At 67.8% G+C, this 55837-nt stretch carries 57 protein-coding genes (1 of these 57 only partly in view); 40 read left to right on the top strand and 17 right to left on the bottom strand.

What is annotated here, in order from left to right:
• The 3 genes from EJL01_RS09180 to EJL01_RS09190 all read left to right on the top strand — a co-directional run.
• A protein-coding gene (locus EJL01_RS09180; RefSeq protein ID WP_241209156.1) for a CinA family protein crosses the window boundary here: on the top strand, window positions 1–343 show its 3' portion. It extends 413 nt beyond the left edge of the window; only the last 343 of its 756 coding nucleotides appear in the window; the start codon falls outside the window, past its left edge; it ends in the stop codon at window positions 341–343.
• A gap of 113 nt (window positions 344–456) precedes the next feature.
• Window positions 457–807, top strand: coding sequence for a helix-turn-helix domain-containing protein (locus tag EJL01_RS09185; RefSeq protein ID WP_125107227.1), 351 nt, complete (start codon window positions 457–459; stop codon window positions 805–807).
• A gap of 93 nt (window positions 808–900) precedes the next feature.
• Window positions 901–1125 carry a DUF3046 domain-containing protein gene (locus EJL01_RS09190; protein ID WP_164509769.1) on the top strand — a complete coding sequence of 75 codons (225 nt, stop codon included), beginning with the start codon at window positions 901–903 and terminating at the stop codon, window positions 1123–1125.
• Here EJL01_RS09190 and EJL01_RS09195 read toward each other — a convergent pair.
• Complete coding sequence (locus EJL01_RS09195; RefSeq protein WP_241209157.1) at window positions 1122–1916, bottom strand: YwaF family protein; 795 nt, start codon at window positions 1914–1916, stop codon at window positions 1122–1124. The two genes, EJL01_RS09190 and EJL01_RS09195, sit on opposite strands and share 4 nt — an antisense overlap.
• Window positions 1917–2239: 323 nt before the next feature.
• Here EJL01_RS09195 and recA point away from each other — a divergent pair, with 323 nt between their 5' ends.
• Together recA and EJL01_RS09205 are read left to right on the top strand one after the other, a co-directional pair.
• The gene (gene recA / locus EJL01_RS09200; RefSeq protein WP_125107228.1) at window positions 2240–3307 is read left to right on the top strand and encodes a recombinase RecA; all 1068 of its coding nucleotides are present in this window, start codon (window positions 2240–2242) and stop codon (window positions 3305–3307) included.
• Window positions 3308–3416: 109 nt separating this feature from the next.
• Window positions 3417–4415 (top strand): RecX family transcriptional regulator, encoded by a 999-nt coding sequence (locus EJL01_RS09205; RefSeq protein ID WP_125107229.1) that lies wholly within the window; start codon window positions 3417–3419, stop codon window positions 4413–4415.
• On the opposite strand, the gene EJL01_RS09210 is transcribed toward EJL01_RS09205, so the two are convergent.
• From EJL01_RS09210 to EJL01_RS09245, 9 genes are all read right to left on the bottom strand, one after another.
• Complete coding sequence (locus EJL01_RS09210) at window positions 4403–6109, bottom strand: ABC-F family ATP-binding cassette domain-containing protein (RefSeq protein WP_164509770.1); 1707 nt, start codon at window positions 6107–6109, stop codon at window positions 4403–4405. The two genes, EJL01_RS09205 and EJL01_RS09210, sit on opposite strands and share 13 nt — an antisense overlap.
• Window positions 6110–6459: 350 nt before the next feature.
• Window positions 6460–8265 carry an oleate hydratase gene (locus tag EJL01_RS09215; RefSeq protein ID WP_125107470.1) on the bottom strand — a complete coding sequence of 602 codons (1806 nt, stop codon included), beginning with the start codon at window positions 8263–8265 and terminating at the stop codon, window positions 6460–6462.
• Window positions 8266–8379: 114 nt separating this feature from the next.
• Window positions 8380–8769 carry a hypothetical protein gene (locus EJL01_RS09220; RefSeq protein ID WP_206427700.1) on the bottom strand — a complete coding sequence of 130 codons (390 nt, stop codon included), beginning with the start codon at window positions 8767–8769 and terminating at the stop codon, window positions 8380–8382.
• Between the two features lie 400 nt (window positions 8770–9169).
• The gene (locus EJL01_RS13005; RefSeq protein ID WP_164509771.1) at window positions 9170–9322 is read right to left on the bottom strand and encodes a hypothetical protein; all 153 of its coding nucleotides are present in this window, start codon (window positions 9320–9322) and stop codon (window positions 9170–9172) included.
• Window positions 9323–9474: 152 nt separating this feature from the next.
• On the bottom strand, window positions 9475–10617 hold the full coding sequence (locus tag EJL01_RS09225; RefSeq protein WP_125107231.1) for a tyramine oxidase subunit B: 1143 nt from the start codon (window positions 10615–10617) through the stop codon (window positions 9475–9477).
• Window positions 10618–10657: 40 nt separating this feature from the next.
• A complete protein-coding gene (locus EJL01_RS09230) occupies window positions 10658–10999 on the bottom strand; it encodes a P-II family nitrogen regulator (protein WP_125107232.1) in 342 nt (113 codons plus the stop codon).
• 39 nt (window positions 11000–11038) lie between these two features.
• Window positions 11039–12319, bottom strand: a complete 1281-nt coding sequence (locus EJL01_RS09235) for an ammonium transporter (protein ID WP_125107233.1) — start codon at window positions 12317–12319, stop codon at window positions 11039–11041.
• Between the two features lie 201 nt (window positions 12320–12520).
• A complete protein-coding gene (locus tag EJL01_RS09240) occupies window positions 12521–13735 on the bottom strand; it encodes an allantoate amidohydrolase (RefSeq protein WP_125107234.1) in 1215 nt (404 codons plus the stop codon).
• On the bottom strand, window positions 13732–14907 hold the full coding sequence (locus EJL01_RS09245) for an FAD-dependent oxidoreductase (protein ID WP_125107235.1): 1176 nt from the start codon (window positions 14905–14907) through the stop codon (window positions 13732–13734). The genes EJL01_RS09240 and EJL01_RS09245 overlap by 4 nt, the downstream gene beginning before the upstream one ends.
• A gap of 141 nt (window positions 14908–15048) precedes the next feature.
• Here EJL01_RS09245 and EJL01_RS09250 point away from each other — a divergent pair, with 141 nt between their 5' ends.
• Entirely contained in the window at window positions 15049–15933 is an 885-nt protein-coding gene (locus EJL01_RS09250; protein WP_125107236.1) for a LysR family transcriptional regulator, read from the top strand.
• On the opposite strand, the gene EJL01_RS13430 is transcribed toward EJL01_RS09250, so the two are convergent.
• Window positions 15930–16799 (bottom strand): NUDIX domain-containing protein, encoded by an 870-nt coding sequence (locus EJL01_RS13430; RefSeq protein WP_206427701.1) that lies wholly within the window; start codon window positions 16797–16799, stop codon window positions 15930–15932. The two genes, EJL01_RS09250 and EJL01_RS13430, sit on opposite strands and share 4 nt — an antisense overlap.
• An 85-nt stretch (window positions 16800–16884) precedes the next feature.
• On the opposite strand from EJL01_RS13430, the gene EJL01_RS09260 reads away from it, so the two are divergent.
• The 9 genes from EJL01_RS09260 (at window position 16885) to EJL01_RS13435 (ending at window position 24601) form a co-directional block, all read left to right on the top strand.
• Window positions 16885–17271, top strand: a complete 387-nt coding sequence (locus tag EJL01_RS09260) for a VOC family protein (protein ID WP_125107237.1) — start codon at window positions 16885–16887, stop codon at window positions 17269–17271.
• 53 nt (window positions 17272–17324) lie between these two features.
• Window positions 17325–18875 (top strand): tRNA (N6-isopentenyl adenosine(37)-C2)-methylthiotransferase MiaB, encoded by a 1551-nt coding sequence (gene miaB / locus EJL01_RS09265; protein ID WP_125107238.1) that lies wholly within the window; start codon window positions 17325–17327, stop codon window positions 18873–18875.
• Entirely contained in the window at window positions 18866–19795 is a 930-nt protein-coding gene (miaA, locus tag EJL01_RS09270) for a tRNA (adenosine(37)-N6)-dimethylallyltransferase MiaA (RefSeq protein WP_125107239.1), read from the top strand. The genes miaB and miaA overlap by 10 nt, the downstream gene beginning before the upstream one ends.
• 89 nt (window positions 19796–19884) lie before the next feature.
• Entirely contained in the window at window positions 19885–20784 is a 900-nt protein-coding gene (dapF, locus tag EJL01_RS09275; protein ID WP_125107240.1) for a diaminopimelate epimerase, read from the top strand.
• Window positions 20785–20884: 100 nt separating this feature from the next.
• On the top strand, window positions 20885–22051 hold the full coding sequence (locus EJL01_RS09280) for a bifunctional metallophosphatase/5'-nucleotidase (RefSeq protein ID WP_125107241.1): 1167 nt from the start codon (window positions 20885–20887) through the stop codon (window positions 22049–22051).
• A 6-nt stretch (window positions 22052–22057) separates the two neighbouring features.
• On the top strand, window positions 22058–23047 hold the full coding sequence (locus EJL01_RS09285; protein WP_125107242.1) for a 5'-nucleotidase C-terminal domain-containing protein: 990 nt from the start codon (window positions 22058–22060) through the stop codon (window positions 23045–23047).
• A 173-nt stretch (window positions 23048–23220) separates the two neighbouring features.
• The gene (locus tag EJL01_RS09290; protein ID WP_125107243.1) at window positions 23221–23586 is read left to right on the top strand and encodes an ArsR/SmtB family transcription factor; all 366 of its coding nucleotides are present in this window, start codon (window positions 23221–23223) and stop codon (window positions 23584–23586) included.
• Window positions 23587–23621: 35 nt separating this feature from the next.
• Window positions 23622–24416 (top strand): SRPBCC family protein, encoded by a 795-nt coding sequence (locus EJL01_RS09295; protein WP_348982891.1) that lies wholly within the window; start codon window positions 23622–23624, stop codon window positions 24414–24416.
• Window positions 24317–24601, top strand: a complete 285-nt coding sequence (locus EJL01_RS13435; protein WP_328743675.1) for an SRPBCC domain-containing protein — start codon at window positions 24317–24319, stop codon at window positions 24599–24601. The genes EJL01_RS09295 and EJL01_RS13435 overlap by 100 nt, the downstream gene beginning before the upstream one ends.
• Here the strand turns inward: EJL01_RS13435 and EJL01_RS09300 are convergent.
• Window positions 24598–25206, bottom strand: coding sequence for a class I SAM-dependent methyltransferase (locus EJL01_RS09300; protein ID WP_125107244.1), 609 nt, complete (start codon window positions 25204–25206; stop codon window positions 24598–24600). The genes EJL01_RS13435 and EJL01_RS09300 overlap by 4 nt on opposite strands.
• A 37-nt stretch (window positions 25207–25243) precedes the next feature.
• Here EJL01_RS09300 and hflX point away from each other — a divergent pair, with 37 nt between their 5' ends.
• On the top strand, window positions 25244–26911 hold the full coding sequence (gene hflX / locus EJL01_RS09305) for a GTPase HflX (protein WP_125107245.1): 1668 nt from the start codon (window positions 25244–25246) through the stop codon (window positions 26909–26911).
• Between the two features lie 6 nt (window positions 26912–26917).
• Here hflX and lexA read toward each other — a convergent pair whose 3' ends face one another.
• Window positions 26918–27556, bottom strand: a complete 639-nt coding sequence (gene lexA, locus EJL01_RS09310; protein ID WP_125107246.1) for a transcriptional repressor LexA — start codon at window positions 27554–27556, stop codon at window positions 26918–26920.
• A 221-nt stretch (window positions 27557–27777) separates the two neighbouring features.
• Between lexA and EJL01_RS09315 the strand changes: the two genes are divergently transcribed.
• The 4 genes from EJL01_RS09315 (at window position 27778) to EJL01_RS09330 (ending at window position 30728) form a co-directional block, all read left to right on the top strand.
• Window positions 27778–28122, top strand: a complete 345-nt coding sequence (locus EJL01_RS09315) for a LysM peptidoglycan-binding domain-containing protein (RefSeq protein WP_125107247.1) — start codon at window positions 27778–27780, stop codon at window positions 28120–28122.
• Between the two features lie 139 nt (window positions 28123–28261).
• Window positions 28262–29383 carry a histidinol-phosphate transaminase gene (locus EJL01_RS09320; RefSeq protein WP_125107248.1) on the top strand — a complete coding sequence of 374 codons (1122 nt, stop codon included), beginning with the start codon at window positions 28262–28264 and terminating at the stop codon, window positions 29381–29383.
• Window positions 29380–29985 carry an imidazoleglycerol-phosphate dehydratase HisB gene (hisB, locus tag EJL01_RS09325; RefSeq protein ID WP_125107249.1) on the top strand — a complete coding sequence of 202 codons (606 nt, stop codon included), beginning with the start codon at window positions 29380–29382 and terminating at the stop codon, window positions 29983–29985. The genes EJL01_RS09320 and hisB overlap by 4 nt, the downstream gene beginning before the upstream one ends.
• Window positions 29982–30728, top strand: coding sequence for an imidazole glycerol phosphate synthase subunit HisH (locus tag EJL01_RS09330; RefSeq protein WP_125107250.1), 747 nt, complete (start codon window positions 29982–29984; stop codon window positions 30726–30728). The genes hisB and EJL01_RS09330 overlap by 4 nt, the downstream gene beginning before the upstream one ends.
• Before the next feature lie 13 nt (window positions 30729–30741).
• Here the strand turns inward: EJL01_RS09330 and EJL01_RS09335 are convergent, their stop codons facing one another.
• A complete protein-coding gene (locus tag EJL01_RS09335; RefSeq protein WP_125107251.1) occupies window positions 30742–31341 on the bottom strand; it encodes a hypothetical protein in 600 nt (199 codons plus the stop codon).
• 103 nt (window positions 31342–31444) lie between these two features.
• Here EJL01_RS09335 and priA point away from each other — a divergent pair, with 103 nt between their 5' ends.
• The 3 genes from priA to EJL01_RS09350 all read left to right on the top strand — a co-directional run bounded on the left by priA (window position 31445) and on the right by EJL01_RS09350 (window position 35565).
• On the top strand, window positions 31445–32194 hold the full coding sequence (gene priA / locus EJL01_RS09340) for a bifunctional 1-(5-phosphoribosyl)-5-((5-phosphoribosylamino)methylideneamino)imidazole-4-carboxamide isomerase/phosphoribosylanthranilate isomerase PriA (protein WP_125107252.1): 750 nt from the start codon (window positions 31445–31447) through the stop codon (window positions 32192–32194).
• Between the two features lie 14 nt (window positions 32195–32208).
• Entirely contained in the window at window positions 32209–33075 is an 867-nt protein-coding gene (locus EJL01_RS09345; RefSeq protein ID WP_125107253.1) for an SseB family protein, read from the top strand.
• Window positions 33076–33141: 66 nt separating this feature from the next.
• On the top strand, window positions 33142–35565 hold the full coding sequence (locus EJL01_RS09350) for an HAD-IC family P-type ATPase (protein ID WP_241209158.1): 2424 nt from the start codon (window positions 33142–33144) through the stop codon (window positions 35563–35565).
• A gap of 71 nt (window positions 35566–35636) precedes the next feature.
• On the opposite strand, the gene EJL01_RS09355 is transcribed toward EJL01_RS09350, so the two are convergent.
• The gene (locus EJL01_RS09355) at window positions 35637–36038 is read right to left on the bottom strand and encodes a DUF1844 domain-containing protein (RefSeq protein ID WP_125107254.1); all 402 of its coding nucleotides are present in this window, start codon (window positions 36036–36038) and stop codon (window positions 35637–35639) included.
• A 244-nt stretch (window positions 36039–36282) separates the two neighbouring features.
• On the opposite strand from EJL01_RS09355, the gene infC reads away from it, so the two are divergent.
• The 10 genes from infC to pheT all read left to right on the top strand — a co-directional run bounded on the left by infC (window position 36283) and on the right by pheT (window position 45667).
• Window positions 36283–36948, top strand: coding sequence for a translation initiation factor IF-3 (infC, locus tag EJL01_RS09360; RefSeq protein WP_125107255.1), 666 nt, complete (start codon window positions 36283–36285; stop codon window positions 36946–36948).
• A complete protein-coding gene (rpmI, locus tag EJL01_RS09365; protein WP_125107256.1) occupies window positions 36948–37142 on the top strand; it encodes a 50S ribosomal protein L35 in 195 nt (64 codons plus the stop codon). Before infC ends, rpmI begins: the two co-directional genes overlap by 1 nt.
• A 36-nt stretch (window positions 37143–37178) precedes the next feature.
• Window positions 37179–37565, top strand: coding sequence for a 50S ribosomal protein L20 (gene rplT / locus EJL01_RS09370; protein ID WP_125107257.1), 387 nt, complete (start codon window positions 37179–37181; stop codon window positions 37563–37565).
• 82 nt (window positions 37566–37647) lie between these two features.
• Window positions 37648–38445, top strand: coding sequence for a TrmH family RNA methyltransferase (locus EJL01_RS09375; protein ID WP_125107258.1), 798 nt, complete (start codon window positions 37648–37650; stop codon window positions 38443–38445).
• A gap of 107 nt (window positions 38446–38552) precedes the next feature.
• Entirely contained in the window at window positions 38553–39323 is a 771-nt protein-coding gene (locus EJL01_RS09380; RefSeq protein ID WP_125107259.1) for an amino acid ABC transporter ATP-binding protein, read from the top strand.
• Window positions 39324–39429: 106 nt separating this feature from the next.
• Window positions 39430–40299, top strand: a complete 870-nt coding sequence (locus EJL01_RS09385) for a glutamate ABC transporter substrate-binding protein (protein ID WP_241209159.1) — start codon at window positions 39430–39432, stop codon at window positions 40297–40299.
• Between the two features lie 107 nt (window positions 40300–40406).
• Complete coding sequence (locus EJL01_RS09390) at window positions 40407–41054, top strand: amino acid ABC transporter permease (RefSeq protein ID WP_125107260.1); 648 nt, start codon at window positions 40407–40409, stop codon at window positions 41052–41054.
• The gene (locus EJL01_RS09395) at window positions 41051–42034 is read left to right on the top strand and encodes an amino acid ABC transporter permease (RefSeq protein WP_125107261.1); all 984 of its coding nucleotides are present in this window, start codon (window positions 41051–41053) and stop codon (window positions 42032–42034) included. The genes EJL01_RS09390 and EJL01_RS09395 overlap by 4 nt, the downstream gene beginning before the upstream one ends.
• A gap of 25 nt (window positions 42035–42059) precedes the next feature.
• The gene (gene pheS, locus EJL01_RS09400) at window positions 42060–43100 is read left to right on the top strand and encodes a phenylalanine--tRNA ligase subunit alpha (protein WP_125107262.1); all 1041 of its coding nucleotides are present in this window, start codon (window positions 42060–42062) and stop codon (window positions 43098–43100) included.
• Between the two features lie 2 nt (window positions 43101–43102).
• Window positions 43103–45667 (top strand): phenylalanine--tRNA ligase subunit beta, encoded by a 2565-nt coding sequence (gene pheT, locus EJL01_RS09405; protein ID WP_125107263.1) that lies wholly within the window; start codon window positions 43103–43105, stop codon window positions 45665–45667.
• Between the two features lie 185 nt (window positions 45668–45852).
• Here pheT and sufU read toward each other — a convergent pair whose 3' ends face one another.
• Both sufU and EJL01_RS09415 read right to left on the bottom strand, forming a co-directional pair.
• Window positions 45853–46302, bottom strand: a complete 450-nt coding sequence (gene sufU, locus EJL01_RS09410; protein WP_125107264.1) for a Fe-S cluster assembly sulfur transfer protein SufU — start codon at window positions 46300–46302, stop codon at window positions 45853–45855.
• Entirely contained in the window at window positions 46299–47585 is a 1287-nt protein-coding gene (locus EJL01_RS09415; RefSeq protein WP_125107265.1) for a SufS family cysteine desulfurase, read from the bottom strand. The genes sufU and EJL01_RS09415 overlap by 4 nt, the downstream gene beginning before the upstream one ends.
• Before the next feature lie 40 nt (window positions 47586–47625).
• Here EJL01_RS09415 and argC point away from each other — a divergent pair, with 40 nt between their 5' ends.
• The 7 genes from argC to tyrS all read left to right on the top strand — a co-directional run bounded on the left by argC (window position 47626) and on the right by tyrS (window position 55757).
• A complete protein-coding gene (gene argC, locus EJL01_RS09420; RefSeq protein ID WP_125107266.1) occupies window positions 47626–48675 on the top strand; it encodes an N-acetyl-gamma-glutamyl-phosphate reductase in 1050 nt (349 codons plus the stop codon).
• Complete coding sequence (gene argJ, locus EJL01_RS09425) at window positions 48672–49835, top strand: bifunctional glutamate N-acetyltransferase/amino-acid acetyltransferase ArgJ (protein WP_125107267.1); 1164 nt, start codon at window positions 48672–48674, stop codon at window positions 49833–49835. Before argC ends, argJ begins: the two co-directional genes overlap by 4 nt.
• 13 nt (window positions 49836–49848) lie before the next feature.
• Window positions 49849–50745: an acetylglutamate kinase gene (gene argB, locus EJL01_RS09430; protein WP_125107268.1), complete on the top strand. Its 897-nt coding sequence runs from the start codon at window positions 49849–49851 to the stop codon at window positions 50743–50745.
• 39 nt (window positions 50746–50784) lie between these two features.
• The gene (gene argF, locus EJL01_RS09435) at window positions 50785–51726 is read left to right on the top strand and encodes an ornithine carbamoyltransferase (protein ID WP_125107269.1); all 942 of its coding nucleotides are present in this window, start codon (window positions 50785–50787) and stop codon (window positions 51724–51726) included.
• Between the two features lie 57 nt (window positions 51727–51783).
• Complete coding sequence (locus EJL01_RS09440; protein WP_125107270.1) at window positions 51784–52983, top strand: argininosuccinate synthase; 1200 nt, start codon at window positions 51784–51786, stop codon at window positions 52981–52983.
• Between the two features lie 3 nt (window positions 52984–52986).
• On the top strand, window positions 52987–54393 hold the full coding sequence (gene argH / locus EJL01_RS09445; protein WP_125107271.1) for an argininosuccinate lyase: 1407 nt from the start codon (window positions 52987–52989) through the stop codon (window positions 54391–54393).
• A gap of 62 nt (window positions 54394–54455) precedes the next feature.
• On the top strand, window positions 54456–55757 hold the full coding sequence (tyrS, locus tag EJL01_RS09450; RefSeq protein WP_241209160.1) for a tyrosine--tRNA ligase: 1302 nt from the start codon (window positions 54456–54458) through the stop codon (window positions 55755–55757).
• Window positions 55758–55837 lie beyond the last annotated feature (80 nt).

Below are 55837 nucleotides of genomic sequence, written 5' to 3' on the forward strand. Positions count from 1 at the left end.
CGAACGCTCGCTGCTCGCGGCGGCCGGCGCCGTGCATCCCGAGGTCGCGCAGCAGATGGCCGCGGGCGTGCGCAAGCAGTTCTCGTTCAAGGGCGAGAAGCCGGTCGACATTGGTATTTCGACGACCGGCGTCGCCGGCCCCGAGCCCGCCGACGGCCAGCAGCCAGGCACGGTGTTCGTCGGCATCGACTCGATCTTCGGCGACCGCGTCGTGCAGCTCGACTTCAGCAACCTCGTGCGCGACGACGACCCGGTCGGCTCGCGCCACCGCATCCGCATCGCCACGGTCGAGGCCGCGATCTTCAATCTGCTCGAACACCTGGCCGAAGCGCCGCGACGCTGAAAATTTTCCGAGCGAGCTGACGTGATCGGGAATGCGCACGATCAGTTCACGGTTGTACACTTCATGGTTCGCGATCCATGCGAGCCAACGAACTTGAGGAAGGGAGGTTCCGTATGGTGCTAGTTCGACACGAAATGGGCGAGGTGCTGCGGGACGTCCGTCTACGCCGCGGCGACACGCTCCGACAGGTGGCAGGCCGTGCATCGGTGGCGCTCGGATATCTCTCCGAGATTGAGCGTGGGCAGAAAGAGGCCTCGAGCGAGATTCTCGCTTCGGTCGCTGAAGCTCTCGACACGCCGCTGTCGACGATCTACCACGAGGTTGGCAACCGCCTTGCGAAGAGCGAAACGCTCATCGCGCGCGAACGCCAACTGGCGCAGGTGCAGCAGGTTATTCCCGACACCGTTCCGGACAACCTGCTCAACGGGCCCGCTCGTCACGAGCAGGCAGTCTCGACGCACTAACCCGAACCAGCACTCGGCCCCGAACAGCTGCGCTGCTCGGGGCCGAGCCGGTTTTCCATGGTGGTGCGGCATCGGGTCGTTAGGCTGGTGGGTATGCGATTGAGCGAGTTTCAGCGAGCGGTCCGCGACGAGTTCGGCGAGGCCTACGGGGCGTCCGTCGTGCGCGACGTCGTGCTCGGCCCGCTCGGCGACCGCACCGCGAAGCAGGCGCTCGACGAGGGGGAGGACGCCCGCGACGTCTGGCTCGCGCTCTGCGACGCGATGGATGTGCCGCGCAACCGCTGGTACGGCGTCGGCCTGTTGCCGCCCTCGAACTAGGCCGTCACTGCCGGCTGCGGGCTGAGCTCGGCGCGGACTGGGACGCGACGGCGACGCACGAAGCCCGGCTTGTCGGCGGGCCCGGTGGCGGCAATCGCGCGCCGCGTCGTCCACGGCCAGGTCATGAGTGACCAGACGATCGCGACGAGCAGCAGCTCCCAGAGCACGTAGCTCGGCCACGGCCCGAGCGCGTCGAGCAGCGAGATGCCGCGCGGCGGGTGCGAGAGGTAGCCATAGTTTGCACCCGTGATCGCGTTGACGATCATGGCGATCGCCCCCCAGGCGCAGGTGATGAGGTAGGCGAGCACGAAGCCCTTCCAAGTGGGCTGGTAGCCCGCGCCCCAGATGAGCACGAACGGCACGAGGAACACGGCGACGTGGAGCACCCAGTAGAGGGTGAACTCGAGGGTCGGGTTGACGAAGTAGTTGAGGTCAGGCGTGAGCACCGACATGAGGTTCAGCGTCAGGCCCCAGAAGTACGAGACGAGCACGGCCCACGGCGTGCGGGTGATGAGCGCGATCGCGGCGAAGATGCGCAGCCCGTCCGAGAAGTGGAAGGGGAGCGACTCGTTGAGGTTCCAGTTCACGGGCAGGAAGCCCCACGCGAGCCAGAAGACTGTGATTCCCAGCAGCACCCAGCCCGAGACGGTGAGGATGCGCTCGAACCGTTCGGTGCCGTTCGCGCGTCGAGCCCAGATGGTGAGCAGAACGGCGAGCACAACCGTGATGGCGAGCACGATGAGGTGCTCGGCGCCGTAGGCGGTCATGTGGCCGATTGGTTCGGGCGCCATGGTCACTCCTGCTGCTCGTTGCCTGCTGGTAGCACCAGCCTAGGCGGGCGAAGCGGGGCGGATGCGCGTTCGTCAGATTCGAAAGCCGGGCGCGACACGCCCGTACATGTTCGAAACATTGTTCGAGCGGGTGTAGTGTCAACCGTGCGAGCTGTGGAGCGGATCTTTTCCACAGGCGGGCGAGCAACTGCGATGCATGTCGGAGGCTCGACCTAGCCTGACGGCATCAGGTTCGAAACCCGGTCGCAGCCCTGTCGAAGTGCTCTACATCAGCGCAAGACAGCCTGTGGGCACCAAAATACCGACTCCAAGGAGCATCCAAAATGGCAGCACCAAAAGACCGCGAGAAAGCCCTCGAAAGCGCACTGACGCAGATCGACCGCCAGTTCGGTAAGGGGTCGGTTATGCGACTCGGCAGCGAAGAGCGCGCCCCCGTCGACAGCATCCCCACCGGCTCCGTCGCGCTCGACGTCGCGCTCGGCGTTGGCGGCCTGCCTCGCGGCCGCGTCGTTGAGATCTACGGCCCGGAGTCGTCGGGTAAGACAACCCTGACGCTCCACGCCATCGCCAACGTGCAGCGTGCCGGCGGCATCGCCGCGTTCATCGACGCCGAGCACGCGCTCGACCCCGAGTACGCGAAAAAGCTCGGCGTCGACATCGACCAGCTGCTCGTCTCGCAGCCCGACACGGGCGAGCAGGCGCTCGAAATCACCGACATGCTCGTGCGCTCGGGCGCCGTCGACCTCGTCGTCATCGACTCGGTCGCAGCGCTCACCCCGAAGGCCGAGATCGAGGGCGAAATGGGCGATGCCCACGTCGGCCTTCAGGCCCGCCTCATGTCGCAGGCCCTGCGCAAGCTCACGGGTGGTCTGAGCCAGACGAAGACCACCGCCATCTTCATTAACCAGCTGCGTGAAAAGGTTGGCGTCTTCTTCGGCAGCCCCGAGACCACCTCGGGCGGTAAGGCACTGAAGTTCTATGCCTCGGTGCGCCTCGACATTCGCCGCATCGAGACACTGAAGGACGGCGGCGACGCCGTCGGTAACCGCACCCGCGTCAAGGTCGTCAAGAACAAGATGGCCCCGCCCTTCAAGCAGGCCGAGTTCGACATCCTCTTTGGCGAGGGCATCTCGCGCGAGGGGTCGCTCATCGACTTCGGCGTCGAGCACGGCATCGTCACCAAGTCGGGCTCGTGGTTCACCTACGAGGGTGACCAGCTCGGCCAGGGTAAAGAGAACGCGCGTCGCTTCCTCAAGGAACATGACGACGTCGCGCTCGAGATCGAAGACAAGATCCTCGTGAAGCTCGGTGTCCGTCAGGGCGCCGAGACCGAAGCCGACGAGCCCGTCTACGACGAGGCCACCGGCGAGATCATCGAACGCATCGCGTAGTCGACCCAGGGGCGGGCATGGTCATTCGTGACGATGCCTGCCCCACTTCGATGCGTCGGAGCGCTGACACATCGATGCGTTCGCCGAGTCTCACGGAAGGTGTTCTCACATGACCAACGACCAGAACCGCGGCGCCGATGGGCTCGCCCCGGTCATTGCATTCCCCAGCCGCCCGACCCCGACGGCCGAAGCGTCCGCTGACGCCGATGACGGCGCGCTTGCCGAGGCCGAGAAGGCGACGCAGCTCGACCGGCTGCGCGCCCGTATCACGAGCGTCGAGCAGGGCGAGGCACAACCCGAGGCGACACCGAGCGACGCGGCCCGCTCGAACGTGACGGCCCTGCCGTCGGCGGCGCAGCCTTCGGCCTCCCAGACGTCGGCGCCCCAGACGTCGGTGCCCCGCCTCTCGGACACCGAGCGGCCGGCGACCTGCGCCGCGGGGCCGAGCTTCGGCCCCGCGAGCGGCGAGCCGCGAGCGGGCGCCGACACCGACGGTCGGCGCGGCGCTGCGACCAGCACCCGTGGCGGTGCCTGGGCGCGCGGCCGCGGTGGCAAGCACGTGCGCTTCAACGAGGCTGACGCCGACGACCCCGCCGAGACCACCCCGCTGCTCACAGGCGAGGAGGCGATCGAAGACGGCGTGCAGCGGCTCACCCGCGGGCTCGCGCGCAGTCCGAAATCGGCGCAGGAGTGCGACGCGCACCTGCAGGTGAACACCGATCTCGATGAGGCTCAGCGCGGCGAGGTGCTCGACCGACTGCGCGGCTACGGCTATCTCGACGACGAACGCCTCGCCGAGCAGCTCGTTACCGGCAAACTCGCCCGCAAGGGGCTCGGGCGTGCCGGCATGGCGCGCGAGCTCCGCCAGCGCGGGCTCGACAGCGACATCATCGACGACGCACTCGAGTCCACCGACGCAAGCGAGTTCGACCTCGCGCTCGAACTCGCCACAAAGCGTGCGCGCAGCTTAAGCGACCTCGACCCCGAGGTCGCTCGCCGTCGACTCTATGGCTACCTTGGCCGCCGCGGCTTCTCGGGTTCGATCGTCAGCCAGGTCGTGCACCTGGCGCTTCAGCCGCCGACGTCGTCGGGCCCCTACTTCAAGTAGCGCGCTGCGCTCGCCGCCTCGTTGCCAGTACTGTCACGTGGCTGAGGCGGGGCGAGCTCGAGCCGACCGTGCTGCCACCGCTCGCGCAGCCAGCGATCGTGGGAGGCGATCACGACGGCACCCGGGTACTCGTCGAGCGCGGACTCGAGCTGCGACACGAGTTCGATCGCAAGGTGGTTCGTTGGCTCATCGAGCAGCAGCAGCGCCGGCGGCTCCGCCACGAGCGGCGCGAGGGCCACGCGTCGGCGCTGTCCGTATGAGAGCTTGCCGAGCGACCGCCGCGAGGCTGCCGCATCCAACAGCCCGAGGTCCTCGAGCGACGGCGCCCGCCCAGGTCGCCGCAGGGCACGCCGATACGCTTCCGCCGCTGAAATCGAGAGGTCGGGCCACTCGTCGTCCTGCCGCAGCATCCGGATGCTCCGGCCGCGCTGCGCTTCGCCTGAACTCGTCGGCACCGTGCCGGCGAGCACCCCAAGCAGCGTCGACTTGCCCGCGCCGTTCGGCCCGGTGACGAGCAGGCGGCTGCCTGCCTCGATTTCGAGCGAGATCGGCGCGAGGCGACCTCGCACGCCCGCCTCGGTGAGCTGCGCGAGCATCCCCTCGCCCGTGACGCTGCCGCGTGCGAAGCCCGCAAAGCTCAGCGGCCGCGGCGGCACCGGCACCGGTGCTCGATCGAGGGCGTCGAGCCGGGCCCGCGCCTGTCGGAGCCGACCGCCGACGGTCTTCGCGGCGCGATCCGACTCGAACTTCGCGTTGATCCGAGAATCGCCGCGCGGCCGGTCGGTGTGGAAGATCTCGCGCGCGTCGACGTCGATAACGTAGGCCAGCCGGGCGCGCTCGGCCCGTTCCTCCTCGTACTCTCGGGTCCAGCGCACGATGTCGCGGCGCCGGGTCGCGAGGTAATCGCTGAGGTTGCCACCGAAGCGGCGGCCGCGCACCATGCCGTGGCGGATGCCCTCCTCGGCCGGGGTCGGGTCGAGGTCGATGATTACGGTTGCGAGCTCGTCGAGAAAGCTGCGGTCGTGCGAGGCGAACAACACCGGGCCGCGCCAGGAACGCAGCTGCGTCGCGAGAAACGCGAGCGCCTCCGCGTCGAGGTGGTTCGTTGGCTCGTCGAGGAGCAGCGCCGTCGGTTGCTCGAGCAGGAGCGCCGCGACCGAGAGACGGTGCCGCTGCCCGCCAGAAAGCTCAGAGATGGGCCGACCGCGGTCGAGCGCGCCGAGTTGCAAGCCTGCGAGCACGGTCTCGATGCGGGCGTCGAGCTCCCAGAGGCCGAGCTGCTCGGCCGCATCCAGCAGCCGCGAGTACTCGTCGGCCGCGGCCGAACTGCCGTCGGCAAGCGCCAGACCCGCGGTTTCGAGCTGGCCCTCGAGCCGGCGGATGGGCGCAACGGCGGTCGCGACGACGGCGTCGATCGTCGTATCGCCGGGCAGCTCCATCTCCTGCCGGAGGAAGCCGAGCTCGGCGGGGGCCGTCACGTCACCGTCGGCCAACTCGAGTTCGCCCGCGAGCGCTGAGAGCAGCGTCGACTTGCCGGCGCCGTTCGCCCCGATGAGGCCCGCCCGCTCGCCGGGGCTAACCCGAAGATCGAAACGGTCGAGCACGCGCCGCTCGCCACGGAGTACCGTGAGCTCGCGCGCCTGCAGGTGGGCGCCCTTGTGGCGCGTCGAATGAAGAGTCGTTGAGTGGGTCAATTGCCTGTGCCTTCCGCGCCGTGATCGCGCGTACGTCGGCGTGATGCGCCAATCGAGAAGGTTCGCCGGGCCTGCCCGAACAGGGCGCCGCACACGAACCGAGACACTAGGAAATCTTCATAATCGGCAACCTTAGGGCAGTCGAACGCTGAACACAATGCCGCCGTCCCGCGGTGCGGTCGGGACGGCGGCAGTGGTCGCACGGTACATCGTCGGACGCGAGGAGCTGGACGCGATCCAGGACGGCTTCAATGTCGGCACAATCGGGGGACTGACCAGCGAGCATCACCTCGTGTCAGAGACCGGCACGGGATGATGCTCGCTGGGTGTTATGAGTCCGTGTTTCCGAGTCAGGAGATGGCGTCGTCGGTACGGGGCCGTGACGTCGTGCGGTCGAGTTCTGGGACGAGCCCGAAGTCGGTGAGGAGTTGTCCGATCTGAGTGTGGTCGAGGTGTTTGATGATGCGGTTGCCGACGAACTTCGGGCCGGGCAGCTCCACTTCCTCGCCGTCGCGGAGGCGCGAGGTGGCCTTAAGCAGGAACCTGAGATCGTACGTTGAATTGAACACCTCCGGCACGCCGCGATCAATGCCCAGCAGCTGGTATGCGGCCTCCATCGCAGTACGCACCGAGTACTCGGTGGTGAAGATCGTGTCGCGCGTGGTTTCGGCGAACTGGCCGATGAACGCGAAGTTCACTGCGCCCTCAGGCACCACGTCGGGGCGATCGCCGCTGGTGCGTGGCATGAAGAATGAGGTGACATAGGGCATCATGACGGGCACGGTCTTCGCCCCGTTTGCTGCGAGATCCGGGATTTCCTCGACGGGTACGCCGAGGTGATAGAGCCATTCTTGGGTGATCTCCTCGCCCGTCGATTCCTGCATTGTCTTGCCGGTGAAGTCGCCGGGCACGTCGACGAACAGGCCGTAGATCCAGACGACGATCTCATCGGGTGCTTGCGCCTTGAAGTGGGGTTGGCGGTTGACTGTCCAGCTGAGCAACCAGGACGAGTCTTTCGCAGTAACGATGCCACCGGTGACGACGTTGCCCGAGAACGGGTCGCGCTTGGCGATCTTCTCGATATACCTCGGGATCTCAGGCCCGATGGTGGTGACGGTCGCTGACTCCCATTTGGTCTTCGGGATGTCGCTGGCGAACACCTCGGGTCGGCCGAACGAGGGGTGCTTGGCCGCGATGCGTCGCCACAGGTCCCACGCCGGCGCGGGACCTTCGTCGAGCCTGGCGGCAGAGTGGTGCGTTCCGTCGTTGGAGTTCTCTGTGAGCGAACCGATCGTGGCGAGCACCAGGTCGTCGGGGCCGAGGTCGACGCTGCCAGGCACGCCGTCATTCGTCCAGTGGATCCGGGTGGCCTGCTTGCGGTCGCCGTCGAAAGAGAAGTCGATGTCTGTGACTTCGGTGGAGAACTGGAACCTCACGCCTTGATCCACGAGCCACCGGTACATGGGTAGCACGAGCGATTCGTACTGGTTGTACTTCGTCAACTTCAGCGCCGAAAGGTCGGGGAGTCCGCCGATGTGGTGCACGAAGCGGTGCAGGTAGAGCTTCAACTCGAGTGCGGAGTGCCAGTTCTCGAACGCGAACATGGTCCGCCAGTAGAGCCAGAAGTTGCTGCTCAGGAAATCTTCACCGAAGACCTCGTCAATGCGCTTGCCTTCCATCTCCTCGCGCGAGGCGAGGAAGACCTTGACCATCTCCTTCTGAGCTTGCTCGCTCAGGCCGAATTCGTTGTTGGTGGCGAACTCCTCGCCCTGCCGGTGAGTAACCCGGTTGAGTGAATAGTTCGGGTCGTCCTTGTTGAGCCAGTAGAACTCGTCGAGGACGGATCCGTCGACCTCGAGCGACGGGATGGTGCGGAACAGATCCCACAGGCACTCCATGTGGTCCTCCATCTCGCGTCCGCCGCGGATGACGAAGCCTTTCTCTGGCTTCTTGATACCGTCCAGCGCGCCGCCGGGCAGGTCGAGGCGCTCGAGGATGGTGATCTTCTCTCCGGGGAGTTGCCCGTCCCGGATCATGAACACCGCCGATGCCATCGAGGTGAGCCCGGCGCCGACGAACCACGCGGTCTTGTTCTCGACACCCTCGGGCTTGCGGGGGTGAGCGAAGGCTTCGTAATTTCCGCTGCTGTAATACATCTGTTGTGCACGTCCTCTCGTGAAATGTTTGGCTGCTGGACTGGGGTGAGTTGTAGGTGTGCAAGCGCATGCCGGTGGCGACACCGAGCTTGCCGTGGTCGAGGTAGTCGCTCGTCAGTCAGGCTGCGAGTGTCTGGGCCTCCTCTCTGTCGCCGGGGTGTGGTGCAGCACGCCGGTCACGATCTGTGTGACCTGACGTCTGCGGTCGTCGATCGCGGCAGCCGGGGGGATCTCTGAGGCCGTCATGCGAGCGATCGCGAGATGGGCGACAGCGAACAGCGAGGATGCCGCGGCCTGCGTCTCGTCGTCGCTGAGGTGCGGTGCAGCGCGGCGCAGGGTGTCAGAAAGCGACGCTTCGAGCGCGAAGATCAATTCCATGCCTTCTGCCCGGAACTTGGCGTCGTGTGGGCCGAAGAGTAGCTCCCGCTGATAGGCAGCACTCTTCTCCGCCGCCCGCGCGGCGCCTTCAGCCATCGACGACCGGAGTGCCTCGTTGTAGACCATGAGCATCAACTCGCTCCCGGTCGCCGCGTAGCGGAATAGGGTGCCGGCCCCGACCCCAGCCGCTGCCGACACCTCCTATGTTGTCACCGCCGAGAACCCCCGCGCACGCAGAAGGTCAGACACGACACGAAAGATCCGCTCTCGCTTGAGCTGCATGTTCTGCTCACGACGGGACTCGATTTCCCCGCCGCCTGCACGATGTCCGTGTCCTGACAGCTGCTGCGTGAAGCTCACAAGACTGAGCGTACTCAGTTTTCTGAAGGGTGCATGGGAGAGGCGCACGCCCGTGATCGGCGACGGGCCTCGCGTCCTGGATTGTTCGTCGGCTCCAGGTAAGGCGCGGGCGGTTCGTGGATGTTTCTGATGGTCTCGAGACCGGTGAGGGGCTAGGGCTCTCGTGTCACGAGCTGCCACGACGGCCATACCAGACCATCGCCGACATCGAATACGCCACCGCCAGCTGGGTCGACTGGTAGATCTCCTGAAAGCTCCACGGCACGCCCGGAATGGTCGACCCGAACGAGTTCGAGATGGCCTCCTGCGCGGCGCGCACCAGAGAGCTCCAACCCGCACAGCGGCGGCAAAGAAGCTGGGCCGGTTCACGTTCTCATCATCGGCAACCGCCGGCCACACTCGCGCTGAACACACTGCCGCCGTCCCGAGGTGCGGTCGGGACGGCGGCAGTGGTCGCGCGGGGCTGTGGGGCTACGCGAGGTGCGGCGCATCCCACAGGTTGAGCGTGGTGCCGAGACCCTGCTTGAGGGCGTTCTCGTACACCGTCTTGCCCCACGCGACGTCTTCGACGCCCATGCCGCCGACGCTAAACAGCACCGGCTGCTCGGGGAATTCGCGGCCCTCGGCGGTGCCCTCGAGCACGTCACCGATGTTGACGACGCGGGCCTCGTCGAGCTCGCCGAGTTCGATCAGGTCTTGCCAGTAGAGCCCGATCATGCCGAACGCGGTCTCGTGTGAGGGAGCCGGATACTCCTCAGCCCACGCCTCGTAGATCGCCTTCGCGTCAGCCACGAGGCGGGCCTTGCCGCTGAGCGTGTAGTCCTTGTCCATCTTCAGGATCGCCGGCAAGCTGAGGAACGCGCCGGGCTTGATCCAGTCGCCGTTGATGTACGGGTAGTTCTCCGAGCCGACGAGGCCGGTGACCGCGACGCTGACGATGTCCGACTCGCGCACGGCCTCCTCAGCAGTGTCGACGACCTCGATCGTCGTGAACTGGGGGAAGTTCTCGCGCACGAAGTCGGCGAAGCGCTCCGAGGTGACGCGCCGGCGGCCCTGGATGCGCACGGTGGTGAGGCTCGGGCGCACCTTGACGAAGGTGTCGAGCGCCGACTTGTTCATCGCGCCGGGACCGATGAGGCCGATTGACTCGGCATTCTCCGGGGCGAGCTTGCGCGCGGCGGCGCCCGGCACGGCAGCGGTGCGGTAGGCGCTCTCGAGGTTCCCCGACATGATCGCGAACGGCGCGCCCGTCGTCGGGTCGTTGAGCACGATGAGGTGGATCGAGCGAGGCAGGCCCTGCTCGCGGTTGTCGATGTTCGAGCCGTACCACTTCACGCCGGCGACGTCGAAGCGGCCGCCGAGGTACGCATCCATGGCCATGAAGCGACGGTCGGCCGCGTCGGTCGGCATCTCGGGGAACGGCGAGCTTTCGGGGAACGTGATCATCGCGCCGTGCGAGTTGGCTGTGTTGCCAGCCATGCGGTACGCGCCCTTCGCGACGAGCACGAGCACCTCCTCCATCACGTCGATGCAGGCGTTGATGTCGGTGACGCCGGCGGCGATCATGTCGGGTTCGTTGAGGTAGAGCATGTCGATGCGGGTGGACGAGGTCATCGGGGAAATCTCCTAGCGAGGCGGTGCGGGATGTTGCTGGTTAGTTGATGGCGTCGTCGCCGGTCTGGCCGGTGCGCACGCGCACGACCGAGACCACGTCGGCGACCCAGATCTTGCCGTCGCCGATCTCGCCGGTACGGGCGGCGTCGGCGATGGTCTCGACGACGGCGTCGACGGTCTCGTCGGTGACGACGATCTCGAGGCGCACCTTGTCGACGAAGTCGACGGTGTAGGTCTGGCCGCGGAAGAACTCGGTTTTGCCCGCTTGCGTGCCGCGGCCGCGGGCATCGGTAACGGTGATGCCCTTGACGCCGTGTTCGGCGAGGGCGAGCTTGACGGGCACGAGCACGCTCGGCTGCAGGATTGCGGTGATGAGTTTCACGGGAGTGTCCTTTGCTGGAAGCGGTGGGGGCGGGGCGGCTTAGCGCTCGTCGGTGCCGACGTAGGCGGTTTCGGCGTGGATGGGCTGGTCGAGACCCGAGATCTCGGTCGCCTCGGGCACGCGCAGGCCCATGGTGCGCTTGAGCACGATCGCGATGACGTACGAGATGACGAAGGTGTAAATCGCGACCGAGACCATGCCGATGAGCTGAGAGCCGAGGAACGACCAGCTGCCGCCGTAGAGGATGCCGACGAACTCGGTGTTCGCGCCGCCGCCGGCGGCCGGGTCGGCGAGGAAGGCGAGCAGGGCGCTGCCCACGAGGCCAGGCACGAGGTGCACGCCGACGGCATCGAGCGCGTCGTCGTAGCCGAAGCGGGCCTTGAGGCCGACGGCCCAGTACGCCACCGCGGCGCCGACGCCGCCGACGACGAGCGCGCCGATGGGCGAGAGGATGTCGGCACCCGGCGTGACCGCGACGAGGCCGCCGAGCAGACCGGTCACGGCGCCGGCCGTCGTGGTGGCGCCGCGGTGGCTGCGTTCGATGATGAGCCAGACGAGCAGACCGGCGCAGAGCGCGGCGAGCGAGTTGAGGATTGCCAGGGCGGCGAACTCGTTCATCGCACCGGTCGAGCCGGCGTTGAAGCCCATCCAGCCGAACGCGAGCAGCCACGCGCCGAGCACGATGAAGGGCACGTTGCCCGGGCGGCCGGGGGTCGGGAAGCCCTTGCGGCGGCCGAGCACGATCGAGAGGGCGAGCGCGGCGGCGCCGGCGTTTGTATGCACCGCAATGCCGCCGGCGAAGTCGTGCACGCCGAGGTTGTTGACGATCCAGCCACCGATGTGGCTGCCGTCCTCCGAACTGAACGAGAACACCCAGTGCGCGACGGGGAAGTAGCCGAGGGTGACCCAGAGGCCCGCGAAGAGCAGCCAGGCGCCGAACTTCATGCGGCCCTCGATCGCGCCGGCGACGATCGCGGTGGCGAGGCCGGCGAACATGAGGTGGAACGCGGCGGTCGCGACGGCCGAGGCAACACCCTCGTCGGGCGTGCCCGAGAGAATCGACTGGATGCCGAGGGCCTCGCTGACGTCGCCGATGATGCCGAGGCCGCCGACTGAGTTGCCGAGGATCAAGCTGTAGCCGAACACCACGAACAGCACCGCACCGACGGCGAAGCCGCCGAGCACGATCATGATGCTGTTGAGCACGTTCTTCGTACGGCTCATGCCGCCGTAATAGAGCGCGAGGCCCGGCACCATGAGCACCATGAACACGCAGGTCACGAGAACCCACATGGTGTTGATCGCTGACGTTGTCTCCATGACAATTCCGCCTTTGCTTTGCGTGAATACTTGAAGATAGTTTGCGTGCAGCGACAAGTCGGAACCAAATCAAAACGGTAACGTAATGGTAACGATTACTTTGAAAAAAGTGCCTTTGATCAGGGAAAATATAAGCGCACCGAGTTTCCCTTTCGCTGTTTCGGCGAAAGGGAAACTCGGTGCGCTCGTGGTGCGGCGCGACTAGCGCATCAGGGCCTCCAGGGCGGTCGCGAGGGCGACGGAGCCGACCTCGGCGTCGTCGTCGGAGGTGCCCTCGTCGGGGGCGTGTGAGGTGCCGGAGGGGTTGCGTACGTAGAGCATCCCGGTGGGGATCACGCCCGCGAGCACACCCGCGTCGTGCCCAGCGCCGGTGTCGAGCACGGGCGCATCCGGCAGGGCTGCCTCGAGCTGGGCGCGGAGGTCGGCGTCGAAGCGCACCCCACCGCTGAGCGACTCTTCTTGGAGTTCGACGGTGCAGCCCTCGCGCTCGCCGGAGGCGCGGATGCGTTCGGTGATCTGCTCGAGCAACTGGCGCACGACCGACTCGTCGCGGTGTCGCAGGTCGAACCAGAGGTCGGACTGCGAGGCGATGACGTTCGTGCCGCCGGGAAGCGCACGGAGGCGACCGACCGTGCCGCGCGCCTCGGGCGTCAGTTCGGCGGCCTCGCGCACCGCGAGGATCGCGTCGGCGAGCACCACGACCGGGTCCTGGCGGTCCTGCATCCGCGTCGTGCCGGCGTGGTCGCCGCGGCCGCGAATCGCAATGTGCCAGCGGCCGTGCGCGAGGATCGAGCTACCAACCGCAACCGGCTGCCCGAGGTCTTCGAGGCCGCGGCCCTGCTCGACGTGGAGCTCGACGAAGGCATGGATGCTGTCGAAGCGCTCCGGGTCGGGGCCGATCGCGTCGGGATCGATGCCAGCCGCACGGGCCGCGTCGGGGAAGGTGACGCCGTCCGCATCCGCGAGGCTGCGCGCGCGTTCGGGTGTCAGTGCGCCGGAGGCGAGGCGGCTGCCGAGGCAGGGCACGCCGAAGCGCGAGCCCTCTTCCTCTGGGAACACGACGAGGGCGAGGGGCCGGGCCGGGAACTCGTTCGCCTCGCGCAGTAGGTCGAAGGCGCGCAGCGCGCTGACGACGCCGAGCGGGCCATCGTAGGCGCCGCCGCCGGGCACCGAGTCGAGGTGGCTGCCGGTGATCACGGCGCCGGCGCGGTCGCCGCTCGCGGGGAGCCACCAGGCCCAGACGATGCCGTTGCGGTCGAGTTCGACCTCGAGGCCGCGGCGGGTGGCCTGCTCGATGAACCAGCTGCGCAGCTCGAGCTCGGCCTCGCCGAGGCCGGGGCGGCTGTAGCCGCCGCGAACCGGGTCGCGACCGATCTCGGCGAGCTCGGCGAGGAGGTCGGCGGTCGGCGTGCTCATCGGCCCACCGCCCAGGCCGGCGAGGTCGCGGCGAAGCGCGGGTGCGCGGTCGCGCCGTAGACGAGCTCGGCGATGAATTCGCCGATGAGCGGGGCGAACTTCGCGCCGTGGCCCGAGCAGGGCGAGGCGATGACGAGGCCCTCGGCCGCGTCGAGTAGGAAGTCCTCCTCGGGCAGCATCGTGAACAGGCAGGTCGTCTCGGCGTAGGGCTCGGGCACGAGGCCCGGCACCTGCTCGCGAACGTACTCGATCATCCGTTCGCGGTTGGCGGGGTCGATCTCGCCGGTCTGCATGCCGCCGTCGGCGATTGACGTGCCGCCGAGGAACTCGGCGAGCTTCTGGCCGCGGAAATTGGCGTCGCGACCGCCGGGCAGGCTGTAGGTAAGGATGCGCTCGGACTTGTGGATGAAGGTCGGCCAGCTCGTCGGAGCCCCCGGTTTGGGCTCGCCGATATCGGCCGCGTCGCGGTATGGGAAGTGGTAGGCGTTCTCCTGGGTCACGACCGCCTGGGGGAGTCGGTCGATGAACGCGCTCGGCAGCTCAGTCTCGGCGAGCAGCTTCGAGAGCCATGCGCCCGCGGCGACGACGACCTGCGCCGCGCGAATCGTCGCGCCAGTCGTCGAGGTGACGAGGTAGCTGGTGCCGTCGCGGCGGATGCTCTCGGCCTCCCAGTCCTCGTGGAGGCGCGCCCCGGCCTCGATCGCGAGGCGCAGCTGCGCGCGCACGGTCGACTCAGCGTCGATGACGCCGCCGCCCGGCTGCCACAACACCTCCGTGTCGAAGTTGATGCCGGGCCAGCGCTCGGCCGCGTCCGAGGCGGAAATGAGCTCGTGGTCGATGCCGACCTCGTCGAGCACGCCCGCCAACTGGCGCGGGTTGCGCCGCACACCGAAGTCGAGGGCGCCGCCGGGCGTGATGAGCTGCTCGCCCGAGAGGCGCTCGAGCTCGTCGTACCTCCTGCGAGCCTGCTTGACGAGGTCGGTGTAGAACGGGTCGGGGTACGCGTAGCGGAAGATGCGGGCTGAACCGTGCGAGCTGCCGTGCTCGCTCGCGGCGGTGTCGCGCTCGACGACCGTCACCTCGGTGCCGCGCGCGGCGAGTTGATGCGCCGCGGCCGAGCCCATTAGGCCGGCGCCGATGATCAGCACCTGCGTCGAGTCCTGCTCCGTCATAGTGTGTGTGCCCACCCGTCTCGGCCTGTCGCGACCACCGTTCGTGGCCGTCGCGGCGCGTGGGACAAGTACACCGGTAGATAGGTTCGATGTCCAATACCTATGTCACGCTGATTAATAGTGTTCGGCTATCGTCGAGGAATGGAACTTCGCCAGCTTCGGTACTTCTCGGTGCTCGCTGAGGAACTGCACTTCGGTCGCGCCGCCGAGCGGCTGCACATGTCGCAGCCGCCGCTCAGCGTGCAGCTGCGCAAGCTTGAAGACGAGCTCGGGGTGCCGCTGCTCGACCGCTCGACGCGGCGGGTCGAGCTGACTGCCGCGGGGCTCGAACTGCAACAGCGGCTGGCGCAGGTACTGCCGCTGCTCGACGAAGCACTGACCGGCCTCGACGAGGTGCAGCTTGGCATGCGTGGCCGCGTGGCAATCGGCTTCGTAAGCTCGGCGAGCTACACCCTGCTGCCCGCCGGGCTGCGCGGATTTCGCGAGGCGCGACCACACGTTGAACCCCAGCTGCTGCCGCTCACGACGACCGAACAGATCGAGCGACTGCAGGAGGGCCAACTCGATGTCGGCATCGTGCGCGACGCAGCCGAAAGCCCGCTTTACGCCTCAAGCGCGCTGCGCGCCGAGCGACTCGTCGTCTGTGTTCCGCGCGATCACGCGCTCGCGGCGGCCGAGCAGGTGACGCCCGCCGAGGTGGTCGCGCATCCGCTCATCGGGTACCCGCGCCACATGATGGCCGGCTTCGTCGACCTCGTGCATGCGGCACTCGCCCCAGCTCGAACCCAGCTGCGGTACGCCCACAAGGTGGTGCACGAAGAGACCGGGCTCGGCTTCGTGGCCGCGGGGGAGGGGCTCACCGTGCTGCCGGAAACCGTGCGCGAGCAGCTGCCCGCGTCCATCCGCGCCGTGCCGATCGACACCGAGCTGCGCTCGCGGCTCGTCGCCATCACGGCGCCGGGCGGTGCCGAGTCCGCGGCCGCGGCCGCGTTCGTCGAGTGCCTCGTGGCCGCGGCCCGCGGCTAGCGCTCACGCAGGGCCGGGAACACCGCATCCCGCAGCAGCGGCGCGAGGTCGGCGCGATCCGAGTCGAGCGCGATCCACTCGAGCTCGTCGATCTCGGCGTTCACCGCGACGCCCTCGACGAATGGATGCTCGAACACGCTCGCGACGACGGTGTGGTTCGGCTCGTTCGCCGCGTCGGTCTCGAAGTCGCCGAGGTGCGTGAGCTCGGCCACGTCGAGGTCGATGCCGAGCTCCTCCTGCACCTCGCGCACGGCCGTCTGCTCGGTGGTCTCGCCGGGCTCGGGCTTGCCGCCGGGGAACATGAAGCGCTGCGTGCCGCGCTTGCGCACGCTGAGCACGCGGCCCTGCTCGTCGCGGAGCACGACCGCGCTCACGACGATCTTCGAGCGCGGGGGTGCCTCGGCGGCTGCGGCCTCGGTGGCGGCGATCGACGCGTCAGCGCCGGCAGGGTCGGTGGCGGTGGTGCGCCGATCAAGCTCCCAAACACCGAGACTGATCGCCGCATTCGCGGCCGCGAGCACGGTGCGGGGCCGACGCACACCGCCGTCGAGGAGCCGGTCGACGAGCTTCGCGTCGAGTCGCTCGCCGAGGGGCGAGACGGCCGCGGTTGCGACGGCAACACCCGCGGCGACCACGCCGAGCGCATTGCCCGTCACGGGTTGCGGGCGCTCGGAACGCACAGCGGCGACGGCCGACCAAGCCGCGACGGCGCCGATCGCGCCGCGGTAGAGCAGCTTGCCGGTCGTGGATGCGCCCCGCGGCTCGACGAGAGCGAGCGCGGCAAGCGCTGCCGAGGAGGTGAAGCCGAAGAGGGTCGAACGAGAGTTGCCGAGCTGGTCAATCAAAGTGCGAAGCGGTGCGGCCATGCCACCAAAACTACGGTCCCACCCTGCCGCGATGCTGGGCGCGACGTGCACCATGTATCCAGGACCGGGGGTTAGCTTCGCGGCCATGAAGATCACCCAGCACTACGTCGCGCTCGACGCCGCCGACCACATTGAAGAGGCCGCGTTCTGGGCCTCGGTGTTCGACGGGGAGGTGGGCGACGAGCCTGGTTGGGACGACTGGCGCACCGTCAAGGTCGACGGCCGCACGGTCATCGCCGTGCAACAGGCGCCCGACTACGTCGTGCCCGAGTGGCCGAGCGACGACCCCACGCGCCAACAGCAACAGGCACACCTCGACATCTACGTCGACCAGGCCGAGGTCGCGGCGGCTGAGGCGGAGGTGCTCGAGCTCGGCGCCCGCCTGTTGCAGGGGCACGAGGACGTGACCGCGCCCGAGGGCTTTCGGGTCTATGCCGACCCGGCCGGGCATCCCTTCTGCATCTGTTGGTGAACGCCGCCGTGCGCCCGCCGAAACCGGCCACCCGCCGGTAGAATTGCCGAATCATGACTGAAACGGCCACCGCTATCGCTCCGTCCGACGCCTCCCGCAACGCCGATGGCTCGCCCCGGAGCTTCTACGTGCGCACGCTCGGCTGTCAGATGAACGTGCACGACTCCGAGCGCATCACCGGCTCGCTGCTCGCTGCGGGCTACGTTGAGGCCGACACCGAAGACGCCGACGTGATCGTCATCAACACCTGCGCCGTCCGTGAGAACGCGGCCACCAAGCTCTATGGCAACCTCGGCCAGCTCGCGAGCCGCAAGCGCGAGCACGAGGGCATGCAGATCGCCGTCGGCGGCTGCCTCGCGCAGATGGAACAGCAGCAGATCGTCGACAAGGCGCCGCAGGTCGACGTCGTGTTCGGCACGCACAACATGGGCTCGCTGCCCGTGTTGCTCGAGCGCGCGCGTCACAACGACGAGGCGCAGGTCGAGCTGCTCGAGGCGCTCGAGACTTTCCCGTCGACCCTGCCGACGAAGCGCGACTCGAGCTACTCGGGCTGGGTGTCGATTTCGGTCGGCTGCAACAACACCTGCACCTTCTGCATCGTGCCGTCCCTGCGCGGCAAAGAAAAGGACCGCCGCCCGGGCGACGTGCTCAGCGAGGTGCGCGCGATCGTCGACCAGGGCGCGATCGAGGTGACGCTGCTTGGGCAGAACGTCAATTCGTACGGCGTCGACTTCGGCGACCGCCAGGCGTTCTCGAAGCTGTTGCGCGCGACCGGCGAGATCGAGGGCCTCGAGCGCGTGCGCTTCACGAGCCCGCATCCGGCCGCGTTCACCGACGACGTCATCGCCGCCATGGCCGAGACGCCGAACGTCATGCCGCAGCTGCACATGCCGCTGCAGTCGGGCTCCGACCGCGTGCTGCGCGAGATGCGCCGCTCGTACCGCTCGAAGAAGTTCCTCGGTATTCTCGACCGCGTGCGCGAGGTGATTCCACACGCCGCGATCACGACCGACCTCATCGTCGGTTTCCCCGGCGAGACCGACGAGGACTTCGAAGAGACGATGCGCGTCGTCGAGGCGTCGCGGTTCGCGAGCGCCTTCACCTTCCAGTACTCGATCCGCGAGGGCACGCCCGCCGCGACGATGCCGAACCAGGTGCCGAAGGCGGTTGTGCAGGAGCGCTTCGAGCGCCTCCTCGAGCTGCAGCAGCGCATCTCGCTCGAAGAGAACGAGAAGCTCGTCGGCACGACGCAGCAGGTGCTCGTCTCGGTCGACGAGGGCAAGAAGGACGGCGCGACGCACCGCCTCACCGGCCGCGCCGAAGACAACCGGCTCGTGCACTTCGCGCTGCCCGAGGGCGGCGCGACCCCGCGCCCCGGTGATGTCGTCACCGTCGAGATCACCCGCGGGGCTCCGAGTTACCTCCTCGCCGACAGCGACGCGCCCCTGCGCATCCGCCGCACCCGCGCGGGCGACGCCTGGGATGCGGCACAGGCCGCGTCGTGCGGCACTGGCGACGCCCCGAGCGAGGGCGGCCGGGCGGTCAACCTCGGCCTGCCGACCCTGCGAGTGGGCGCGCCCAGCTCGCCGTCGAAGTGGCAGTAGCCGCTGAGCTCATCGTCGTTGGCGGGGCCACCGGCACCGGCAAGACGGGGCTCTCGCTCGACATCGCCGACGAGCTTGCGCGGGCGGGTCGCGCGGCAGAGATCGTGAACGTCGATGCGATGCAGTTTTATCGCGGCATGGATATCGGCACCGCGAAGCTACCGCCGCATCAGCGCCGAGGCATCCCGCATCACCTCTTCGACGTACTCGACGTCACCGAGCCCTCGACGGTCGCCTGGTACCAGCCGCTCGCGCGCGCCTGCATCGACGAGATCATCGGGCGCGGGGCCGTGCCGATTCTCGTCGGTGGCTCGGGGCTCTACCTCGCCTCGGTCGTGTTTGACCTGAGTTTTCCCGGTCGCGACCCCGAGGTGCGCGCGGCGCTCGAGGCCGAGCTCGAACAGTGGGGGCCGGGCATGTTGTATCGCCGGCTGCAGGAGTTCGACCCCGAGGCGGCCGCCCGCATCGATCCGAAGAACGGCCGCCGCGTCGTGCGCGCCCTCGAGGCGATTCGCGTGACGGGCGAGAAGTTCTCGGCGCAGCTGCCCGAGCAGGATTCATGGTGGCGGCCGACGGCGATGGTGCTCGCCGAGACGCCGCGCGCTGAGCTCGTGCAGCGGTTGGATGCGCGGGTCGAGGACATGTGGCGCGACGGCCTGGTAGAAGAGACGGCCGGCCTCGTCGAACGGGGGCTGCGCTACGACACGACGGCCGGCAAGGCCATCGGTTACGCCCAAGCGGCGGCGCAGCTGCGCGGCGAACTGACGCAGGCCGAGGCGATCGCCCAGGCCCAGGCGCTCACCCGCAAGTACGCCCGCCGCCAGGTCTCGTGGTTCCGCCGCTACGACACGGCCCTCCGCCTCGACGCGACGGCCCCCGGCGCGGCCACCCAAGCCCTCGCCCACTTCGCGTCGGCCTAAGAATCGGTTGAGTGGTCGATTTTTGTAGTTCTGGCACCGCCAGAACTACAAAAATCGACCACTCAACCGATTCGGGAGAAAATGGGGGCATGACGCGCGTGCAGTTCACCAAGGGCCAGGCCACCGGCAACGACTTCGTCTTCATTGCCGACCCCGACGGTGAGTTGAACCTCACCCCCGAAGAGATCACGCGACTGTGCGACCGCCACTTCGGCGTCGGCGCCGACGGCTACATCCGCGCCGTGCGCAGCAACAAGCTGCCCGAAGGCGAGGCGATCCTTGCCGAGGCACCCGAGGCTGAGTGGTTCATGGACTACGCGAACGCCGACGGGTCGATCGCCGAGATGTGCGGCAATGGCGTGCGCGCCTATGCCCGCTTTCTCACCGAGCGCGGCCTCGCGCAGCTCGCGTCGGGGGAGACCCTCGCGATTGGCACCCGCGCGGGGGTGAAGGATGTGCAGCGCACCGGCACCGGCGGTTTCCAGGTCGACATGGGGCGCTGGCGCCTCGCCGGCGGCGAACCCGTCGTGAGCGCGGCCGGCCTCGACGTCGCGCGGCCCGGCCTCGGAATCAATGTCGGCAACCCGCACGTCGTCGTCGCCCTCGCGAGCGTCGACGAGCTCGAGCAGCTCGAGCTCGGCCGGCAGCCGACGCTCGACCCCGAGCCGATCGACGGCGCCAACATCGAGTTTGTCGTGCCGAACGAGCCGATGGTGCGCGACGGCGTCGGCCGGGTGAAGATGCGCGTGTTCGAGCGGGGTTCGGGCGAGACGCTCTCGTGCGGCACCGGCGTGGTCGCGACCGCCCTCGCGGTGCGCCACTGGGCAGGCACGGGCGCGCCGAACAACTGGCAGGTCGAGGTGCGCGGCGGCACGCTGCAGGTGCGCATGTTCCCGACCGAAGAGGGCGAGCACGTCGGCCTTGCCGGCGCGGCCGAGCTGTCATTCGACGGCGAGCTCGAACTCGACGAGCTGCGGCGCGCTCGGTAACCCTCCCCTAACCGCCGCGCCACATCGCGTATCCGCCCGTTCTTTAGGCTCACGTGTCGTGGGGCGGGGTCGCCGCCCTTGATTGAGAATCGGAGCAGCGATGCGCGTAGCAAGCAAACTCTCCGCCCTCCTCGCGACCGCGGCACTGGTCGCGGCGGGTACTCCCGCCGTGGCTCAGGCCGCGTCGCCGATGGCGCAGACGGTTAATGAGGATGGCACCGTGACGGTGCAGCTGATCGCCGTGAACGACGTTCACGGCCGCATCGGCGCCATGACGGTGCCGTGGGCGGGCACGATCGAGCAGGCGCGAGCCGAGAACCCCGACTCGGTGCTCATCAGCGCGGGCGACAACCAGGGCGCGAGCCTGTTCGCCTCGTCGATCGCGAACGACCAGCCGATCATGGACGTCCTCAACACCGTCGGTGTCGACGCAATCGCGGCCGGCAACCACGAGTTCGACAAGGGCCTGGCCGACGTCGAGCGCGTCGAGGAGTACCTCGGCCAGTCGCTGCTCGCCGCCAACCTCTACGACGACGCCGGCAACACCGTGCTCGACACCTACAAGATCATCGAGAGCGGCGGCCTGCGCATCGGCGTCATCGGCACCGCGCCCGAAGACCTCGCGACCCTCGTCTCGGCCGAGGCCTTCGACGGCCTGGAGGTTGGCGACGCCGTCGAGGCGGTGAACCGCGTGGCCGCCGAGATTGAGGACGACGTCGACCTCATCGTCGCCGACTTCCACGACGGCGCCACCGCCGGCGAGCCGGAGGGTGCCACCTGGGATTCTGAGCGCGCGAAGCCCGGGTTCATCCAGCAGATCGACACCGAGCTCACGCCCGCCGTCGACGTCGTGCTCAACGCGCACACCCACCGCGTCTACAACTGGACCGACACCGTCGACGAGACCGGCGCCACCCGCCCGGTCATCCAGACCGGTGAGTACATGAACAACGTCGGCGTCATCGAGGTCACCTACGACCCGGCGAGCGGCGAGGTTGTCGACTTCACGAGCGAACTGCGCGCCCGCACCACGACTCCGGCCGACGAGCTCATCGCGACCTACCCGGTCGTGGCCCAGGTGAATGACGTTGTCAACGATGCGCTCGCCGACGCCGAAGTGCTCGGCGGCGTGACCGTCGGCAACATCACGAGCGACATCACCCGCGCGGGCGTCGCCGCCGAAGACATGAGCTACCCGGGCGAATCAGCCCTCGGCAACCTCGTCACCGACACGATGGTGCAGGAGGGCGAGCAGTACGGCGCCTAGATCGGCATGGGCAACGCGGGCGGCGTGCGCGCCGACCTGCTCTATGGCGAGGACGGCGTGGTCAGCTATTCCGAGCTCCAGGCCGTCATGCCGTTCGTGAACAACCAGTTCGTCGTCGAACTCACCGGCGAGCAGGTGCGCACGCTCATCGAGCAGCAGTTCCGCGAAGACGGCAGCTACACACACATCTCGTTCTCGAGCAACCTCACCTACACCTACGACCCCGAGGCGGCGTTCGGCAGCAAGGTCAGCGACGTCTACTTCGAGGGCGCGCTGATCGACCCCGACGAGGTCTACAGCATCATCACCTACGGCTTCCTCGCGAGCGGAACGACGGGCTTCCCGGTGTTCCAGGACGCGATCTCGAAGACCGACACGGGCCGCATCGACCTCGACATGTTCCGCGACGCCTTCGCCGAATCGATCGACGGCGACGCGATCGCGCCCGACTTCTCGCGCCGCACCGTGCAGCTGACGGGCGCCCCGGATGCTCCGGTCGCGGCCGGCGAGCAGGTCACCTTCGCGCTCGGCGACCTCGACCTCACCTCGGCGGGCACCCCGATCGCGAGCGAGATTACGGGGACCCTCGTGGACGCCGACGGCACCCGCATCGAGCTCGGCTCGTTCACGGCCGCCGACGGCGCCGCCGAGATCTCGTTCGCGCTGCCCGAGGCGGCGGCGGGCGACGCCACGATCGAACTCGAGGTGGCGGATGCGGGCACCCTCGTCCGCGTGCCGCTCACGGTCGAGGCCGGCGCCGAGCCGACCCCGGCGCCGACCGCCACGACCCCGGCCGAGACCGAACCCGCGACGAGCAGCCCCGAGCCCACCGAGCCGGGCGCATCGGCCACCGCGACATCGACGACCCCTGCGGTCGCTGACGGCGACGACTCGCTCGCGACCACCGGTGCGCAGGTGCTGCCGCTCGGCCTGCTCGCTGCCGCGACCGTCGTGCTCGGCGCCGTGCTCGTGCTGCGCCGCCGCACGCAGGCGTAACCGCACACCGCACTCACGACGATGCCCGGGTCACCGAGAAGGTGACCCGGGCCTCGTCGTGCCGCGAGCATCCGCCAGCACCCCGCGCAACCGCGAGCCCGGCCGCCCCACTCAGCAAGCTTCCAGAATTCGCACCTTGCCACGGCCACCCGCACGCCATAACGTATAACCAAATGGTTGAACGAATCGAGCTCACCGATGAGCAAATGGATCGCATCTTTCACGCCCTGTCCCAGTCGACGCGGCGCGACATGCTCCGGCGCACGCTCGAGGGTGAGCGATCGGTCTCGGAGCTCGCCCGCGAGTACGACATGTCGTTCGCCGCGGTGCACAAGCACGTCAGCGTGCTCGAGCGGGCCGAACTCGTCGTCAAGCGCGTCGCGGGCCGCGAGCGCCGAATCCGAGCGAATCCCGACATGATCGCCCGCACCCGCACCCTGCTCGCCCGGTACGAGGCGATGTGGCGCGGCCGCATCGCCAGACTCGACGAACTGCTCGCCGAGGACCCGAACCCATCCGACTCCAACGCCCCCGCCTGATCTGCCCACCGCGCGACCCCACCGAAGGAAAGCTCATGCCGGTCACCGACACCACCATCGACAGCGAAAACCTGACCATGACGCTCGTCGCCGAATTCGCCGCACCCGTGTCGCGAGTCTGGCAGGCGTTCACGACTCCCGAACAGCTCAACCGCTTCTTCGGACCGCCCACCTGGCCCGCCACGTTCACCGAATTCGACCTGCGCCCGGGCGGCAAGGCCCGCTATCACATGACCGGACCCAAGGGCGAGACCTCCGCGGGAGTGTGGGAGTTCATCGAAGTGGCCGAGGGGCAAAGCTTCACGGTGCTCGACATGTTCACCGACGACACCGGCAACCCGCAGACCGAGCTGCCGCAGATGCGCGTGACCTACGCATTCGAGCCGAACGGCAAGGGCACGAAGTACACGAATGTGACCTACTTCGAGTCGGCCGAAGCGCTCGAGGAGGTCGTCGCGATGGGCGGCGTCGAGGGCTCGAGGCTCGCTATCAATCAGCTCGATGCGGTGCTGCAGGACCTCCGCGAGTTCGCCGAGGGCAAAGGCACGACGCTCGAACTGCTCAACGAGACGTACGTGCGCATCACCCGCCTCGTTCACGGCCCGCGACACCTCGTGTGGCGCGCCTACACCGAGCCCGAGCTGCAGCGGCAGTGGGCGCTCGGCCCGGATGGCTGGGCGATGACCGTCTGCGACATCGACCTTACGGTCGGCGGCGAGCAGCGCACCGAGTGGGCCCCGTCGGTGACACCAAGGGGGAGGGCTTTGGCTTCGAGGGCGAGAACCTGCTCATCGAACCCGAGAGCCGCCTCGTCTCGACCGAGCGCATGATCGGCACCGAGGGTCCGACGAACATCAACGACCTGCACCTCTACGAGGAGGACGGTGCGACGCTCGTCACGCTCGTCGTCGAGTACGAGAGCGAAGAGGTGCGCGACATGATCCTCGCGACCGGGATGGTTGGCGGTATGGAGGAGAGCTACGCCCGCCTCGAGCGCGTCATGGGCGGGTTCTAGCTCACGCGCTTGACGAGCAGGATGCGGAACCCGCCGTCGGTGCGCGGGCGCGAGACCTCGTACCCCGCACCGAGGGCCTCGGCGAGTCGCCGCTGCAGCGAGTCGGCGCCGAGGTTCTTGCCCACCACGAGCCAGGCCTCGCCGCCGACCCGCAGTCGGGGCAGCCACGTGAGCATGAGCTCGTCGAGCGACTCCTTGCCGATGCGGATCGGCGGGTTCGACCAGATCACGTCGAACTCGACCTCCGCCGGCACCTGCTCGGCCTTGACCGCCCGCACGCGGTCGAGGCCGAGCCGCTTCGCGTTGGTGGCAGTGAGCTCGAGGGCGCGCTCGTTCACGTCGAGCGCCCACACGTCGAGCTGCGGCGACGCGAGGCCGAGGCTGAGGCTGATCGGGCCCCAGCCGCAACCGATGTCGAGGGCCGTGCCGCTCTCGGGCGGCGCGGGCACGTGGTCGAGCAGGATGCGCGTGGCCTTGTCGAGCCGGTCGGCTGAGAACACGGCGCTTGCGGTCTCGAGGCGAACCTCGCGACCCTGCAGCACTACGTCGATCTCGCGCTGGTTCGCGTTCGCTGTGGGCTGCGAGGCAAAGTAGTGCTCAGACATGCTTCGAACGTAGCGCAGCGCGTATCCTGGTCGCAGCATGCCCCTAGATGAAACCAGCGCCAACGGCGCCCCCAATTCTGACGACGCTCGCAACGACGCGACCGAATCGCTGCTCGACCGCGTTCTGCGCAGCTCCGAAGCAAACCGCAGTCGCACGACGATGTTCCACGACGAGCGGCGCGCGAGCGCGCTCCAGAGCGACGACACCATCTCGCACAGCGACGCGGACGGCCTCCAGCTTGACCGCGAGGCGCGCCGCTCGCTGCAGCACGTCGACGGCCTCTCGACCGAACTCGAGGACGTCACCGAGGTCGAGTACCGGCAGGTGCGGCTCGAGAAGGTCGTGCTCATCGGCGTCTATGCCGCGGGCACGATCGAAGACGCCGAGAACTCGATGCACGAGCTCGCCGCGCTCTGCGAAACCGCCGGCGCGGCCGTCCTCGACGGCATCCTGCAGCGACGTCCGCATCCCGACGCCTCGACCTACCTCGGCCGCGGCAAGGTCGAGGAGCTCGCCGACATCGTCCGCTCGGTCGGCGCCGACACCGTCGTCGCCGACACCGAGCTCGCGCCCTCGCAGCGCCGCGCGCTTGAGGATCAGGTGAAGATCAAGGTCATTGACCGCACCGCCGTCATTCTCGACATCTTCAGCCAGCACGCGAAGAGCCGCGAGGGTAAGGCGCAGGTCGAGCTCGCGCAGCTCGAATATCTGCTGCCGCGCCTGCGCGGTTGGGGTCAGTCGATGTCGCGGCAGGCCGGTGGCCAGGTCGGTTCAGCCGGCGCCGGTATGGGTTCGCGCGGCCCCGGTGAGACGAAGATCGAGCTCGATCGCCGCCGCATCCACACGCGCATGGCGAAGCTGCGTCGCCAGATCGCAGGCATGAAGACGTCGCGCGACACGAAGCGCGCCGAGCGCGGCCGAAATCTCGTGCCCTCGGTGGCGATCGCGGGCTACACGAACGCCGGTAAGTCGTCGCTGCTCAACCGCATCACCCGCGCGGGCGTCCTCGTTGAGAACCAGCTGTTTGCGACGCTCGACGCGACGGTGCGCCGCACCGAGACACCCGAGGGGCGCCCGTACACGCTTGCCGACACCGTCGGCTTCGTGCGCAACCTGCCGCACCAGCTCGTCGAGGCGTTCCGCTCGACGCTCGAGGAGGTCGCCGACTCGGATGTGCTCGTGCACGTCGTCGACGCGAGCCACCCCGACCCGGCGGGGCAGATTCGCACCGTGCGCGAGGTCATCTCTGAGATCGACTCGCGCGACGTGCCCGAGCTCATTGCGTTCAACAAGGCCGACCTCATCGATGCCGACACGCGGCTCATGCTCCGCGCGCTCGAGCCGAACTCGGTGTTCGTCTCGGCCCACACGGGCGAGGGCGTTGAGGAACTCCAGGAGCGCATCGCCGAGTTGCTGCCGATGCGCGAGATCGAGGTCGAGCTCGTCGTGCCGTATCAGCGCGGCGACCTCGTGTCGATGCTGCACGACCAGGGCGGCGTGCTGCGCGAGTTGCACGATACCGATGGCACACACCTGCGCGCCCGCGTGCATCCCGATCAGATGGGCGTGTTCGAGGAGTTTCGGGTTGCTGGCCGCTCAGCTCCCGAGGGCAAGAAGCCGCCGGTGCGGCACAAGCCGCGCGCCCGCGTTGACGAGTCGGACGAGCGCGTGCTGAGCCTGCCGCGCGTGGACTACGACAACTAGCGCGAGCTAGACCGAACGCAGCACGGCGACGATCTTGCCGAGCACCGTCGCCTCGTCGCCGAGGATTGGCTCGTAGTTCGAGTTGCGCGGCAGCAGCCAGGTGTGGCCGTCGCGCTGACGGAACACCTTGACCGTGGCCTCGCCGTCGAGCATGGCGGCCACGATGTCGCCGTTGTTCGCGGTGGGCTGCTGGCGCACGACGACCCAGTCGCCGTCGCAGATCGCGGCGTCGATCATCGAGTCGCCTGAGACGAGCAACAGGAACAGCTCGCCGTCGCCGACGACCTGGCGGGGGAGTGGGAAGACCTCTTCGACCTGTTGCTCGGCGGTGATCGGCACGCCCGCCGCGATGCGCCCGACGAGGGGCACGAGGGCGGTCGGGCCCGGCGTGATGCTCGGCTCGACCTCGTCAATCGCCACATCGACGAGCAACTCGATGGTGCGCGCCTGATTCGCGTTGCGGCGAATGTAGCCGCGCTTCTCGAGCTGGTTGAGCTGATAGGCCACCGACGACGAGCTGATGAGGCCGACGGTGTCGCCGATCTCGCGGATGCTCGGGGCAAAGCCATTGCTGTTCTGGAACGTTGCGATGAACGAGAGGATGCGCTGTTGCGTGTCCGACAGGGGCTTGATCTGCTTGGCCATCGGCCCTCCTGAGGTGGTGGTCACGAGGCCGTGTCGGAGGCCCGTGGTCAGCTGTGTTCCGTTGAAGTCACCCTACGTGGCATCAGCACCGGACTCAAACACCTTTTCGAGCGTGTCGCCCTTATTCTCGAAAAAGTGTTTGCTTTTCGAACATGTCGAATCTATATTCGAAGCAGATGTTCGCATGCACCTCGCATGCACGTCGAAAGGAAGCGACCAACATGACTGCTCTTACTGCACGCACCAGCGCCACCGCGCAGCCCCGCCTGCGGCTCACGAGCCGTGGTCGTCGACTCCTCGGCACCCTTCTGCTCGCTCCCGTCGCCCTCGGCGTCGGGGTCGGCATCGCCCAGGTTCCCGCCGCGCTCGCATCGAACACGAGCAGCGCTGCCGCAACCACGTTCGAACACCACACGGTGCTCGCGGGCGAAACCCTCTGGAGCATCGCCGACGAAATCGCCGACGGCCATGACGTGCGCGACGTCGTGCACGAGATCATGCGCCTCAACCTGCTCGAGAGCTCCTCGGTGCAGGCAGGCCAAGAGCTCGCGCTGCCGAACTACTAGACCACCAGATTTCCGGGCCGCGGACACGGCCGCGGCCCGGAAGCCACGCACCACCACCACCACCACCGTGCCGGGCGTCGCAACCACCCCTTCCGGAGGCGGCGCCCGCGGTGGTTTTCCGGACGCCTAAGATAATGGGGTGACGAGCTTCGAAGACCTCCCCATTCGCGACGACCTGCGTGGGCTGACGCCGTACGGCGCGCCGCAGGACGCGCTGCCGATCACCATCAACGTCAACGAGAACCCGTTCTCGGTGCCGGAGGCCGTCGCCCTCTCGATTATTCAGCGCATTTCGCTCACGCTGCCGGGGCTCAATCGCTACCCCGACCGCGAGTTCACCGAGCTCCGCGAGCGACTCGCGACGTACCTCGGTCAGGGGCTCACACCCGAGCACATCTGGGCAGCCAATGGTTCGAACGAGGTGCTCCAACAGCTGCTCCAGGCCTTCGCTGGAGCGGGCCGCAAGATCATGAGCTTCGCACCGACCTACTCGATGTACCCGCTGCTCGCGAAGGGCGTCGGCAGCGAATGGGTTGCGGCGCCCCGCGACGAGAACTTCGAGCTCACACCTAAGCTCGTGCGCACGGCCATCGAAGCCGAGCGACCCGACGTCGTGCTGCTCTGCACGCCGAATAACCCCACGGGTACCCCGCTCGATCTCGAGACCATCGAGGCCGCCTACGACGCGACCGACGGCATCGTCATCGTCGACGAGGCGTACGCCGAGTTCCGTCACGACGGCGCGCCGACGGCGCTGAGCCTGCTCGAGGGGCGCCCCCGGCTCGTCATTTCGCGCACCATGTCGAAGGCCTTCGCCTTCGCCGGTGTGCGTCTCGGTTACTTCGCGGCCGACCCGGCCGTCGCCGACGCCGTGCGGCTCGTGCGCCTGCCGTACCACCTGTCGGCGATCACGCAGGCGGCGGCCATCGCGGCACTCGAGCACAGCGACACGATGCTTGCGCAGGTCGACCGCATCCGCATCCAGCGCGACCGCATCGTCGACGAGACCGCCGCGCTCGGCTACCGGCCGTACCGCTCCGATGCGAACTTCGTGCTCATCGGCGGCGTCGCCGACCCCGCCGCGATGTTCGACGAGTTCGTGGCCCGCGGCATCCTGATCCGCAACACCGGCCCCGCCGACTGCATCCGCGTCACCGCCGGCACCGAGTTCGAAACCGACGCGTTCCTCTCGGCCCTCGCCGAGATTACCGCCGCCCGACCCGAGCTGCAGCTCACTGGTTCCGAAGGAGTCAGCGCATGACCGATCCCCGTACCGCCACCGTCGAACGCGCCACGAGCGAGTCGAGCATCCGCCTCAGCCTCAACCTTGACGGCACCGGCGCCTCGAACATCAACACCGGGGTGCCGTTCTACGACCACATGCTCACCGCATTCGCGAAGCACTCGCTTACCGATCTCACGATCGAGTCCAACGGCGACGTGCACATCGACGAACACCACACGATTGAGGACACCGCGATCGTGCTCGGCCAGGCGATCCGCGAGGCGCTCGGCGACAAGCGCGGCATCGCGCGCTACGGTGACGCCCTCGTGCCGCTCGACGAGGCGCTCGCGCAGTGCGTCGTCGACATCTCGGGCCGCCCATTCCTCGTGCACTCGGGCGAGCCCGAGGGCTTCGAATTCCACCGCATCGGCGGGCACTTCACCGGTTCGATGGTGCGCCACGCGTTCGAGGCGATCGCGTTCCACGCTGCGCTGACCGTGCACCTGCGCGTGCTCGGCGGGCGCGACCCGCACCACATCGCCGAGGCCGAGTTCAAGGCCTTCGCCCGCGCTTTCCGCGCGTCCAAGCGACTCGACCCCGAGGTCGACGGCATCCCGTCCACCAAGGGTGCCCTGTGACCGGCGCGCGGCCGAACGTCGTCGTCTTCGACTACGGCTTCGGCAACGTGCACTCGGCGGTGAAGGCGCTTGAGGCGGCCGGCGCCGACGTCGAACTTACCGCCGACCGCGACAAAGCACTCCACGCCGACGGCCTGCTCGTGCCGGGCGTCGGCAGCTTTGCGAGCGTCATGGACGGCCTCGCGCAGGCCGACGGACCGCGCATCGTGGGCAGCTGCCTCGCCGGTGGCCGCGCCGTGCTTGGCATCTGCGTCGGCATGCAGGTGCTGTTTGCGCACGGGGTCGAGGGCACGAGCGCCGACCCGAATGCGCCGCAGCTCGAGCGCGAAGAGACCGAGCGCATCCACGCCCGCAACGCCGACGAGTTCTGGTGGAACGAGGATGCCGACGACGCGAGCGCGGGCACGCCCGGCCTCGGTGAGTGGCCAGGCGTCGTGCGCGAGCTGCGCTCGCCGCGCCTGCCGCACATGGGCTGGAACACCGTTGACGTGCCCGAGGGCTCGCAGCTGTTCGCCGGTGTCGAGGACGCACGGTTCTACTTCGTGCACTCGTACGCCGCGACCGAGCTCGAGATCCCCGAGATCCTGCCCGGGGTCAAGGGGCCGCTGTGCACCTACTCGACCTACGGCGAGCGGTTTATTGCCGCCGTCGAGAACGGCCCGCTCACGGCCGCCCAGTTCCACCCCGAGAAGTCGGGCGACGCTGGCATCGCGCTGCTGCGCAACTGGCTCCGCACGCTGTAGCCCGAGCGCGTCGCTACGCGCGCACCATCGCATAGATCGGTGACCGCGACGACGTCGGCGAGGCGCCCGACTCGACCCAGTTTGCCTGGGCCAGCAGCATCGGCAGCACGTGCTGGATCGCGACGTCGCCGCGTCGGGCCCGTTGTACCGGATGCCCCGCGGGCATGCCGGGGCTGCGGCTTGCCTCGAGCAGGGTGTCGTGCAACACGCGGTAGTGCGTCGCCGTGACCGGTTGGCAGGGGTTGCCGTGTAGCATCAGCCGGCCGATGCGCCGGCGCGAATCTCGCAAGTTGATCCACCAGCCGCCCCGGCTGACGACCACCTGAAACGACGAGAGTTCGCCGAGCGGAATCTCGGCGCCGCCAATGATCAGGATGCGCCGACCCGGGTCGAGCGTCACCGGCCGTGGCTGCAGCAGGCGCGCCGCCACGGCCCCAAACAACAGCCCGAGCGGCACTGAAAATGCGGTGCCGATCGCGATGTCGCGCGTGAGCGCTATCACAAAGATGCCGATACCGAGCCACACGAGCAGGGGAGCGAGCACCACCCAATAGACGGGGTGGCAGCCGCGGTTAAAGACCGCGACCGCGGGAGGCACCGGCTGGTACGTCACGCAGCTTCCTCTTCGTTCGGCCGAGTCGGCGGATATCCCTTAGGCTGGTCAACGCTAACAGGCCCGCTGCGGCCTGAAATCGTTGAGTGACCAAGGAAGCCAGTTGAGTGAATTCAGTGCGCAGCCGGAGCTGACGCTGTTCCCCGCCGTCGACATCGCCGACGGCAAGGCCGTTCGACTCGTCCAGGGCGAGTCCGACTCGGCCACGAACTACGGCGACCCGGTCGACGCCGCCGCGGACTTCGCCAAGCAGGGTGCCGAATGGATTCACCTCGTTGACCTCGACGCCGCGTTCGGCCGCGGCGAGAACCGTGCGGTCATCCGTCGCGTCATCCGCTCGCTGCGCGACAAGGTGCAGGTCGAGCTCTCGGGCGGCATCCGCGACGATGACTCGCTCGAGCGCGCCGTCGAGATGGGCGTCAAGCGCGTCAACCTCGGCACTGCGGCGCTCGAGAACCCCGAGTGGGCCGCGAACGCCATCAGCCGCTACGGCGAGCTCATCGCGGTCGGCCTGGATGTGCGGGGCACAACCCTCGCCGCGCGCGGCTGGACCCGTGAGGGCGGCGATCTCTGGACGGTCCTCGACCGCCTCGAAGAGGCGAGCTGCGCCCGCTACGTCGTCACCGACGTGACGAAGGACGGCACGCTCAAGGGCCCGAACCTCGACCTGCTCCGCCAGATCCTCGAGCGCACCGACCGCCCGGTCATCGCCTCGGGCGGCGTCGCGAACCTCGACGACATCGCCGCGCTGCGCGAACTCGTGCCGCTCGGACTCGAGGGCGCGATCGTTGGCAAGGCGCTCTACTCGGGCGCGTTCACGCTCCGCCAGGCGCTCGACGTCGCCGGCGACTAGGCGGCGCATCCGACGTGGCTGAGCTTCCCGAGCACCTCAGGGGACACCTCACCGACTCCGCCGGCCAGCCCTGGCAGGGCCGGAGTTTTACCGACAATCGTTGGTCGGACGACGACGGCACCGCGCCGGCCGAGCTCGCGCGGGCGCTTGAGGAGTTTCGCTCGGGCGCGGCTCCCGTTTCGGTGGTCGTTGAGGCGTTGCGCGACACCCGGGTGCTCATCCCACTCGTCGCCGAGCTCGGCGAGGCCGGCGTGAACGACGCTGGCCTGACCGTCGACAAGCACGCCGACCTCTCAATCGTGACGGTCCGCGCGCCCGACGGCCGCGGCATCGTGCCGATGTTCACCTCGGTCGCGGCGATGAGGACGTGGGACCCGGCCGCGCGGCCCGTCCCCGTCGGCTCGCGCCAGGCCGCCCTCGCGGTGGTCGACGAGGGGAGCGAGCTCATCATCCTCGACCCGGGCAGCGAAACCGAGACGGCCATCCGCCGCCCGGGCGTCTGGGCAATCGCCCGTGACCTGCCCTACCAGCTGCCCTGGCAGGACGAGCGCGTCATCGCCTTTGCGAACGAGGTGCTGCAGACCAACCCCGAACTCGCGAGCGTCGACCTCGTGCCGGGCGACCGCGAGTCGCGGCTCGCGGGCCCCGAGGTGCGCCTCGGCCTCTTCTTCCGAGCCGATGCCGACGCCGACACGGTGCAGCGCGTGCTCGCGCGCGTCCAGCAACGTGTCGCCGCGCAACCCGAGCTCGTCGAACTCGTCGACACGCTCGAGATCGCGCCGCTGCGCATCGAGTCGCAGCCCGCTCCCGAAGAATCGATACCTTCGGGGGATGCACGGGCACCAAAGGCAGGATTGTTCCGCCGCCTTCGCCGTCGGTAATCTCACCGAGTGACCCCGAACCCGATGCCGCCACAACCGCGCAGCAGCACCAACACTGAGGACCACGTGGAGCAGCCTGACGCCGCGAGCGAACTCCCCGCCCAGCCCGCTACGTTCGCCGGGCTGACGAGCGCGCAGGTCGAAGCCTCGCGGGCCAAGCACGGCCGCAACGAGCTGCCGAGTACCTCGAGCCGCTCGCTCTGGGCGATCCTGCGCACGCACGTGTTCACCCTGTTTAACGGCATTGTGGTCGCCTCGTTCGCGCTGCTCGCGGTGCTCGGTCGGTGGCAGGATGCGGTGTTCGGCTTCTCGGCCATCGCCAACTCGATCATCGGCATCTGGCAGGAATTCTCGGCGAAGCGCCAGCTCGACAACCTGCGGGTGCTCAACGCGCCGCACGCTCGCGCGGTGCGCGACGGTGAGCCCACCGATCTCATGCGCGAGGACCTCGTCGTCGACGACCTCATCGTCGTACGCGCGGGCGACCAGGTGCCCGCCGACGGCACGGTCATGACGAGCGCGGGCCTGCAGCTCGACGAGTCGCTGCTCACGGGCGAAGAGGATGCGGTCGACAAGCGTCCCGGCGACGAGGTGCTCTCGGGCGCGATCGTTGTCGCCGGCTCAGGCACGGCCCGCGTCACGAGGGTCGGCGCGCACTCCTTCGCCGCGAAGCTCACGGCCGAGGCGAAGCGCTTCTCGCTCGTCAATTCCGAAATCCGCGCCGGCATCAACCGGGTGCTGCGCCTCGTTGCCATCTTGCTGCTGCCGGTGCTGCTGATCTCGATCAACGGTCAGGTGCAGGCGTTCGGCGGCTGGCAGCAGGCGTTCGCTTCGGGCGCCTGGCGCGATGCCGCCGTCGGCGCCGTCGCCGCGGCGATCGCGATGGTGCCGCTCGGCCTCCTGCTCATGACCTCCGTCGCGTTCGCGGCCGGTGCGCTCAAGCTCGGCAGCCGCAAGGTGCTCGTGCAGGAGCTTCACGCCGTCGAGGGCCTCGCCCGCGTCGACGTGCTCTGCTTCGACAAGACTGGCACGCTCACCGAGGGCGGCGTCGCGTTCGATGCTGCGCATCCTGCCCCGGATGCGCGGCCGGGCTGGCAGCACGCCCTCGCCACCATGGCGGCCGACGAGGGCGCGAACGATTCAGCACGCTGCCTCGAGACCGAGTTCACCGCCGACCTCGCGCTGCCGACCGTGGCCGAGGTTCCCTTCACCTCGCAGCGCAAGTGGTCGGCGATTTCACTCGGCGACGATCGCGCCGCGGGCACCTGGATCCTCGGGGCACCCGACATCGTGCTGCGCCTCGAGCACGACGCCGCGCTGCTCGCGCAGGTGACAGAACTCTCTGAGCAGGGGCAGCGCGTGCTCGCGCTCTGCTTCAGCGCGGCGGCCCTCGACGAGGCAGAGGTCGAGGCACAGCACTTGCGCGACGACCGCGTCGGTGTCGCGATCATCGCCCTACGCGAGCGGGTGCGCGCGGACGCCGCCGACACGGTCCGATACTTCACCGACGAGGGCGTCTCGCTCCGCGTCATCTCCGGCGACGACCCGCGCACCGTGACCGCGGTCGCGCGCGGCGTCGGCCTCATCGGCGAGCACGAGACGGGCGTCGACGCCCGCACGCTGCCCGACGACCAGGAGCAGCTTGGCGAGCTGATGGAGACGCACCGTGTGTTCGGACGCGTCACGCCGACGCAGAAGCGCCAGATGGTGCATGCGCTGCAGGCGCGCGGCCGCGTCGTCGCGATGACCGGAGACGGCGTCAACGACGTGCTCGCGCTCAAGGATGCCGACCTCGGCATCGCGATGGGCCACGGCTCCGGCGCCTCCCGCGCCGTCTCGCGCATGACGCTGCTCGACAACCAGTTCCAGGCGATGCCGAGCATCGTGCTCGAGGGCCGGCAGGCGATCGCGAACATCGAGCGCCTCGCGAAGCTCTACCTCTCGAAGACCTCGTGGGCCGTGCTCATCGCGCTCATCTTCGGCCTGCTCGCCTGGCCGTACCCGTTCGAGCCGCGGCAGATGGCGCTGCTCGACGGCATCTCGATCGGCTGGCCGGCGTTCGTGCTCGCCCTGCTGCCGAACTCGCGCCGCTATGTTTCGGGGTTCTTCCGACGGGCCCTGCAATTCGCCGTGCCCTCGGGCATCGTCATCACGCTGTCACTCATCGCGACACACCTGTTGCTGCAGCGGTTCCCGCAGAGCCTCGAGCAGCAGCAGACGGCAAGCGCGCTCGTGCTCGCGGTCACGAGCCTCTGGGTGCTCGGTCTCGTCTGCAGGCCGTTCCGACCGCTGCTCGCTGCGGTGCTTCTCGGCAGCATCACGGTGCTCATCCTCTGCCTGTTCGTGCCGCTCACCGTGTGGTTCTTTGGCTTTGCATGGCCCGACGCCCCGGCGCTCATTGGCATCGCGATCATCACCGTGCTCGGCTGCGTCGCGCTCGAGATCCACGGGCAGTTGCGCCTACGCAGCGAGGCGCGCGAACTCGCGTAGGTTTCGCACCAACCTCGCAACAGCAAAGGCCCCGGCGCGAAGCGCAGCCGGGGCCTGTGTGGTGGGGAGTATTACGCGAAGACGGGGCCGGTGAGGTCTTCGCCCGGGCCCTTGCCGATCGGGTCGGGCACCGGCGAGGCCTCGCGGAACGCGAGCTGGAGCGAGCGCAGGCCATCGCGCAGTGGGCGCACGTGCTGGTCGCCGAGGAAGGCCATGGATGCGGTGAGCAGCCCCGCGAGCGCCTGGATGATCTTGCGCGCCTCGTCGAGGTCGATGGTCGGGTTCTCGTCTTCGGCCAGGCCAAGGTTCACGGCGGCGGCGCTCATGAGGTGCACCGAGACCGTCGTGATGAGCTCGACCGCCGGCACGTCGGCGATGTCGCGGACCTGGCCATCCAGCTGCCCTTGCAAGTCCTCGTCGAGGGGCGTGGCCTCCGGGTTGACGGGCGAGGCGGGCGTGGCTGAATCGGTCACAGGGGGTTCCTTCCGCAGAAAACTGCTGATAAGCTATTCGCTGGTGTCTGCCTGGCAGACTCTGAGACAAGAGGATTCGTCCCACCCGCGCATACCGCACTAGGTTACCGGGTTTACCACTGGCCCCGCTCGTGCCCATCGCGATGAGCACACCGCAGTACGCTGCGTAGGGGAGTGGCCGCATGTGCGCGGTGTACGCCGGTGAGACGATCTGAAGTTTCACCCCACCCGTGAAGTCATTCACATGCGAACAGAGGAGCCATCCATCAGCGAACCACGCACCAACGACCGGATTCGTGCCAACGAGGTCCGACTTGTCGGCCCTGGCGGCGAACAGGTCGGTGTCGTCAAGATTGAGATCGCGCTGCGCCTCGCGCAGGAAGCCGATCTTGACCTTGTAGAGGTCTCTCCGAACAGCAACCCTCCCGTGGCCAAGATCATGGACTACGGCAAGTTCAAGTACGAGAACGCGCAGAAGGCGAAAGAAGCCCGACGCAATCAGGCGAACACGGTCCTCAAGGAGGTCCGTTTCCGTCTCAAGATCGACGACCACGACTACGAAACCAAACTCAAGCGCGCCATTGGCTTCCTTGAGTCGGGTGACAAGGTCAAAGCAATGATCCAGTTCCGCGGCCGCGAGCAGTCGCGTCCGGAGCTCGGTGTCAAGCTGTTGCAAAAGTTCTCTGAGGATGTCGCCGAGTTCGGCACGGCCGAAAACCGTCCCAAGCAGGACGGCCGGAACATGGTCATGATCGTCGCACCGGTCAAGAACAAGTCCGAAGCAAAGGCCGAGCAGAACGCTCGCCGCAATCAGCAGAAGCAGGCCGCTCGCGCCGCGAAGACTGCCGGGGAAGACGCGGGGTCGACCGACGCCGCCACCACCACGGCAACTGAAACCAAGGAGAACTGATGCCGAAGCAGAAGACCCACTCGGGGTCGAAGAAGCGCTTTAAGCTCACCGGAACCGGCAAGGTCCGTAAGCAGCAGGCTGGCATGCGCCACAACCTCGAGGTGAAGTCGGCCAAGCGCAAGGCTCGCCTCAACCGTGACCAGGTCCTCGCTCCGCAGGACGCGAAGGTCATCAAGAAGCTGCTGGGCAAGTAGCCCGCCCGTCCGTCTGAGATTTAGGAGAACACTGCAATGGCACGTGTGAAGCGGGCAGTAAACGCCCAGAAGAAGCGTCGTACCGTACTTGACCAGGCCTCTGGTTACCGTGGCCAGCGCTCACGCCTTTACCGTAAGGCGAAGGAGCAGGTCATCCACTCGTTCGTGTACAACTACGCCCACCGCAAGGACCGCAAGGGTGACTTCCGTCGCCTGTGGATCCAGCGTATTAACGCGGCGTCGCGTGCGAACGGCCTCACCTACAACCGGTTCATCCAGGGTCTCAACCTGGCCGGCATCGGTGTCGACCGTCGCATCCTCGCTGACCTCGCCGTGAACGAGCCCGCGACCTTCGCCGCGCTCGTCGCGTCGGCCAAGGCCGCCCTCCCGGCGAACACCTCGGCGCCGAAGAACGCCGCGTAGTCAATCGACTTCGCTGACGGGGCGGTCGACCTTCGCGGTCGGCCGCCCCGTTTTCATCCGCAAGACTTTTCAGGAGCCCCGCATGATCGAGTCCGCCAAGAACCAGCGCGTCCGCGACGTCCGCAAGCTCGCGCAGAAGGCGCAACGCACCGAGCGCGGCGAGTTCGTGCTCGAAGGCCCGCAGGCGGTCCGCGAGGGGCTCCTGGCTCGACCCGACCTCATCACGGAGCTCTACGTCACGCCGACCGCGCTCGAGCGACACGATGACATCGCCGAACTCGCCCAGCGCACGGGCCACGAGGTTGTATTCGTCAGCGAAGAGGCGGCCGACGCGATGAGCGACACTCGCACGCCGCAGGGCGTGGTCGCCGTCGCCAAACAGTTCCCGACGGCGCTGAAGCGCATCTTCGAGGGCGAGCCGAAGCTCATCGCGATCCTCGAAGAGGTGCGCGACCCCGGCAATCTCGGCACGATCATCCGCGTCGCCGACTCAGCGGGCGCCGACGCGGTCATCCTCACCGGTCGCACGGTCGACCTCTACAACCCGAAGGTCGTGCGCTCGAGCACGGGCTCGATCTTCCACATCCCGATTGCCGTGGAGGCCGAATTCGACGACGCGGTGGTGCGGGCTCGCCAGGTGGGGATGCGCGTCGTCGCGGCGGATGTGTCGGGCAGCGACCTGCTCGCTGCCCGCGATTCGCTCGCCGAGCCGACCGCTTGGGTGTTTGGCAACGAGGCACGCGGGCTGACCGAGGACCTGCTCGCCCAGGTCGACGACACACTGGTGGTACCGATCTATGGTCAGGCCGAATCGATGAATTTGGCCACGGCCGCGAGCGTGTGCCTCTATGAAAGCGCATTCGCACAGCGACGCGACTGACAAATTGTGTGGAATCCCACGAAATCGATGACGCTTTCGTGGTAACAACTTTGTAACTGACCTCTCGGTTTTCACCCAGGTGTTGCTCAGACAAGTACTGTGGTCGCATGACGCCGGGGTCACCAACACACAGCAATGTCGAATCCCAGCCGCTCGTGCAAATGAACGGCGTGAATAAGTGGTTCGGCGAGAATCACGTACTGAAAGACATCAACACGTCGGTGAATCGTGGTGAGGTGGTCGTCGTTATCGGCCCTTCGGGCTCGGGTAAATCGACGTTGTGCCGCACGATTAATCGCCTCGAGACAATTCAAGAGGGCGAGATTCTCATCGACGGTGTCAAGCTGCCCGAAGAGGGCGCGGGGCTTGCGAAGCTTCGCAGCGACGTCGGCATGGTGTTCCAGTCGTTCAACCTGTTCGCGCACAAGAGCGTGCTCGAGAACGTAACGCTGGCGCAGATCAAGGTGCGCAAGACCTCGAAGGTCGAGGCGGAGAAGCGCGCGATGGAGCTGCTGACGCGAGTCGGCGTGCAGGATCACGCGCAGAAGATGCCCGCCCAGCTCTCGGGTGGCCAGCAGCAGCGAGTGGCGATCGCTCGATCGCTCGCGATGAACCCGAAGCTGATTCTGCTCGACGAGCCGACGAGTGCGCTCGACCCCGAGATGATCAACGAGGTGCTTGACGTCATGGTTTCGCTTGCGAAAGAAGGCATGACGATGGTTGTCGTCACGCACGAAATGGGATTCGCTCGGAAGGCCGCGGATCGCGTGATCTTCATGGCCGACGGCGCAATTGTGGAAGAAGCCGCGCCAGAAGAATTCTTCTCGGCGCCGAAGTCTGATCGAGCAAAGGACTTTCTCTCCAAAATCCTCCGCTAACGGTTGAGTTCAATAGCGAACGCACTGTAGCGCATTCTCAGACCCCCACCTCCAGACCTTTACCGAATCACGACACACGCATACGTGACCCAACGAAGGAGTAACAGTGAAGTTCAAGAAGGCATTTACGGCATTCGCCGGGTTGGCCGCCGCCGCCCTCGTGCTCACCGGCTGCTCGAGCGGCGATAGCTCCGAGCCCGAGGCTGAGTCAGACGTCTCGTTCGAAGAGGGCACGACGATGGCCCAGCTCAACGCCGATCAAAGCATCACCATCGGTGTGAAGTTCGACCAGCCGCTGTTCGGCCTCCAGGGTCCCGACGGCACCCCCGAGGGCTTCGACATCGAGATCGGCAAGATTATCGCGGCGAAGCTTGGCATTCCGGCCGAGAACATCACCTGGACTGAAACGGTCTCGCAGAACCGCGAGCCGTTCATCCAGCAGGGCCAGGTTGACCTCGTCATCGCGACCTACACGATCAACGATGAGCGCAAGGAAGTCATCGACTTCGCCGGCCCGTACTACGTCGCCGGTCAGTCGTTCCTCGTGCCCGAGGGTAACCCGCTTGGCATTGAGGGCAGCGACCCCGAGTCGGTGGGCGACGCGACGATTTGCACCGTGACCGGCTCGACTTCGGAGGATAACATCCGCGAGTACACCGACAACGTCATCACGGTCGACAAGTACTCCGACTGCCTCGAGCCGATCCGCACCGGTGAGGCCGACGCGCTCACAACCGACAACGTGATCCTGGCGGGTCTCGTCGACCAGAACGAGGGCGAGTTCGAGGTCACCGAGGGCACGTTCACCGAGGAGCCCTACGGCATCGGCCTCGAGAAGGGCGACCAGGAGTTCCGCGACTTCATCAACGACACCCTCGAGGAGTCGTACAGCGACGGCGCATGGGAGGCCGCCTGGACCTCCACGGTCGGTGACATCCTCCCGACGCCGGAGCCCCCGGCAGTCGACCGCTACTAGGACGACTACTACCGATCAGTAGTTCCCAACTTGCGTGAGGCGGTGCCGAACACGGCACTGGCACCGCCTCGCGCATCCATTCTTCACCAACGCGCGAACGGGACTCGATGGAAGCGATCATCTCGAACTTCGGCTACGTGCTCGAAGGCTTCGGCACCACGCTGTTGCTGCTGATCTACGGCGGCATCGGCGCCTCGATCATCGGCATGCTCGTCGCCTTCATGCGGATCTCGCCCATCGGCGCCCTTCGCGTCACCGCGACTGCATACACCGAGCTCGTGCGTAACACCCCGCTCACGCTGGTGTTCTTCCTCATCATCATCGTGCTGCCGGTGCTCCAACTCGGCGTGCCATCGTTTACCGGCGCGATCATCGCGCTGTCGGTCTACACCTCGCCGTTCGTGGCCGAGGCGCTGCGCTCCGGCATCAATGGTGTTCCGCTCGGGCAAGCCGAGGCCGCCCGTTCACTCGGCCTGAATTTCTCGCAGACGGTGTTCTCGATCATCATGCCGCAGGCGCTGCGCATGGTCGTGCCCCCGCTCATCAATGTCTTTATCGCCCTGACGAAGAACTCCTCAGTCGCCTCGGGTTTCCGCGTGGTCGAACTCGTCGCGGTCTCGAAGGTCCTCGCGAACCAAAACGGTGACCAGGTCATTCCGCTGCTCATCGGCATCGCGTTGTTCTACCTCGTCATCACCATCCCACTCGGTCTCGTCGCCGGGTACATCGAGCGAAAGGTGGCGGTGCTGCGATGAGCGCCTCAGTTCTCTACGACGCCCCCGGCCCGAAGACCCGGCGCACTTCGAACATCATCTCGGCCATCGTCACGGCCGCGGTCGTGATCCTGCTCGGTTGGTTCATCTTTACGCTCGGGCAGCCGCGCACCACCGCGAATGGCGCCGAACTCGTGGGTCTCTGGGATGCGTCGCGCTGGGACATCTTCTTCGACCCCGACGAAGCGGCGGAGCTCTGGCAGGGCCTGCTCTGGCGAGGCCTCGTGCTCGGCACCCTGCGCGCCGCCGGCCTCGCCGCCGTGCTGGCACTCATCCTCGGTTTCCTCTTCGCGCTCGGCCGCATGGCGCGCCACGCGTGGATCCGAATCCCCGTCACGATCGTGCTCGAGTTCTTCCGCGGCATGCCGGTGCTGCTCATGATGCTGTTCATCATGCTCGGCCTCTCAGTCGGCGCGTATCCCGCGGTCGTTGGTGCCCTCGCGATCTACAACGGCGCGATCATCGGGGAGGCACTGCGCAGCGGCGTCGCCGCGCTGCCACGCGGTCAGGGCGAGGCGTCGCTGTCGCTCGGCATGACGCGCATGCAGACGCGCTTCCTCATCGAGTTCCCGCAGGCGTTCCGCCAGATGCTGCCGATCATCGTTGCTCAGCTCGTCGTGCTGCTCAAGGACACCTCCCTCGCCTACATCGTCGCGTACCCCGAGCTACTGCGCACTTCGACGACGATGAAGGACTACTACGGCTCGGGTACCTACTCGTTCTCGTTCTTCTTCGTCACGCTCGTGATCTACCTCGCGGTCAACCTCACACTGAGCTGGGTGGCCCGCCGACTCGCGCGCAACCGCTCGGGCCAGGCAGTTGGTGCCCGCCGACGCGGCAACAAGAGTCGCGGTGCGGCCCCGACCCCGCCACCCGGCCAGATTGGCGTCGACACTTCGCTACTCTCGATCGGGCAGCCCGACGGCATGACGGGGCGCAGTCGCCCCGACACCGGCAAGTAGGCTGGCCGGCCGCTAGGATTGTCGGGTGAGTCAAGAACATCCGATTACTCCCGAAGCGGTCGGTGACGCCGAGCAGTCTGCGCTCGCCGCGATCGCCCAAGCAGCTGATGCTGCCGCCCTCAAGCAGGTGCGCGCCGAACACCTCGGCGAAGCCTCGGCGCTCGCGAAGCTGAACGCCGCAATGCGCGATGTGCCGAACGACCAGAAGAAAGAGGCCGGCAAGCTCGTGGGCCAGGCCCGCGGCCGCGTGAACCAGGCCTTCGCATCCCGTGAGGGCGAGCTGGCCGAGGCCGAGGCGGCGGCGCGACTCGAGTCCGAGCGCGTTGACGTGACCGCGTTCCACGAGCGTGAGCGCAACGGTGCACGGCATCCCCTCACGATGCTCCGCGACCGCGTGAGCGAGATCTTCATGGGCATGGGCTGGGACATCGTCGACGGCCCCGAGCTCGAGAGCGAGTGGTACAACTTCGACTCGCTCAACTTCGACGCCGACCACCCGGCCCGCGCGCTGCAAGACACCTTCTTCGTCGACCCGGTCGACCGTCACCTGCTCATGCGCACGCACACCTCACCGCTGCAGATGCGCTCGATGCTCGACCGCGGCGCGCCGCTCTACGTGCTCGCCCCGGGCCGCACGTACCGCACCGACGAACTCGACGCGACGCACACACCGGTGTTCACGCAGTTCGAGGGCATCGCGATTGACCGCGATCTCTCGATGGCACACCTGCGCGGCACGCTCGAGCACTTCGCTCGCCAGATGTTTGGCGATGAGGCGAAGATTCGCCTGCGCAACAACTACTTCCCCTTCACCGAGCCGAGCGCCGAGATGGACATCTGGCACCCGCTCGCGAAGGGCGGCCCGCGCTGGATCGAGTGGGGCGGCTGCGGCATGGTGCACCCGAACGTCATTAAGGCAGCCGGGCTCGACCCCGAGGAGTTCCGTGGCTTCGCGTTCGGTATGGGCGTGGAGCGCACGCTCATGTTCCGCAATGACCTCACCGACATGCACGACATCGTTGAGGGTGACGTGCGCTTCAGCGAACAGTTTGGAATGGTGATTTAGGGATGCGTATTCCTCTGTCTTGGCTGCGCGACTACGTTGATGTCGCGGCCGACGCGACGCCGCAGGATGTGCTCGACGCGTTCGTGAGCGTCGGATTCGAAGACGAAGCGATTCACGGCGGCGAGCTCACGGGCCCGATCGTTGTCGGTGAGGTACTCGAGCGCGAGCCCGAGCCGCAGAAGAACGGCAAGACGATCAACTGGTGCCAGGTGCGCGTCGCGCCCGAGGGCGAGTCGGCGGCCGATGGCGGTGCCGACGTGCGCGGCATCGTCTGTGGTGCGCAGAACTTTGAGGTGGGTGACCGCGTCGTCGTTACGCTGCCCGGCGCCGTGCTCCCCGGTGACTTCCGCATCGCTGCCCGCAAGACGTACGGTCACACCTCCGACGGCATGATGGCCTCGCAGCGCGAGCTTGGCCTCGGCGACGACCATGACGGCATTATCGTGCTCGGCAAGCTCGGGCTCGAGGCCGAGATCGGAACGCCTGCGCTGCCGCTGTTCGGCCTCGACGACATCGCCGTCGAGGTCAACGTCACGCCCGACCGCGGCTATGCGATGTCGCTGCGCGGCCTCGCTCGCGAGTTCTCGCACGCGACCGGCGGGGCGTTCCGCGACCCCGCCCTGCGTCCCGAGCTCGACGCGATTGGCGCGCAGGCGCTCGCGGCCTCTGCCGACGCGGCGCGCGTCCCCGTGACCGTCGCCGACGAGCTCGCCGTGCGCGAGCAGCCACTCAGCGAGGTGTTCGCGGGCGTCGTCGTGACTGGCGTCGATGGCACGCGACCCAGCCCGAGCTGGCTGTCGGGTCGCCTGCGGCTTGCGGGCATCCGTTCGCTCGGTCTGCTTATCGACATCACGAACTACGTCATGCTCGAGCTCGGCCAGCCGATCCACGGCTACGACCTCGACCAGCTGCGCGGCGGCATCCACGTGCGTCGCGCGACGGCGGGGGAGCGACTCACGACCCTCGACGGCCGCGACCGCGAGCTGTCCGACGAAGATATTCTCATCACCGACGACCGCGGGCCGATCGGCCTTGCGGGCGTGATGGGCGGCGCCGAGACCGAGCTCTCGAACGAGACGAAGAACGTGTTCATCGAGGCGGCGACGTTTGCGTCGGTCTCGATCGCCCGCACCGCTCGCCGGCACAAGCTGCCATCGGAGGCCTCGCGCCGCTTCGAGCGGGGCGTCGACGGCTCGGTGACGGCGAAGGCCGCGGCCCGTGTCGCCGAGTTGCTCGTCGAGCTCGCCGGTGGCACCGTCGAGGCCGCGGGCAGCGTGCTCGGCGAGGCCGCGCGCCCCGCGCCCATCACGCTGCCGGTCGAACTTCCGGCGAAGCTCATGGGCGTCGACTATGACCGCAACGAGGTCGTGTCGTCGCTCGAGGCCGTCGGTTGCGAGGTCGAGGGCGACGACGTGCTCACGGTTACTCCGCCGACGTGGCGCGGCGACCTCACCGAGCCCGTGACCCTCGTCGAGGAGGTCGGCCGTCTTGGTGGCTTCGACCGCATCCCCTCGGTCGTGCCGCAGGCGACGAGCGGCCGCGGGCCGAGCCGAGAGCAGGCGCTGCGTCGCCAGCTCTCTGACGTGCTCGCCGCCGCCGGCGCCGTCGAGGTGCTCTCGTACCCGTTCGTGACCGAGGAAGAGAACGTGCTGTTCGACTCGGCCGACGGCACCCCGGTGCCCTCGGTGAAGCTCGCGAACGCGATGGACTCGAAGACCGCCTGGCTGCGTCGCAGTATTCTGCCCGGCCTCGCCGGTGTCGCGCACCGCAATGTGTCGCGCGGCCGCCCGAGCTTCGCGGTGTTTGAGCTCGGCCGGGTGTTCCGCCCGGTCGCCGGCGTCGAGTACGGCGTCGCCGAGCTCCCGCCGGTCGCGCAGCGCCCGAGCGCCGAGAAGCTTGCCGAGCTCAATGCGGGCATCCCGCCACAGCCGTACTCGCTGTCGCTGCTGCTGGTCGGCGAGCGCACGGCGAAGCAGCCCGGCCTCGACGCCGTGGCCTACAGCTGGCACGATGCCCTCGAGTACCTCGACCGCATCTCGCTCGCGACGGCTGCCGAGTTCCGCGTTCGTCAGGGTTCGCACGGCGCGTTCCACCCCGGCCGCTGCGCCGAGGTGTTCGTGATCGATGCCGCGGGCGACGAGCACGCGATCGGTTTTGCCGGCGAGCTGCACCCCGACGTGGCCGAGGCCCACGACCTGCCGCGCGTGGTCGGCGCCGTCGAACTCGATGTGGATGCGCTGCTCGCGCACTCCGAGCGGCACGTTTCGGCGGGCACGATCGTCGGTTTCCCTGCCGCGACCCAGGATCTCTCGCTGGTTGTCGCGCGCGAGGTTCCCGCGGCCGACGTGCGTGACGCCGTACGCGAGGGCGCGGGCGAGCTGCTCGAGGACATCCGCCTCGTCGACGACTACCGCGGCCGCGGGCTCGAAGAGACCGAAAAGTCGCTCACCTTCGCACTGCGCTTCCGTGCCGACGACCGCACGCTGACCGCCGCCGAGGCCACCGAAGCCAAGGAGGCTGGCGCGGCGAAGGCGGCCGAGCGCTTCGGCGCGAAGATCCGCGCCTAGCTACCGCCAGAACGCAACTGCGGGCCGGATGCTGGTGCATCCGGCCCGCAGTTGCGTTGCTGTAGTCGGACGAACGCCGAGATTTTGGGGGTTTGAACGGGCTCAGCCCGTTCAAACCCCCAAAATCTGCGAGTTCGTCCGGATTTCGGCGCGAGCCTGCGCGCGAATTTAGCTCGGGGCTAGGCCTACGCGGCCTCAGCCTCGCGCATCGCTGCCTCGAGCGCGACCCAGCCGAGCATCGCGCACTTCACGCGCATGACGTACTTGCCGACGCCCTCGAACGCGATCGCGTCGCCGAGCAGATCGACCTCGTCATCGGTGAGGTGATTGCTGCCGCGCTTGCGGAGCATGCCACGCAGGGCCTCAACGCCGGCGCGCGCCTGCGCCACGGGCTGGCCCACGAGCTGCTCGACCATGATCGAGGCGGAGGCCATCGAGATCGAGCAGCCGTCGCCGACCCAGCCAATCTCGGCGACCCGGTCGTCCTCGACGCGCACGCGCAGGCGAATCTCGTCGCCGCACGAGGGGTTTTTCTCGAAGTGCTCGGCATCGAAGGGAGCGATCTCGCCCTCGCCGCTGCGGCGTCGCGAGGCGTCGAGAATGATGTCCTGGTACAGCGAATCGAGCCCGCTCATCGGTCGGCCCCGAAGTAGGCGCGCACGTCCCCGAGCGCCGAGACGAGTGCGTCGATGTCGTCGTTCGTCGTGGTGAAGTAGCTCGAAGCGCGGGTCGACGCGGTGACGCCGAGTCGGCGGTGCAGCGGTTGCGCGCAGTGGTGGCCGCCGCGCACGGCGATGCCGCGAGCATCCAGGAACTGCGAGACGTCGTGCGAGTGCACACCGTCGACGATGAAGGCGGCGAGGCCCGAGCGTGGCACCGAGGCGTCGTCGCCGATCACGGTGACGCCGTCGAGCGCCGACAGACGTTCGACCATGAGGGCACCGAGGGCCTCCTCGTGCTCGGCAATGGCGGCCATGCCGACGCCCTCGAGGTAGCGGCAGGCCGCGGCGAGGCCGATCACCTGCGGCACAGCCTGCGTACCGGCCTCGAAGCGGGTGGGCGGGTCCATAAACGTCGTCGACTCCATGGTGACGATCTCGATCATCGAGCCACCGGTGCGAGCCGGCGGTAGCTGCGCGAGGCGCTCGCGGCGGCCGTAGAGCACGCCGAGGCCGTTCGGGCCCGTCATCTTGTGGCTCGAGAACGCGGCGAAGTCAACGCCGAGGGCGTGGAAATCGACCGGGCGATGCGGCACCGACTGGCAGGCATCGAGCACCGTGATTGCACCGACCGAGGTCGCGAGCTCGACGAGCTGCTCGACGGGTGCGATCATGCCGGTGACGTTCGAGACGTGCGCAAAGGCGATGACCTTGGTTGCCTCGGTCACGACGGCGCGGGCGTCGTCAATGCTCCAGGTGCCGCGGTCGTTCGCGGGTACCCACTTCAGGGTGGCGCCCGTCGCGAGCGCGAGCTCCTGCCACGGCACGAGGTTCGCGTGGTGCTCCGCCTCGGTGATGACAATCTCGTCACCCGGGCCGAGCCGCAGGGGGACCGACTCGTCGCCGCCGCGACCCCGAGAGGCGGCCGCGATGCCGAGCGTCACGGTGTTGAGCGCATCCGTTGCCCCCGCCTGCCACGCGATCTCGTCGGCATCGGCACCGATGAAGCGTGCGATTGTGTCGCGGGCATCCTCGAAGTCGCTCGTCGAGAGCGCGGCGAGTTCGTGCGCCCCGCGGTGCACGGCCGCGTTGCGGTGCTCGAGGAAGTCGCGTTCGACGTCGAGCACGGCGGTCGAGCGCTGCGCGGTCGCGCCGAAGTCGAGGTACACAAGCTGCTCGCCGTGCACCTGCTCGGCCAGAATGGGAAAGTCGCGGCGAAGCTCGCGGGCTCGGGCGTCAGTAATTACGGAGGAAGACATCGTTCCTAGCCTAGGCCGGGCCCCGCGTAGGATGGCGAACATGACGTTTTCGGTAGCGGTCGCTGGGGCTAGTGGGTACGGCGGCGGCGAGCTGCTGCGGCTGCTTGCGAGCCATCCGGAATTCGAGGTGCGCACTGTTACGGCGCACCAGCAGGCCGGCCAGTCGCTGCGAACGGTGCATCCGCACCTCGCGAGCTACGGCGACCTCGAATTGCAGCCAACCGACGCGGCGCATCTGCGCGGCCACGACATCGTCTTCCTCGCGCTGCCCCACGGCAAGTCGGCGGCGCTCTCGGCCGAGCTCGAGGGCGAGGTGAGGTTGCTCGTCGACGCCGGCGCCGACCACCGCCTGGAGCGGGAGCAGGACTGGACCGACTATTACCCGGGCGAGTTCGCCGGCACGTGGACGTACGGCATGCCCGAGCTCGTGCTCGCCGATGGCGGGAAGCAGCGCGCGCAGTTGCCCGGCACCAACCGCATCGCCGTACCGGGCTGCAACGTCACCGCGGTGAGCCTCGCGCTCGCGCCGGCGATTCGTGCTGGCCTGGTCGAGCCGGATGCGCTCGCGGCGGTCCTCGCGGTCGGTCCTTCGGGAGCCGGTAAGAAGGCCTCGGTCGGCATGCTCGGCAGCGAGCTGATCGGCAACGTGGTGCCGTACAACGCGTTTGGGGGTCACCGCCACAACCCCGAGATCCGGCAGAACCTTCGCCGTGCATCCGGCGCCGACGTGCGCCTCTCCTTTACCCCCGTGCTCGTGCCCGCGGCGCGCGGCATTCTCGCGACCAGCTCGGGCACTCTCATCGACGGGGTCGACCAGGCGCGCATCGACGAGGTTTACCGCGAGGCGTACGGCGACGAGACCTTCATCGAGGTACTCACCGACGGCCGCCTGCCCCGCACGAACGACGTGCTCGGCTCGAACCGCACGCAGATCGCTGTCGGCATAGACGAGCGCGCCGGTCGCCTCATCGCGATCAGCGCTCTGGATAATCTCGGCAAGGGCACCGCCGGTGCCGCCATCCAGTCTGCGAACCTTGCCCTCGGCCTCGAGGAGTCGCTCGCACTTCCCCTGAACGGAGTCGCCCCGTGACCATCACCACCCCCAAGGGTTTCCGCGCCGCCGGCGTCGCCGCCGGCATCAAGAAGAGCGGCGGCCGCGATGTTGTGGTGGTCGTCAACGACGGCCCGTCAGCCTCGGCCGCGGCGGTGTTCACGAGCAACCGCTGCGAGGCACACCCCGTGACGTGGTCGCGGCGCATTCTCGACGACGGCGTCGCCTCCGCGGTCGTGCTCAACTCGGGCGGCGCGAACTGCTTCACCGGCGAGTTTGGCGCCGAGACGACCGAGCTCACGGCGAACCGCGCCGCCGAACTGCTGCAGCTGCAGCCGAGCGACGTCATCGTCTGTTCCACGGGCCTGATCGGTTCGGGCGACGAGAAGTTCCGCCAGGGCGTGCTCACGGGTGTCAAACTCGCGGTCGCCGAGCTCGCCGACGACGAAACGGCCGCGCAGCATGCCGCCGACGGCATCCTCACCACCGACTCGGTGGCGAAAACCGCGCTGCGCGAGGGCACCGGCTACTCGATCGGCGCGATCGCGAAGGGTGCGGGCATGCTCGCCCCGGGCCTCGCAACGATGCTCGTCGTCATCACGACCGACGCCGACCTCGAGTCGGCGCAGCTCGACACGGCGCTGCGCGAGGCCACTCGCCTCAGCTTCGACCGCGTCGACTCCGACGGCGCCATGTCGACGAACGACACCGTCGCGCTGCTCGCTTCGGGCGCATCCGGCACCGCGGCCGACGAAGGCGAGTTCACGAGCCTGCTCGTCGACCTCTGCCAGGACCTCGCTCGCCAGCTCCAGGCCGACGCCGAGGGCGCGAGCCACGACATCACGATCACCACCACCGGCGCGGCCACGGAAGACGAGGCGGTTGCCGTCTCGCGCGCCGTCAGCCGCTCGAACCTCTTCAAGACCGCGATCTTCGGCAACGACCCGAACTGGGGCCGCGTGCTCGCCGCGATCGGCACGACCGACGCACAGTTCGTGCCGCAGCAGATCGACGTGTCGATGAACGGCGTCATGGTGTGCCGCGCCGGCACACCCGACGCGCCCGTCGACACCGTCGACCTCACGCCGCGCAAGACCGAGGTGCTCATCGACCTCCACGCGGGCGACGCAACCGCGAGCATCCTCACCAACGACCTCACGCACGACTACGTGCACGAAAACAGCGCCTACTCGTCGTAGGTCGAAAGGCAGCATGTCTGGCGACACCCACCCATGGCTCGCGGCCTCGACCGCGAAGGTCGAGACGCTCATCGAGGCCCTGCCCTGGATGCAGCAGTACCACGACGAGATCATCGTCGTGAAGTTCGGCGGCAACGCCATGGTCGAGTCCGAGCTCATTGAGGCGTTCGCGCAAGACATCGCGTTCCTGCGCTACGCGGGCATCAAGCCCGTCGTCGTGCACGGCGGCGGCCCGCACATCTCACGCATGCTCGACCGCTTCGGCATCGAGTCGGAGTTTCGCGCCGGGTATCGGTACACCTCCGCGGAGGCGATCGAAGTCGTGCGTATGGTGCTCGGCGGCCAGGTCGCCCGCGAGCTCGTCTCGGCGATCAACGATGTCGCGCCGGTCGCCACCGGCACGTCGGGGGAGGACGCCGGGCTGTTTCAGGCGCAGCGTAAGACCACGGATGCGTCGGGCAAGCCGATCGACCTCGGTCACGTCGGCGAGATTGTCGCGGTCAACCCCCAGGTCGTCTCGGCCGACATCGCGGCCGGCCGCATCCCCGTCGTCTCGACCATCGCGAGTGACATCGACGCGCCCCGCAAAGCGCTCAACATCAACGCCGACCGCGCGGCTGCCGCGCTCGCGGTGGCGCTCGGCGCCCGCAAGCTCGTTATGCTCACCGACGTCGAGGGTCTCTACCGCAACTGGCCCGACCGATCGTCACTCATTTCGTCGATCAGCGCCGAGGAGCTCCGCCCTATGGTGCCGAACCTCGAAGCGGGCATGATCCCCAAGGTGCAGGCGTGCCTCGAGGCCGTCGACGGGGGCGTCTCGCGTGCCACCATCATCGACGGCCGTGTGGCCCACTCAACCTTGCTCGAAATCTTTACCACCGACGGCTTCGGCACCGAGGTCATGCCCTAGCGGCGCCTCTGTTTGACCACCAATTCGAAAGGCTCACCAATGATCCGCCACTTCCTTCGCGACGACGACATCACCGCCGCCGAGCAGAGCACGATTCTCGACCTCGCGGCGAAGCTGAAGGAAGACCGATTCCTGGCGCGACCACTCGAGGGCCCGCAGTCGGTCGCGGTCATCTTCGACAAGAGCTCGACGCGCACCCGCGTCTCCTTCCACGTCGGGGTCTCGGAGCTCGGCGGCAGCCCGCTCATCTTCACCACAGCATCGAGCCAGCTCGGCGGCAAAGAGACCCCCTCCGACACCGCGCGCGTGCTCGAGCGCATGGTCGAGGCCATCGTCTGGCGCACCTATGCGCAGTCGGGCCTCGAGCAGATGGCCGAGGGCGCACGCGTACCGATCGTCAACGCGCTCAGCGACGACTTTCACCCCTGCCAGCTGCTGGCCGACCTGCTCACGATTCGCGAGCACCGCGGCACGACGGCCGGACAGAAGCTCGTGTTCGTTGGCGACGGCGCGAGCAACATGGGCCACTCGTACCTGCTTGCCTGCGCGATTGCCGGTATGCACGTCGCCGTCGCCTCACCCGAGGGCTACCTGCCTCGTGAGGATGTGGTGGCGCGCGCCCGCGAGCTCGCCGCCGAACAGGGTGGGTCGGTTGAGGTGAGCACCGACGCCGCGGCACTCGTCGCCGGCGCCGATGTCGTCGTCACCGACACCTGGGTCTCGATGGGCCTCGAGGAGGAGCGCGCCGAGCGCGTCGCCGCCTTTGAGTCGTACCGGGTGACCCAGGAGATGATGAGCGACGCGAAGGACGATGCGATCTTCCTCCACTGCCTGCCAGCGGACCGCGGCTACGAAGTCGACGCCGACGTGATTGACGGAGCCCAGTCGGTGATTTGGGACGAGGCCGAAAACCGGCTCCACGCCCAGAAGGCGCTACTCGTGTGGCTGCTCGCGCAGGCCCGCGGCGTCGAACTGCCGTAATCGGCTGCAGCGCCGAGCGAACTAGACTATTTCCAGACCTACAGCTGAAGGAGCAACATGACTGAGCGTATTGTGCTCGCGTACTCGGGAGGTCTTGACACCTCCGTCGCAATCCCGTGGATCAAGGAGCGCACCGGCCGCGAGGTCATCGCCCTCGCGATCGACGTCGGCCAGGCCGGCGAGGACCTCGAGCAGATCCGCCAGCGTGCCATTGACTGCGGCGCCGTGGAAGCCGTGGTCGTCGACGCCCGTGACGAGTTCGCGAACGATTACCTCGTGCCCGCCCTCCAGGCGAATGCGATGTACCAGCGCCGCTACCCACTCGTGTCGGCGCTCTCGCGCCCGCTCATCGCCCGTCACCTTGCGCGCACCGCTCGCGAGCTCGGCGCGAACTCGATCGCGCACGGCTGCACCGGTATGGGCAACGACCAGGTGCGCTTCGAGGCCGCCGTCGCGGCGCTCGCGCCCGAGCTCACCTCGATCGCGCCCATCCGCGACCTCTCGCTGACCCGCGACGTGGCCATCGAGTACGCGGGCGAGCACAACCTGCCCATCCGCCAGTCGAAGGCGTCGCCGTACTCGGTCGACCAGAACGTCTGGGGCCGCGCGGTTGAGACCGGCTTCCTCGAAGACCCGTGGAACCCGCCCATCGAAGACCTCTATGAGTACACGCAGGACCCGACGGTCGACCGTGCTCCGACCGAGGTCACCATCGCGTTTGAGTCGGGCACCCCGGTGTCGATCAATGGCGAGCGTCTGAGCATGCTCCAGATCGTCGAGAAGATGAACCAGCTCGCGGGCGAGCAGGGCGTCGGCCGCATCGACATGGTCGAGGACCGCCTCGTCGGCATTAAGTCGCGCGAGATCTACGAGGCCCCGGGCGCGATTGCGCTCATCGAGGCGCACACCCACCTCGAAGACCTCGCGCTCGAGCGTGACGTGGCCCGCTACAAGCGCAGCGTCGAGATCGAGTGGGGCAACCTCGTCTACGACGGTCTCTGGTTCGGCGGCCTCAAGCGCGCGCTCGACGCGTTCATCCAGCACACGCAAGAGAAGGTCACCGGCGAGGTGCGCCTGACCCTGCACCAGGGCCGCGCCGTTGTCACCGGCCGCCGCAGCGACGAGTCGCTCTACGACTACTCGCTGGCGACGTACGACACCGGTAACACCTTCAACCAGGATGCCGCGCGCGGCTTCATCGAGCTGCACTCGCTGCCCTCGAAGATCGCCGCCCGCCGCGACCAGCCCGAGCTGTAGGGCATGGCGGACGCAACCTCGCGAGCCGGCGAAGACGGCGCCCTCTGGGGCGGCCGCTTCGCCGGCGGACCCTCGCCCGAGCTCGCTCGGCTGTCGAAGTCGACGCAGTTCGACTGGAAGCTGGCGCACTACGACCTTGCTGGTTCGCGCGCGCACGCGAACGCGCTCGCGAAGGCGGGGTACCTCAGCGAAGACGAGCGGCTCGGGATGCACGCCGCGCTCGACGAACTCGAAGAGCGCGTCAGCGACGGCCGCTTCGTCGCGGCCGAGTCCGATGAGGATGTGCACTCGGCGCTTGAGCGCGGGTTGATGGAGATCGCCGGGCACGAGCTCGGCGGCAAGCTTCGTGCCGGCCGCAGCCGAAACGACCAGATCGCGACGTTCGTGCGCATGTACATCCGCGACGAATCGGCGACGCTGCGCGGGCTGCTGCGCGACCTTGTGAACGCAATCGCCGGCCAGGCCGAGGCGAACCTCGACGTAATCATGCCGGGGCGCACGCACCTGCAGCACGCGCAGCCGGTGCTGTTGGCGCACCACCTGCTCGCGCATGCGTGGCCGCTTGTGCGCGACCTCGGCCGCCTGAGCGACCTGGGGGAGCGGCTCGCCGACTCGCCCTATGGCTCTGGCGCGCTTGCGGGCTCGACGCTCGGGCTCGACGCCGAAGCGGTCGCGGCCGAACTCGGCTTCCGCGCCGCGGTCGAGAACTCGATTGACGGCACGGCGTCCCGCGACCTCGTGAGCGAGGCCGCGTTCATCCTCGCCCAGGTGGGCGTCGACGTCTCGCGCTTTGCCGAGGAGATCATCCTCTGGAACACGCGCGAGTTCGACTTCCTCACCCTTGACGACTCGTATTCGACCGGCTCGAGCATCATGCCGCAGAAGAAGAACCCCGACATCGCCGAGCTCGCGCGCGGCAAGTCGGGGCGCCTCATCGGCAACCTCACGGGCCTGCTCGCCACATTTAAGGCGATGCCGCTCGCGTACAACCGCGACCTGCAGGAGGACAAAGAGCCACTGTTCGACTCGTTCGAACAGCTCGAGGTGCTGCTGCCGGCATTCACCGGCATGGTGGCCACCATGGTCTTCCACGGTAAGCGGATGCGCGAGCTCGCGCCCCAGGGGTTCTCACTTGCCACCGACGTGGCCGAGTGGCTCGTGAAGCGGCACGTGCCGTTCCGCGATGCGCACGAGATTTCGGGCAGCCTCGTCAAGCTTGCCGAGTCGAAGGGCGTCGACCTCGACGGCCTCTCGGACGACGAGTTTGCCGGGGTCTCGGCGCACCTCACACCCGAGGTGCGCGAGGTGCTGACGATTGACGGTTCGGTCGCCTCGCGCGACGGCGTCAACGGCACCGCGCCGAGCTCCGTGCGCGCCCAGCTCGACAAGCTGCGCGAACGACTCGCGTAATCACCACACGAATGCCCCCGATCGTGCAGATCGGGGGCATTCGTGTTGGTACGGTTGACGCTGTGACACAGCGTGATCTCTCCTGGCAGCGGAATGACCCGTCGTTTGACCACGTCCTCGACGAGCTCGAGTGGCGCGGCTTTATTCACGTCTCCACCGATCTCGGTGAGCTTCGTGAGCGGATGGCCCAGGGCCCGATCACGTATTACTGCGGATTCGACCCGACGGCGCCGAGTCTTCACCTCGGGCACCTCGTGCAGCTGCTGCTGCTTCGCCGGCTGCAGCTCGCGGGCAACTTCCCGATCGGCGTGGTCGGCGGCTCGACCGGTCTCATCGGCGACCCGCGCCCGACGGCCGAGCGCACACTCAACTCGCGCGAAACTGTCGCCGAGTGGGTGAACGGCCTGCGCGACCAGATCGAGGGCTACCTCGACTTCGACGGCGACTTTGCCGCACGGATGGCGAACAACCTCGACTGGACCGCCGACTTGTCGGCCCTCGACTTCCTGCGCGACCTCGGCAAGCACTTCCGGGTCGGGGCGATGCTCAAGAAGGATGCGGTTTCGGCGCGCCTCAACTCCGAGGCCGGCATCTCGTACACCGAGTTCAGCTACCAGATTCTGCAGGCGTTTGACTTCCTCGAGCTCTACCGCCGGTACGGCCTCGAGCTGCAGACGGGTGGCTCCGACCAGTGGGGCAACCTCGTCGGCGGTGTTGATCTGATTCGCCGTGCCGAGGGTGCGAGCGTGCACGCGATGGGAACGCCGCTCATCACGAACTCCGACGGCACCAAGTTCGGCAAGTCCGAGGGCAACGCCATCTGGATCAACGCCGAGCTCACGTCGCCCTACGCGTTCTACCAGTTCTGGCTCAACACCGACGACCGCGATGTGGCCGACCGCCTGAAGATCTTCACGTTCTTCACGCGTGAAGAGATCGCGCAGTTCCAGCGTCAGGTCGAGGAGGAGCCGTTCCGTCGTGCGGCACAAAAGGCGCTCGCCTCGGCAGTGACCCGACTCGTGCACGGTGACGAAGCCACCGATGCGGCGATCGATGCGTCGGAGGCGCTCTTCGGCAAGGGCGACCTCGCGGCGCTTTCCGAGGATGTGCTTCATCAGGCCATCGCGGAACTCCCGAATGTCGAAGCGCAGCTTGGGCAGGAAATCGCCGAGCTGCTCGTGGCGACCGGTGCGGAAGACTCGCTCTCGGGTGCGCGTCGAGCAATCAAGCAGGGCGGGGTCACCGTCAACAAGGCGAAGGTGACCGATGAACACCAGGTGTTGGGGGAGGGCGACCTCCTCGCCGGCGGCGGTGTCGTGATCCGCCGCGGTAAGAAGACACTCGTTGGTGCCATCGTGCGATAACCGTGCGAATTTGACGAGGGGGTGTGCGCAGCAGTGCTGCGCACACCCCCTCGTCGTTCTCCCTCGGATCGCCGAGATCC

The sequence above is a fragment of the Gulosibacter massiliensis genome (assembly GCF_900626105.1).
Classification (GTDB): Bacteria; Actinomycetota; Actinomycetes; order Actinomycetales; family Microbacteriaceae; genus Gulosibacter; species Gulosibacter sediminis.

What these genes read in the sequence shown, in the direction of transcription:
- EJL01_RS09290 (WP_125107243.1), top strand. Translation starts at nt 23,221, where the DNA reads ATGGTTGAACGAATCGAGCTCACCGATGAGCAAATGGATCGCATCTTT.
- EJL01_RS09395 (WP_125107261.1), top strand. Translation starts at nt 41,051, where the DNA reads ATGAGCGCCTCAGTTCTCTACGACGCCCCCGGCCCGAAGACCCGGCGC.
- EJL01_RS09285 (WP_125107242.1), top strand. Translation starts at nt 22,058, where the DNA reads ATGGGCAACGCGGGCGGCGTGCGCGCCGACCTGCTCTATGGCGAGGAC.
- sufU (WP_125107264.1), bottom strand. Translation starts at nt 46,302, where the DNA reads ATGAGCGGGCTCGATTCGCTGTACCAGGACATCATTCTCGACGCCTCG.
- EJL01_RS09215 (WP_125107470.1), bottom strand. Translation starts at nt 8,265, where the DNA reads ATGTATTACAGCAGCGGAAATTACGAAGCCTTCGCTCACCCCCGCAAG.
- lexA (WP_125107246.1), bottom strand. Translation starts at nt 27,556, where the DNA reads ATGGCCAAGCAGATCAAGCCCCTGTCGGACACGCAACAGCGCATCCTC.
- EJL01_RS09245 (WP_125107235.1), bottom strand. Translation starts at nt 14,907, where the DNA reads ATGACGGAGCAGGACTCGACGCAGGTGCTGATCATCGGCGCCGGCCTA.
- miaB (WP_125107238.1), top strand. Translation starts at nt 17,325, where the DNA reads ATGACTGAAACGGCCACCGCTATCGCTCCGTCCGACGCCTCCCGCAAC.
- argB (WP_125107268.1), top strand. Translation starts at nt 49,849, where the DNA reads ATGTCTGGCGACACCCACCCATGGCTCGCGGCCTCGACCGCGAAGGTC.
- EJL01_RS09380 (WP_125107259.1), top strand. Translation starts at nt 38,553, where the DNA reads ATGACGCCGGGGTCACCAACACACAGCAATGTCGAATCCCAGCCGCTC.
- argH (WP_125107271.1), top strand. Translation starts at nt 52,987, where the DNA reads ATGGCGGACGCAACCTCGCGAGCCGGCGAAGACGGCGCCCTCTGGGGC.
- infC (WP_125107255.1), top strand. Translation starts at nt 36,283, where the DNA reads ATGCGAACAGAGGAGCCATCCATCAGCGAACCACGCACCAACGACCGG.
- hisB (WP_125107249.1), top strand. Translation starts at nt 29,380, where the DNA reads ATGACCGATCCCCGTACCGCCACCGTCGAACGCGCCACGAGCGAGTCG.
- recA (WP_125107228.1), top strand. Translation starts at nt 2,240, where the DNA reads ATGGCAGCACCAAAAGACCGCGAGAAAGCCCTCGAAAGCGCACTGACG.
- EJL01_RS09220 (WP_206427700.1), bottom strand. Translation starts at nt 8,769, where the DNA reads ATGGTCTACAACGAGGCACTCCGGTCGTCGATGGCTGAAGGCGCCGCG.
- dapF (WP_125107240.1), top strand. Translation starts at nt 19,885, where the DNA reads ATGACGCGCGTGCAGTTCACCAAGGGCCAGGCCACCGGCAACGACTTC.
- EJL01_RS09205 (WP_125107229.1), top strand. Translation starts at nt 3,417, where the DNA reads ATGACCAACGACCAGAACCGCGGCGCCGATGGGCTCGCCCCGGTCATT.
- EJL01_RS09225 (WP_125107231.1), bottom strand. Translation starts at nt 10,617, where the DNA reads ATGACCTCGTCCACCCGCATCGACATGCTCTACCTCAACGAACCCGAC.
- argC (WP_125107266.1), top strand. Translation starts at nt 47,626, where the DNA reads ATGACGTTTTCGGTAGCGGTCGCTGGGGCTAGTGGGTACGGCGGCGGC.
- EJL01_RS09390 (WP_125107260.1), top strand. Translation starts at nt 40,407, where the DNA reads ATGGAAGCGATCATCTCGAACTTCGGCTACGTGCTCGAAGGCTTCGGC.
- EJL01_RS09375 (WP_125107258.1), top strand. Translation starts at nt 37,648, where the DNA reads ATGATCGAGTCCGCCAAGAACCAGCGCGTCCGCGACGTCCGCAAGCTC.
- EJL01_RS09235 (WP_125107233.1), bottom strand. Translation starts at nt 12,319, where the DNA reads ATGGAGACAACGTCAGCGATCAACACCATGTGGGTTCTCGTGACCTGC.
- EJL01_RS13430 (WP_206427701.1), bottom strand. Translation starts at nt 16,799, where the DNA reads ATGGCCGCACCGCTTCGCACTTTGATTGACCAGCTCGGCAACTCTCGT.
- EJL01_RS09315 (WP_125107247.1), top strand. Translation starts at nt 27,778, where the DNA reads ATGACTGCTCTTACTGCACGCACCAGCGCCACCGCGCAGCCCCGCCTG.
- pheT (WP_125107263.1), top strand. Translation starts at nt 43,103, where the DNA reads ATGCGTATTCCTCTGTCTTGGCTGCGCGACTACGTTGATGTCGCGGCC.
- EJL01_RS09240 (WP_125107234.1), bottom strand. Translation starts at nt 13,735, where the DNA reads ATGAGCACGCCGACCGCCGACCTCCTCGCCGAGCTCGCCGAGATCGGT.
- EJL01_RS09195 (WP_241209157.1), bottom strand. Translation starts at nt 1,916, where the DNA reads ATGGCGCCCGAACCAATCGGCCACATGACCGCCTACGGCGCCGAGCAC.
- EJL01_RS09185 (WP_125107227.1), top strand. Translation starts at nt 457, where the DNA reads ATGGTGCTAGTTCGACACGAAATGGGCGAGGTGCTGCGGGACGTCCGT.
- rplT (WP_125107257.1), top strand. Translation starts at nt 37,179, where the DNA reads ATGGCACGTGTGAAGCGGGCAGTAAACGCCCAGAAGAAGCGTCGTACC.
- EJL01_RS09260 (WP_125107237.1), top strand. Translation starts at nt 16,885, where the DNA reads ATGAAGATCACCCAGCACTACGTCGCGCTCGACGCCGCCGACCACATT.
- EJL01_RS09300 (WP_125107244.1), bottom strand. Translation starts at nt 25,206, where the DNA reads ATGTCTGAGCACTACTTTGCCTCGCAGCCCACAGCGAACGCGAACCAG.
- rpmI (WP_125107256.1), top strand. Translation starts at nt 36,948, where the DNA reads ATGCCGAAGCAGAAGACCCACTCGGGGTCGAAGAAGCGCTTTAAGCTC.
- EJL01_RS09295 (WP_348982891.1), top strand. Translation starts at nt 23,622, where the DNA reads ATGCCGGTCACCGACACCACCATCGACAGCGAAAACCTGACCATGACG.
- EJL01_RS09280 (WP_125107241.1), top strand. Translation starts at nt 20,885, where the DNA reads ATGCGCGTAGCAAGCAAACTCTCCGCCCTCCTCGCGACCGCGGCACTG.
- EJL01_RS09440 (WP_125107270.1), top strand. Translation starts at nt 51,784, where the DNA reads ATGACTGAGCGTATTGTGCTCGCGTACTCGGGAGGTCTTGACACCTCC.
- argF (WP_125107269.1), top strand. Translation starts at nt 50,785, where the DNA reads ATGATCCGCCACTTCCTTCGCGACGACGACATCACCGCCGCCGAGCAG.
- hflX (WP_125107245.1), top strand. Translation starts at nt 25,244, where the DNA reads ATGCCCCTAGATGAAACCAGCGCCAACGGCGCCCCCAATTCTGACGAC.
- EJL01_RS09250 (WP_125107236.1), top strand. Translation starts at nt 15,049, where the DNA reads ATGGAACTTCGCCAGCTTCGGTACTTCTCGGTGCTCGCTGAGGAACTG.
- EJL01_RS09190 (WP_164509769.1), top strand. Translation starts at nt 901, where the DNA reads ATGCGATTGAGCGAGTTTCAGCGAGCGGTCCGCGACGAGTTCGGCGAG.
- EJL01_RS09415 (WP_125107265.1), bottom strand. Translation starts at nt 47,585, where the DNA reads ATGTCTTCCTCCGTAATTACTGACGCCCGAGCCCGCGAGCTTCGCCGC.